Here is a 40764-nt window from a genome sequence, read left to right on the forward strand (position 1 = left end):
CGGTAGCGCGAGTTCGGTTGGCGACGGCCCGCAGGGTCACGCTCGTCTTGGGCCTGGGCGTCGAGCAGGCCGATGCCGCTTTGCATGCCCAGGTCCAGGTTGACGAAGGCACTGCCAATGCGCCGCCCGTGGTTGACGCCCAGTTGCAGTTCGCTGAGGCGGTTGCTGCTGGGCGCGGTGCGCACGTCGAGGATGTAGTTGTTGGTGCGCAGGTGCGCCAGGCCGACGTTGACCGAGGTCTTGCTGACGTCATCGCGGTGGATCACACGCTCGGCGCGCAGTTGGTGGTTCTGGTTGTCGCCGTCCTGCTTGTATTTGAAGCCGTCGGCGATGCCGTAGGTGCGGTAGTCGCTCTCGCTGTAGGTGTAGCTGAAGTTCCACCAGCCCCATGGCACGTTGTAGTAGAGCATGGTGTTTTTCGAGGTTTTCTGGTGGTCGCTGATGGCGTCGTGGCCGCCGCGCAGCATCAGTTGGTCGCCCAGGCCGAGTGGGCTGTCCCACTCCAGGCCAGCGCCCCATTGCTGTTCGCCGGTGCTTTTCTGCCCGTCGTTGTTGCGCGACAGGCTGGCGCGCCAGGGCTTTTGCGCGGTGTTCTTGACCACCACGTCGCTACCGCCGATCTGCTTGCCGGGGGTGAGCTCCATCTGTGCTTGTTTGGACGGCAGGCGGTTGAGCTGGTCCACCAATTGCTCGATTTCACGCAGGTTCAGCGCTTCACCGACCTTGCCGGGAAAGGCCATGGCCAGTTCGCGGTCGGTCACTGTGCTGCCTTCGGCGCTGCGCAAGGCTTCGAGTTTGCCTTCCACCACCAGCACTTGCAGGTGGCCGGTGGAAAGGTCCTGTTGCGGCAGGTAGGCACGGCTGGTAACGCGGCCTTTGCCGAGGTAGTAGTCGGTGATGGTTTTGAGCAAATCGTTAAGCTGCGACACGCCCAGGCATTGGCCGATGTAGGGCTTGAGCAGGCGCTCGCGCTCGGGCGCCGGCAGGCTGTCGGCACCTTTGAGTTCGATGGTTTTGATCGGGAAGCACCGAGTGTCGGCAGGGCTTGCCGGGGCTTGGGGCTTTTCCGCTTTGCCGGGCAGGTCCTGGAGTTCCTGCAGACGCCGCTGCTGCTCTTCGAGCAGGCGATTCTGCCGGTCGCGGATCAAGTCCTGATCGCCAGGCGTGGGGGCGGCGGATGCACTGTTCAGGCTCAGGCAGGTGAGCAGGAACGTGCAGAGAAGAAACCGAGTCCGTGGCAATAACGAAGACATGTTCGATCCATCGAAAATCAAGGGCCGCGAAACTAACATCGAACCTTCCAGCTAGCCTAGAAACGGGCGCAGTTGGGCCGTTCGCTGAAATAGTCTTCAAGCTATTGATTAATAAATATAAATTTTCATCAAAAGGGCCAAGCCTTTTCACCGGAAGTGATTATTCCGACAAGTGGCAGCGATTTTGATGGCAATTCGACGAAGGGTTTTTTGATTGCCATTATTTAGCCATCAAGTTTCGTCGAGTTAGGTTAGTACCGAGGAAAGGAGAAAAGTTCGCGGGGGTTTTGTGAATTGGATCCCATTTATCGGAATTCCAAGGAGAGGGTTGAACCACTGCAATCTAAAGGATGGGAAATAACCAATGTGGGAGCAAGCCCCCTCCCACATTGTGTACTCGCAGCATTGAGGATGTCAGCCAATGCCCTTGTCTTTGTCGGCCCCGGGCACCAGGGCCAGGCCAGGGCGTTCGACATCGCGGGAGACGTGGGACTTCACTTCTTCGACGCCGCCCTCTTCATCGTTGTGGATCACCAGTACGCCAGGGCGGCGCAGTTGTTCCAGGTCGCCATCGCCCAGGTTGAAGCTTTCACTCAGGTGCTTGTCACTCAGGGCATTGGCCTCTGCGCGGCGCTGGGCAAACTGGCGGCCGCGGCGCTGTTGATAGCGCGCCCAGCCGATCAGGATCAACGCGTTGAACAAGGCGATCCACAGGTAGATCTGCAAGGTGTTGAGCGCGGCAAAGATCGGCGCCTCGATGCGTGGGCCGCCATGGGTCTCGAGCATGGCGCCGATGCCACGTGCCAGCAGCCAGACCAGCCCGCCCCAGGCCAGCAGGGTCAGCAACACATCGATGATCCACATCACAGGGCTCTGGCGAGTTCTGACCAGTTTCATGCTCACGCCTCCTCTCCGGCAGGTTTAATTCCGCGATCCGGGCTGACCCAGCGTGCGCGCTTCTGATGCTGGTTGAACAACACCTTGGGAAAGCTCACCAGCGTGGTGAACAGGCTCACCAGCCAGAACACCATCGGGTACCACACGGTCCAGAACAGGGTTTTCCACAAGTCTTTTTCGTAGCGCCGGTCGATCAGGATGCTGACCGCAAACTGCAGCAGGCACACCATCGCCAGCACCAGGCCGGTAAACGCGGGTGGCACCAACGAGTCCACGGTAATCGCCGCCGGCAGCGTGACGAATTTACCCACGGCCCAGAAGATCACCGACAGCAGGAAGGTGAAGGCCCAACCGGTGGACAGGCAGTATTCGAACAGCAGCGGCCACAGGTAGCGATGGCGCCATTGCCAGATGCCGCGAATATTCTTGAACAGCACTTCGGCGCCGCCCTGGGCCCAGCGCAGGCGCTGTTTCCACAGGCCGCCGACGGTCTCGGGCATGAGGATCCAGCACAGGGCACGCGGCTCGTAGAAGATCGACCAATGATCCAGTTGCAGCTTCCAACTGACATCGATGTCTTCGGTGATCATGTCGGTGCTCCAGTAGTCGATGCGGTCCAGCGCCTTCTTGCGAAACGCCACCACCACACCCGAGACCGTGAAGATCCGTCCGAACACCCGCTGGGTGCGCTTGATCAAGCCGATGATCGAGGAGAACTCGCCGACCTGAACCCGCCCGATCAGGGTGGAGCGGGTACGGATGCGCGGGTTGCCGGTGACGGCGCCCAGGCGCGGGTTGTCGAGCATCGGTGCCACCATGTAGGCCGCCGCGTTCTTGTCGAGCAACGCATCGCCATCGATGCACACCAGGTATTCGCTGCGGGCGGCCACCGCCCCCATGCGCAGGGCCACGGCCTTGCCCTGGTTCTGCGCCAGGTGCAGCACGCGCAGGCGTGGGTGTTGCAGTGCCAGGGCATCGAGTACCGCTGCGGTGTTGTCGCTGGAGCCGTCGTTGACCGCGATCACTTCGATGTTTGTGTACACCTGGGCCAACGCGGCCGCCATGGTGTCAGCGACGTTATCGCCTTCGTTGTAGCAAGGGATGATGATCGAAATCAGCGGGTTACCGGCCAGGGTCGGCGCCGGGGTGTCTTCCTCCCACGGCCAATGGCGCTCCCAGTGCAGCCAGAAGTACAGGCCGCCGGCGATCCACAGCGCCGACATGAACAGCGGGTAGAAGAACACGAAGTCCATCAGGAACTGCCCGGTGATCAGGAAGATCAGGCCCAGAGGCAAGCCCAATACCAGCGCCAACACGAATAGAGCCAGGATTCTGTCGAACATGATCAAGGATTCCATTGGTTGGAGAGGGCCGGACGTATCGTCTTCAAGTCCGGGGAGTTTTCCAGGAAGTTGTCCGGGTAGTAGCCGAAACTGGTGACGCCCTGGCGTTTGAGTACACCCATCCACTCTGCCAATTGCTCAGCGCTGATATCCGGCGCGGCTTGGGTGCGCCAGTCTTTGGCTTGCAGTTCGAAGACGGTCTTTTCAAGTGCGCCGGGGCGTGCCTTGACCGTGGCCACCAGCTTTTCCAGCCAGGCATTGGAGTCTTTCAGCGACTGGCCTTCCATCAGCGGCATGGCCATGGGCGCCGTCCAGTCGTAGGTCTTGAGGAAGTCATCGAGGTTCTGCGCAAACCAGGCTTCGCTGCCGGGGTTGAGCATCGGCTCGGCGAAGATATTGCGAGCGGTGAGGATCTGCGGGCCGCGAATGGCGCGCACCTTCACGGTCAGCTCGTTGGTGAAATCAGTCAGGTAGCGGCTCTTGAAGCGAGTCCAACGCTGCATCACTGCAGGGTCGGCACGCAGCGCAGCGATATTGTCCGGCAAGCCCTGGGCAGCATAGGCCTTGAGTGCGGCGGGGCTGGCGTCTTCAAAGTCGCTTAGCAGCGCATCGTCGTGATACAGCACGCCGTCGATGGCACTGTTGCTGGTACGCGCCAGGTCTTCGTAGATCTCACCGATGAGCTGCCGCACTTTCGGATCAAAGGGCGACAGGCGCTTGTATTGATCCGGATCGGTAGCAACCTTGCCGGTCTGCGGGTCCCAGCGGGTCACGCGTGGCAGCTTGGCGTCGAGGGCAAAACTGAGCACCGGCATCCACGCAAACACGCTGGCGTGGGCACGGGTATGCAACTGCCAGGAAACGCGGTTGAACAGGTCGGCGCGCATCGGCAGGTGGCGGTTGGGGAAGTACACCGAATGCACCAGGCCATCACCCTTGGGGTCGGCGTAGGCTTGCAGAAACACCGTGACGGCGCCCATGTCCACCACGCGCTGCACCAGCACATCGAGGTTGTGCGCCTGTTGAACCGGGTCGGGGTCATAGACGTGATCCAGGTCCACATGCACGACGCGCAACGGAGCCTTGGCCTGAACCGAAACCATGCTGCTGGCGAAGTGTTCCCCATCCGGGTCGGAGGCCACCAAAAAGCGCGGGCTGTTCATCAGCTTGTTGGAATCATCCAACCCGTCGTCCAGCGTAAGCGCCATCTCATAGCCGTGTTCACCGACCACCGCCAGGGTGGTGCCATCGGCCGCGCCATACGGCCATACCCATACCCGTGGAGCCTTGCCAGTGACGGTACGAATTTTATTGGAAATGGCTGCTACGTCAGTACGCATCCGCGCCTGGAACTGCGCTTCGGTTTCATAGCGACCGGTCGCCGGGTCATAGCGGCGCGTGGTGGCCGCGGGTTCAAGGTTGCCCTGGGGATTGGCGAGTATGCCTTTGTGATTGGCGTCGGTATGGGCGGCGATTTCCACCAGGCCCGATCGGGACACTTCGCGAATCTGCTGCCAGGTCAGGAAGTCGCCCCGTGGGCGCGGTGTACCGGCGAAGTCCACCGGCTGGTTCAGCGGCGTGTCGATCCAACTGCCCACCGGCGCCAGCACGGCCGGCCAATTGTAGGCCCGCAAGATCGGCATCACGCGGGTGTAGAAGCTGGAATAGCCGTCATCGAAGCTGAGCATCACGGCCTTGGGCGGCAGTGTCGGCCCGCCCCGGCGCGCAGCAAGGACTTGATCCACGCTGACCGCCTGGTAACCGTTCTCGCGCAGCCAGGCCAATTGCTCGATCAAGCGCTCGGTACGCACCGCCACCACGGCCTGGTCAGGGTCGTTGTCCGAGACGTCGTGGTAGGCAATGCCCAGGAAATGGTTCTTCGGCCACGGCGCTTCGCTGGCCAGTGTCGGCCGCTCGGCAGGTGGAACGAATGGCGCGGGTTGCTGGGCGCATGCGGCGGCCAGCATTACACCCAGGACCAGAAAAAAACGGCTGAGGAGGGTCATGGTCGGGCTCTTCTAGAAACGGTAAGTGAGGTCCAGGAGCAGGCGCAAATCGCGTTCGCGCTCGCCGTCGTAAGGTCGGCTGACCAGGCTCAGGTTGGCGCCGGCTTCCAGCACGTCATTCCAGCGAAAGCGTTGGCCGTACCCGATCAAGCCGACGCCGCCGGTGGAGTAATCCTTTTGGCTATAGGTACCCGCACCGAGCTGGAACTGCTGACTCCACTGGGTTTCGTAGCGGTGATAAAGCACATGGTTGACGTTGACGGTGGGCAACACACTGAAGTCGGACTTGGGGTTGAAGTAGATCGTGTCTTCCTTGCTGTTGCGGCTGGCACCGACTTCCAGGCCCAGCTCTACTTGCACTTTGGGCGAGCTGTAGATGCCTTCGCGACCGGTGAGTAAGGCTTCGACGCGGTCGTTGCCATCGCTGAAATGCGACGGGCTGACGGCCAGTTTCCACTCGCGGCTTTCGTTGGCGCGCCAGCGGATAAAACCGCTGCCGCCGTTGGCCGTGACACCTTCATTCAACGCCCGTAACGGTGTGGTGTTAAGCAGGTAGCCAAGGCTGCCGCCGTACTGCCAGTGGTCGTTGATGTCGCGAGCGATCGACACGCTCGCGCCTTGTTTGGCGCCATCGCCATAGGAGTGGTTGGACACTTCGGCTTCGATGGTCATATCGCGGGTGCGCCGCTCCACGCCCACACGCTGCCAACGGTGATGGCCGGTACCTTCGGCGAAATCGGCAGTGCCATAACCGACACCGGCGAACAGGCGCCAGTCCTCGTCGATGGGCGGGGTGTAGATCACGCTTTCTATGCCCCAGTCACGGCTACCCGACACCGCGCCGGCCTCTTGGTTGTTGCCGCCACCGAAGCTTTTGCCGGTGTAGGCTTCCACCCGCACTTCGGCCATGTCGTGCACGTCGCGCAGGCGTTTGAGACGCTGTACCTGGCGGTTGTCCGGGGCGCGGGCAACGACGTCATCGGTGAGCAGGTCCAGTTGCCGCCATTCCTGCAGGTCCAACGCGGTGAAGCCTTGGGACATTTCCACCCCGATGTCACGAGGGCTCTGGTTTTCGGTCTCCTTGAGGGAGTCTTCAGCGCGTCTGGGCCATTCACGGGCACGGTACATTTCTGCCTGTGCCAAACGTACACCGATGCTGCCGGGAGCTTTGCTCCCCAGGTCTTCCAGCGCTTGTTCGCTGGCATTCAGGTCGGCGCCATAGGTACCGGCCTGGGCCGCCAATTGCTGGGCGTCCATCCATTCGTCGTTAGGGTTGCCGATAGGCAAACCCTTGAGTTCAACCCGAGGTTTCTCGGTGCTGGCCAGCTGCGTGGCGACCGCACGCGCCTCATCCACCTGATCGTTTTCCAACAAGGCGTAGAACAGGGCGGTGCTGTCTTTGACATGATCACCGACGTCGGCATCCGCTGCAGTCAGCGCCTGGCGATACAGCGGCGCGGCTTTTTCCGGCAGGCGCTGGTCGAGGTAGGATGCGGCGACCCAGCGCACGGCGTAGGTCGGCAACTGCACGCCTTGGGCGGTGAGCACTTCGTATTCGCGAATCACCTCAGCGGTGCGTGCACGGGCCTTGAGTGCCCCAAGCCGGTCGATACGCCAGCGCACGACGTCGTCGTGAGCAGTGGCGTCCGGAGCCCAGCGGCTGATCAGCTTGTCGTAATCCTGCAGGGCGCGATCGGCGATGACGTAGCGTTCTTTTTCGGTACGCGTAGCGAACTCGGCCATGCGCACGCGCTCGGCGGCAAGGTCGCCTTCCAGGCGGCGCTGGGTGACCGCGTCCACCAGGCCCGGGCGCTTGGCCGACAGGCGCAGGGCGGCTTCGGGCAAGCGAGCCTTTTGCAGGGCGACGATGTATTCACGGGCCACTTCCGGTTTGTCGCCGGCACGGATAAAGGCTTGGTCGAACTCGAACAAGGCGTCGTAATTCAAGCCGGCGCGTGTCAGCGCATAACCCAGGGCCATGCGGCGGTTCGGGTCATTGGGTTGCGCCGCCACCATCGTGCGCAAGCGTTGCACCGCTTCGTTGGCCTTGCCGCCATCGGCCTGGGTCAGGGCCTGGCCCAGTTGCAAGTCGACGTTATTCGGTTCACGCAGCAGAGCCTGGCGATAGACCGCTTCGGCCTGAGCCCATTGTTTTTGATTGCGATAGGTGCGCGCCACCGTGGCAAGTGCCTGGGTGGTGAGGTTGCGGTGCTTGCCTTGTGCTTCGTACACCTTGAGCACTTCGTCGTCTTGCCCGGCCCAACCGGCAATCACCAGGTGGTCACTGACCTGGCCTGGGGTTTGGCGTTCGGCAGACAGTTGGCGCAGTTGCGTCAACGCCGGCGTGAAGTGACCGTTGCGGGCCTGGATGATCAGGGCATCGTAGGCGGGATCGGCAAACGCAAGGCCAGGAACCAGCAATTGGCTGCACAGGGCGGCCCCGATAAGCAGACGCAACCGGCCTGAAGCACTGTAGGGGAGGTTTCGCAGCATATCGTGAGCTTCCTTACACACGGAAAGCCCTAACGATAGATGGTCCTGAGCAAAACGCATCAGGGTGTCGGCGTCTCGGGACCCGACCTAGCTTTCCTGTAAGAACTATCTCTTAGCGAAGTAGGGGGAAGTACAATTCAGAACAATTGTTCAGAATTGTGCGATCGCGATTTTTTGCCCTCAAACAAAACGAATGTGGGAGCCGGGTTTGTGTGGGAGCCGGGCTTGCCCGCGATGCAGGCACCGCGGTCGTTCAGCCAGACCGGGGCGATGCTATCGCAGGCAAGCCAGCTCCCACACAAGCCTGCTCCCACATTTTTTTACCGCATTTTCAGCGCTTACTGGGCGCCGCTCACCGCACCGACTTTCGACATCACAAAGCCAATGAACTGCTCAACGGTCATCTTCTGGCCGTTGAAGGTCACTTCGTTGTTGGCGTAGTGCAGCTTGGAAACCACATCGGTGCCCACCAGGGTTGCCAGTTGCGTGCCGACTGCCATGCCGCTGACCATCTCGGCCGCCATCTGCGATTGCTGCTCGATGGCTTTGGGGTCAGTCACACCACCGACCTGGGCTTGCAGGGCCGCTACGTCGCTGATCATTGGCTTGGACAGGGTCAGGTTGGCATCCAGCAGCGCAATCATCTGCTTGCCCAGTTCAACCGGCGGCAGCTCCATGGACGTTGGCTTGGCCAGGTCCACAACCAGGTTGAACTTGCTTTCGCCGTGGGTGGTTTTAAGCGACAGGTTTTCCACCGCCAGTTGCGGCTTGGCAGCCAGTACCTGGTTGACGTTGGCTTCGGCCAGGGCCTGCTCGGCTTCGGTCAATTGCAGTTCCGGCACGGGTTGGCCAGCGGCGGCCGCGGCTTGCACCGGCTGCATCTTGTCCTGGTAGAGCTTGGTCAGCACCAGCATCGCCGGGATATCGACATTCTTCATGCTCACGGCCATGGCGGCCGAGCCGACCGGTTTGCCCTGATAACCGATCTCGTCGATCTTGTAGTCTACGCGACCGGCCAGGTTGTTGTCCTTGGCTTGGGTGGAGTCTTTCTGCTCGAAGCCCTTGAGGGTCAGCACGGCTTTCTGCGGGCCGAAGGTGACCTTGGTATCGGTCAGTTCCACGGTGTTCTGGCCGGTGTAGAAGCCAAAGGTGGATTTCTCCAGGTTGCTGGCAACAGTCAGGCCAGCCAGTTCCGCTTCGAACGGTGCGCCATTGGCATCGATCGCCGCGACCTTGAGGCTGTTCATGAAGCCATCAGCCTTGACCTTCTGGCCTTCGGCGCTGCTGTCGAATTCCAGGTTGGCGCCAGAGAAGCTCACCGAGGAGGTGTCGTCCTTGAACTCAAGCGGCAGCAATTCGATGTTGCCGCTGACCGAACGGCTGTAGCCGATGTTCGCCACGCCTTTGAGCGGCGACACGTCTTTGCTGGCGGCGAACCATTTTTCAGTGGTGGGGTTCTTTTCCAGTTCGTAGTGACTGGTGGCCATGACCGGCAACCACTTGAGGGTCACCAGGCGCGAGAACGGCAGCGGGCCGTGCTCGATATGGTCGACGAACAGCAACTCAGGGTTCGGGTTGTCTTCACCGAACACGCTGCCCTGGCCCTTGAGGCGATAGTGCGCCGTGCTGCTGAACACGCCACGGTCCAGAGACACCAGTTCCAGAGCCACGCTGCCGTCGACGCCGGCCATGGAGGTCTGCAACTCTTTGTTGGCGTTCTGGATGGCGGTTTGCAGGACCGGCTCCAGTTGTTTACCGGTGTACCAGGCGCCGCCCGCACTGACGGCGCCGATGGCGACAACAAAACCCAAGAAAACAACTGCTGGCTTATTCATGAAGTGACCTGATCAAATCCTGTGAGAAGTGGGCTGTCTTCCTTGAACCCCGAAGGGGTTGGCTCAAGCCCGCCGAAAACGGGGGAAGATTAGCACTGGCGAGCGCAAACGGCCCAGCCTTTCAGAGGGATCAGTTCCGTAGGAGTTCAGGAGTACTCCAGCTCGATTTCGTCCAACTGGTGATCAAAACTCTTCAAGCGGGCGGTCCAGGTGTACACCAACACCTCAAACTCGCGGTGGATCACGGCATTGCCGGGGGTGTCGGCCTTGGGGTCGCAAAAATCCAACTGGTAGCGCTCGCGGGCCATTTGCGTGGCCACGTCGGACAATTCCCGCGCGTTATCCAGCCAGTGCCTACCGTCAGCAACCTGCCGATCCAGCAACACGCACTGCTTTTTCAGGACTTCGAGGCTTTTTTCCAGCGGCGTGCCGGTGAGGTCGCCCATGACCTCCTGGAAGGTGCGCCCGGGCTGCCAGTAGCTGCCCCAGAAATAGCGGTCGAATACGGTTTCGACGCGGCGCAGGGCAACCTTGGTGTCCCAGATCGCGACGCGGGTCTTGCCTTGCTCGAGGAGCTTTTTCTTCACTCGCTGGTTTTGATAAGACGCCCAGGCCACCACGCCGATGGACAAGGTGCCGATCACCAGGCAGGCGCTGTCCAGGAACACCATGGCCTTGTCGAGTTGATGGGCGAGCATGACACCGTAGAAATACGCGGCCGATAACAATACCAGTGCGAAGAGCACGCACCAGAAAGCGGGAGCATAAGGGTTTTTCATTATTGGAATCCCCATGAGCAAACGCGAGCTTTGTCGGGTGAGACGTCACGGCGCCTCACCTGACAAAGCATAGCAATCACCTCACGGTTTGCCGGGTTTTACCCCTTGCGTTCGTCCGCTTTCCCAGCCGCCGCCCAGGGCCAGGAACAGATCGATCTGGCTCATGGCAACCTGGGTGTTGGCCGTCGCCAATTGCGCGCGCATATCGGTGTAGGTGCGCGTGGCTTGCAGGTCGGCCAGGAACGATTCGCGGCCGGCCTGGAAGAAGCGATGGGTCTGGCCTGCGGCTTCTCGCGCCGACTGTTCGGCTTCGGCCAGGGCGTCGCGGCGCTGCAACACCGCAGTGTATTGCGCCAGGCCGGTCTGGGTTTCGCGGATGGCATTGAGCACCACGCCGTCGAAGTGTGCCAAAGCGCCCTGGGTCGCGGCTTCGGCTTCATGGATACGCGCACGGGCGCCGTTGGTCGGCACGGTCCAGCTGATCATCGGGCCAAAGCCCCAGCGGTTGGTGGCCGGTGTGCCGAGGTTTTCCAGCAGGCCCACGGTGCCTACCGTGGCGCCGATGCTGATATCCGGATACAGCGCGCCGGTGGCCACGCCGATACGTGCGGTCGCGGCAGCCAACTGGCGCTCAGCCTGGCGCACATCAGGGCGACGTTTGAGCAGCGTGGCACCGTCGCCCACCGGCAGCAACTGGGCGATGTGTGGCAGCTCGGCGCAGGTGCCAGTGCCGGCCGGCAGTTGGTCTACGGGCTTGGCCAGCAGCATCGACAGGCGGAACAGTGCGGCCTGGCGCGAGGCTTCATAGCGCGGAATGTCGGCGCGCAGGGATTTGTATTGGGTTTGCGAGCGGGTCACCTGGGTTTCGTCGCCGCGCCCGGCATCCCGCAGGCGCTGAGTCAGCTTGGTGCTCTGCGCTTGCAGGTCGAGGGATTCGTTGGCAATCGCCAGCTCTTCGTTGGCCGCGCACACCTGGGTGTAGGAACGCACCACATCGGCCACCAGGGTGATGCGAGCGATATCCGCCGCCGCCTGGGTTGCATCGGCGCTGGCCTTGGCGCTTTCGATGCCGCGCTGCAAGGTGCCGAACAGGTCGAACTGATAGGACGTGGTGATGCCGACGCTGCCGATGTTGCCGACCGGGACTTTGTCCGGCAGCAAAAATGCTTCGCCAGATTCCTGCAAGCGCTGGGCCTCGGCCTTGGCGCCGGCACTCCAGCCGCCGGCGGATTCAGCCTGCTGCACCTGGTAACGCGAACGCTGCAAGTTGGCGGCGGCCACGCGCAGATCGGTGTTGGAGGCCATGGCCTGCTGCACCAGCTGGTCCAGGCGCGGGTCGTTATACAGCTTCCACCAATCGGCCGGAACCGGCGCCGAGACCACGTTGCTGCCCTCGCCCATGATCGGTCCTTGCAGGTCGCCACGGTTGACTGCGGCCTGCTCCGGCAGTTTGTAATCCGGGCCCACTACTTGGCAGGCCGACAGCAACAACCCCAGGGAAGCGGTTGCCAGAAGCCGCTTCATGGTTTGTCCCCGTCTTTAACCTTGTCGTCGATGATCGACACCGTCGCCGTGCGCCCGGCGATCATGCGAAAGTCCGCCGGCACATCGTCAAAGGCAATGCGCACGGGGATCCGCTGGGCCAGGCGCACCCAGCTGAACGCCGGGTTGACGTTGGGCAGCAGGTTGGAGCCGCTGCTGCGGTCGCGGTCTTCGATACCGGCGACGATGCTCTGCACATGCCCGTGCAGTCGAGCGTTGTCGCCGATCACGCGGATATCCACGCCCATACCGACGTGGATGCCGTCGAGCTTGGTTTCTTCGAAGTAGCCGTCGATGTGGAAGGAATTGCTGTCCACCACCGACAGCACCGGGCGCCCGGCAGTGACGAACTCCTGGGTGCGCGGTGCGCGGTCGTTGACGTAGCCGTCCACGGGGCTGCGGATCACCGAGCGGTCGAGGTTGAGTTGGGCAGAGTCCACCGTCACCTGGGCTTCGGCCAGGGCCGATTGGGCGCGAGCCACGCGGGACTGGCTTTCTTCCAACTGCTCGCTGGGCACCAGGTTGCCGAGGCCACGGTTACGCTTGTACTCGCGCTGGGCCTGGGCCAGGGTTTCCTGGCGATCGGCCACGGCGGCCTGGGCTTGGCGCAGGGCCAGCTTGAAGCGGTCCTGGTCGACGGCAAAGAGCACCTGGCCCTTGGTCACCAATTGGTTGTCGCGCACGTCGACGCGTTGGATCAGCCCGGACACGTCCGGGGCGATCTGCACGATGTCGGCGCGGATGTGGCCGTCACGAGTCCAGGGGGCAAACATGTAGTACATGACCATGCGCCACACAACGACGACCGCGAAACTCACGATCAACAACGTCAGGACGACACGGCCGATAGTCAAAAAAGGTTTTTTCATGTCATCAAATATCGACTGAGTGAGTCCACCGCGCCCAGCAACAGCGCGTAAAGCCCCACATTGAACAATGCCCGGTGCCAGACCAGGCGATAGAAGTGCATGCGCGTCAACAGCCCGTGCACCACCAGAAACAACACATAGGTAATGCCCATCAGCACCAGCAGCGTGGGCAGGAACACCCCGCTGATATCCAGATCACCGATCATAAAGGCGCTCCATCGGGTAGCGGCGCTTCCATTTCCGTGCCGCCAATGAATTCCACACCGGGCAACAACGCCAGGCGCAGGCCGGCCAAGGCGTGCAGCAGGTGCAGGCGGGTGTCGTCTTCGTCTTGCAGGCCCTGGCCGTTGAGGGCGCGGCGCGTACGGTCCAGGGTCATCAGCAGACCGCTGGGTGCGGGCAAGCGTTCACCGGCCTTGAGGCACGCTTTGAAGTAACCGCCCACCCCTTCCACCACCTGGTTGAGCAACACCCGTGGCACACCGAGGATGCGCGGCGAGTAGGCCAGCAGGTCGAGCAGGTTCAGCGCTACGCGCAGGTCGCGCAGGGCGCTGCCGGTGTCTTGGCCGGTAAGGGCCAGGCGCGGCAGGTGTTGCATCAGGCGGTCGAGCATTTGTGCGGCCATGTGCCGGTGTTCGTTCAGGGTTGCGGGCTCGGTCAGGCCAACGATGTCACGCCAGCTGAAACGGGTCAGGCGCTTGGCCGCCAGTTCGGCGCCGAAGGGCCGGGCGATCAAGGTCCACACAAATGCGAACAGCAGGCCCACGGGCCCAGCCAGGTTGACGTTGGCGAAGTTGAGAAAGTCCGCGTCATAGGCGCCCTGGATGCTGATGAACGACGAGGTGTTGACCAGCGTCAGCAACATGCCCAGGTAGAATCGTGGCTGTACCGTGAGGGTGCCGATACAGATAAACGGCACGGCAAAAGCCAGCACCAGCATGGGGAAATCGTGCAGATTGGGCAGCACCAGAAACAGATACAGGCTGGCGAACAGCACCGACATGGCGGTCCAGAAAAAGAACCGGTAGATCTGCGGCGCCGGGTCGTCCATCGAAGCGAAGAAGCTGCAGGCGACGGCGGCCAGGATCACGGCGCTGCCGCCATCGGTCCAGCCCAGCAGGATCCACAGCACCGAGGCGACGATGATCGCGGTCACGGTGGAAAACGCCGAGTAGAACATCAGCCCACGGTCGAGAAATGGCGTGAGCCGGCCCAGGCGCCAGTGGCGGTAGACGGCGCGCCAGGTGTCCTGGCTTTCGCACTGGATGGCGGCTTGCAGGCTGCGACAGTCTTGCCACAGGTCGACCCATTCGCCGAGGCGGTACAGGGCGTTGGAGAACAGCAACGTGTGGCGGTCATCCAGCGCTTCGCCCTGGGGTTGGGCGGCGTCGATCTGGTCACGCAGCACACGCCAGCGTTCCAGGGGCGCTTGTTCAGTGGTGCTTTGCAGCCAGGCGTTGGCTTCCTCCAGCAACGGTTTGAGCCGGTCGAGAAACTCCGGTGCGCGATGCTCGATGGCGTACACCGCGTCATCCAGCGCGTCGATTACCGGCAGCAGATGAATCATGCGCCCGCGCAGTTCTTTGGTGTTGCGCACCGTTTGCGGCCGCGCGCCTTCGTGGGGCAACTGGCCGATCATCAACTCAAGGGTGTTGAAGGTGGCAACCATGCCGCCGCGCAGGTTGCTGACCGCTTCAGGGTCAATCTGGCGGGTGAGGAAGCGTTGGCTATAGACCTGAGCATCGCTGAACCACTTGGCCACCGAGCCATCGAACACCGGCATCAGGCGCCGTGGCCAGAACATTGCGCCCACCACCGCTGCGACCGCGATGCCAAGGAAGATTTCTTCGGTACGCGCTTCAGCCACGTCCCACACCGCCAGGGGGTTATCCACCACTGGCAGGGCGATCAGCGGCAAGGTATAGCCGGCCAGCATCAGGGCGTAATTATTGGCCGTGCGCAGGTGCATGGAGAGGAACAGCAAGGTGCCCGTCCATAACGCAATCACTACCACCAACAGGTAAGGCGACTGCACGAACATCGGCACAAACAGCACCGCCGCCGCTGCCCCCATAAAGGTGCCAATGGCGCGGTACAAAGCCTTGGAACTGGTGGGCCCGACAAACGGGCTGGAGACGATATACACGGTAGCCATCGCCCAGTACGGACGCGGCATTTGCATCAGCATGGCGATGTACAGCGCAATCATCGACGCGGCGAACGTGCGGACCCCGTAGAACCAGTCGCGGGCGGGCGGGAAGCCGGTAAAAAATCCGTTCAAGGCGCCACAGCCTCGGCCGCTTCGAAGGCGCGCAGCACGCGCAGTGCGGCTTCCAGGTCGGTGGGCGCGATATCCACAAGGACTTCCTTGCGCAGGCGAACCAGTTGGGCTTCTACCGCCTGCACCAGTTCACGGCCGCGCTCGGTGAGGCTCAGGGCCTTGGCGCGGCGGTCGTGGATGTCTTCGGTGCGGCACACATAGCCGTCGCCGCACAGACGATCGAGCAGGCGCACCAATGACGGGCTTTCCATGCCGGAGGCCTGGGCTACTTTGACCTGGTGCACACCGTCACCCAAGCGACCGATCATCAACAACGGCACGGCGCAGGCTTCGGAGATGCCATAGCTGACCAGCGTGGTCTGGCAGATTTTGCGCCAGTTACGGGCGCCCACCACCATGCTGCTGCTCAGGTTCATCTGAAGTTGTTCGAGGGATTGGGACACTGGATAGTTCGCATACAGTTAGTTTGCTAACTATTAATATGGTGGAGGGAGGAAGAGCCGTCAAGTTTTGAAACAATTTCTCGATGGATGGAGCGATTCAGCGGCCACACCGCCGGGCGAATGTGGGAGGGGGCTTGCTCCCGATGGCGAGGGGTCAGCCACTGATGCATTTACTGACACGCCCTCATCGGGAGCAAGCCCCCTCCCACATTTGGATCAGCGTCGGATGCCCGGGCTATTTTTCAGCCTGACCATCGAGGCGACGCTGGATCTCGCCCAGCATGTCCAGGCCATCGCGCAGTGAAACCAATGCGGCAGTGACCAAGTGATGGAGGTTTGGGTTGTCGCTTGTTGAGACGAGGGTCTCCAAAAGCTCAGTGCCGATACGTATGCGGCTTCGCGCCGTTTCGTGGTGCAGGTGCGATGGGGCAAAGGTGTTGAAAGCCAGGACGGGAACGCCGGTGGGGTTGGTTTGAAGCGGCTTGTATTGGTCCATCGATAAACCTCACAGATAAGGATTTGAACCACCTTCTCCCGTCGCCAAACGAATAAGGGTGGCAGCTGTACGCAGGTTGGCGAACCGGTTATCTGTGAAACCCGGCAGATCCGAAGATCTCCCGCGCACAGCCGCCATAGAACCCAATGCCTTCATCCAAGGAAAAACGCACGGGGTAGGAACGCTGTAACGCGTCACAGAATTTCGGATCGCCAAATCCGATCGCCGATGTGCGGCGACGGGGCGAGCTATAGGGGGGATGGTTGAGGCTGTGCAACCAACATATTGATCTCTACCGTCAGTCATCTCAGCTTTTTCCAAACGCCATTCGGTAATGACGATGTATATACTTTGTGCATACCATTGCGGAGGAATCGCTGATGTCCAAATTAGCCGTTTTTACAATGAAGCTTGAACCAGAGCTTCGCGACCAGTTCATGGCTGAATGCGAAGCCTCCCATCGTCCTGCATCGCAAATCGTACGCGAAATGATGCGTGAATTCGTTCAGGCCCAGCAGCACTCGCGAGAGTACGATGAGTTTTTGCAACGCAAAGTTGATGCTTCTCGTGCATCCATTCGCGCAGGCCGAGAGGTTTCCAATGAAGATTTGGAAGCTGAATTCGCAGCCAGGCGCGCTCAAGTAGATAGTCAGGGATGAGGGTCGCGTGGACGCCCGAGACAGGGCAGGATCGTAGAGATATCTGGGATTTTCTGTTTGAGAAAAATCCACAAGCCGCAGCCGACATGGACCGGCGCTTCAGCATGGCAGCACTTGGATTAGCACATAACCCCGAAATTGGCCCAATAGGCCGGATTGCGGGAACACGCGAAATCATTCCGCACCCGAGCTACCGCCTTGTTTATCAAGTTGAGCCCGAAGTAGTGAGGATTGTGGCTCTGGTGCATACAGCTCGCCACTGGCCACCAGAAAGTTACATCCCACATTGATGCCTCAGATCGGCGAGGGCTGATTGCCACATTCCTCAATCACCCGCCCCACCTCCTCCTCAATAAACCCAAACACCTCCTCCGCCACGCTGTACTGAAACTGTTTGCGCCGATGCTTGGAAAGCTTGCCCTCGTTATCCAGGCACATCATCACCAGCTTCGACAAATCACTGCCACGCACGTCGTAGCGTTGATTCACGGCCTTGATCACGCGGTCGTAGCGGTCGAGGAATTCGGTTTCTTCGCGCAGTTCGACTTCCAGTGCGCGGCGGGCCATTTGCAGGGTGAATTCGACGCAGCGGGTGGCGTCCCAGTAGCGGTAGATCGAGGGGTGGCCGATGAAGTCGAACGCCATGTGGTCGCCGTCCAGCCAAGTAACGTTCCAGAATTCCCGCGTCGGCTGGGAGAAGGTCTTGAGCGCCTCCAGATAGGCTTGTTCCTCGTGCTTCATGGCGACGGAGACTGGTAGCAACAAGCCATTTCCCAGTGCGCCGTAATGACAAAGCGTCTGGTGGATCAGGAAGCGAGACAGGCGGCCATTACCGTCCATGAACGGGTGCAGGAACACGAAGCCGAAGGCGGTGACGGCCGCCGCGACCAAGGGATCGACGTCGCGCACGGGCTGGTTGGCGAAGGCCATCAGCTCTTCCATCAGTTCCTGGCAAAGCTCTGGTGCTGGCGGCACGTAGCTCACACCGGCGGCGCCGCGCAGGCCGTTGTGCAGATGATTTTGTTCGTGGCGAAACGCAACGGCTTTGTCGAAGGGATTGGAGACGGTGCTGTTTTGCAGTTCGACCAAGTAGTCTTCGGTGAGCAAACGGCCTTCATGGGACTGGCGCAGTAGTTGGACGAAACGGCGGGATTTTTCTTCGCTGGGTTGTTCTTTTTCGATGGCAAATGAATCGCGGGTTTCGTGCAGGTACGCCCACTGGATGGCGCGGTCCATCATTTCGGGTGGGAGGCTGGCCATGAAGGATTTGGCGCGGGCCAATACATCAAGCGCCAACAACGCTTCTAGCTCAGGCGTTCGCTCTACGGTGGCGCAATAATGCAAAGAGCCCAAACCGTTGAAATCCACTCGCCAACGACTGTTGCGAATACTCGGACCGGTTACATAGCGCTGGGGATCGAACAAGGGAACAACGCGACCACGAACAGGAAGGGTGTGATCCAGCATTTTCCCGGTAAAGCCTTCCCAAAGAAAACAGGCTTTTCGGATAAACGCACCGTTGGGCGAGTCGGCCAGCGCCTCCAAAAACGGTTCTGGGCCAAGCTGTTCAAACACCTGGGCAAGTATCGCCAGGTTCACGCCTTCATGCTTAAGCGCAAACAGCACATGTTCAAACAGCGCATGTTGGGCAGGCGCCACAGAATGGGGCACCGCCAGGCAGTCACCGATCAGGGTAATCCTGGTCACCGGCTTGATCATCGCAGCGCGCAACGGTGCGATAACCTTTAGATCCAGCGCCTCACACAGATGAGCGTATCCGACTGTTGGCATGGCGAGCTTTTCCAGAAAAAATTCACTTAAGCGATTAAAGCCCAGTTTTTTTACCGCTCACCATTTTTTTTACATGCTCGCCTTTATTGGGATATTTTTTTACACCCGTCGTCCACCCCGCAACATCAGATTCAACTCATCCACCACCTCCGCCCAATCCGCATCTTCCAGAATCTCCTCGCGCAAAAATGCCTTTTGGGCGTCGCTCCAAAAAAAAGCATCGGCGAGTTTCAAATCTGGCTTGAGCGGCGAATGAGAGGCGACAAATTGCTCAATGCTGACCGGGTCATTCGGCAACCCAAGCTGTTTGAACAACGACGGCAAGCTATGCACTGGCGATTCCATGATGAGCTCCTGATAGAGAAGGGTTAATCGAGTCTAGCGGCAACCCTCAGGTTGCGGCGCCGGCACCTTGCACAGCACGAACAGACGCGCCCGTGCGCCACCGCCGTCCTGGCGACTGAGCTCGCGCCAACCTTCGGGGAGCGGGGCGAAGTCGTCCGGTGCTTCATTGCTGCTGATCAGCCATACGCGCCGGGTATTGGCCGGTAATGCCGATAAAGAATCCAGATAGATTCGCCCGCCATCCTGATCCACCAGGGTGCCGAAGCCGTAGGCATTTGGCCGGGTCGACGTGCCGTCGGGCTTGGGCGGGGTGTAGAGCTGCAACTGGGCGTCAGTTTCGTCGTAGTACACGTAGCTCAGATACCACATCATATCGCTGAGGACGATGCGGTCGTCTTCCTGGTAATTGCGATTGACGAACTCCACCGGCACGTTGAATTGGTCGTGCTCATCCACTTCGAAGTTGTTCTTCAGGCCCAGCAGTTCCATGCCCACAAACAGCACCCACAGCGCTGCGCCCAGCCATGACAAGCGTGACGGCAAGCGGTCGATGGCAAGCGCCAGGACGATCGGCAAACCCAGGGCATACACCGTGAGGTAGCGCTCGATAAAGACCGGCGAGATAAACGACACGCCATACACCAACAGCAACGGCAACAAGAAAAACAACGCCGGCAAACGAGCTCCCGGGTGGCGCCAGGCCGTCATCCACACCACCGCAATCAGCAGCAGCGGAAATATCCAGAACAGCGGCGTCCACAAATCATCGCCGGCATCCTGCAACACGAACTGCCAGATCATCGAGGGCACAGACAGCAGGTTGACCGGCTCTTCCCAGCCGATGTCGCCGCCCACCTTGAGCTGGTCGACATGCTGCACCAGGTCCAACAGGTTCGGCAGCCAAGGCAGGTACAACAACACGATCACCACGTTGGCCGCCCACCATGCAGGCCGCGTTATCAAACGTTGGCCTGGCGCCTGCATCCCCAGATAAGCCCAATGCACCAGCACGCACAGCGCGGTGAAGTAATGCGTGTAGAAACCGGCACTCATCAACAGCACATACGCGGCCAAATAGCGCGTGCGTTCGGGCTGACGCATCCAGTACACCAGCGCCAGCGTGGCGCCCAGCAGCCACACGCCCAGCAGCGAATACATGCGCACTTCCTGGCTGTAGCGCACCGCCGTCGGCAACAGCGCCAGCAGGATGCCCGCCAGCACCGCCGCGCGCCGAGTAGACAGTTGCCGCGTCAGCCAGATGCCCAAGCCAACCACGGCTACGCCCGGCAGCGCGCTCATGCTGCGAATGGACCCGATGCTGTCGCCGAACACTTCGATCCAGCCGCGCAGCAGGAAGAAATACAGCGGCGGATGCACATCATGGGCCGCGTGAAACCACAGGTCGGCCACGGCGTATTCACTGAGCAACAGGCTCGACCCTTCATCGCCCCAGATCGCCGCCGAGGTGAGGTGGCAAAACCGCAGGGCCATGGCCAGCGCCAGGATCGGTACCCACCAGAGACGGCTGAGTCGACCAGCACCTTGCCAGGTCAGGCGCTGCAAGGCTGGCAGCGCTCCGGCTTTTTCGTTTTGCTCAACCACAGACCGACGCACTTCAATACCCCTGGCATTAGCTCGCTTGCCTGAGCGCAAACACCGCCACTCTAGGACAAAAGCCCAGGCTTCGCCGCTGGAATCGGACAAATCGGTATTTTGCGTAGGACCTCACCGAAGCACAGCTCAGAACAGGCTATTATTGGGGCCCTCCAAGGACTCAGGATCAAGGACACGTCATGCGCATCGGTTTTTTGTCACCTCTGGCACTGGCTCTCCTGGCCAGTATTTCCCTACAGGCTCAGGCCAGCTCCGACGATTCATGCTACCCCGACTGGCGTGTCTCGCGTGACAGCCTCGAACCTTGCAGCAACCAGCCCTTTCTCAGCCCGGGCAACGACAGCCGGGTCAACCTGCGCCTGTTGCTGGCCGACAAAAAAGCCGCGCCGCTGACGCCCAATGCCTTGGGCGAAGACGATTTGGCCCAGGGTTTCGGCCCGGTGCCGTTTCCGGTGTATCGCCTGGTGCCGGTGCCGGCCGCGAATGATGAGCCCGATAACAAAGCGGACGATTCACGCACGGCCGAACTCGACACCCTGCTCCAACCGCTGGGCATCAAGCGCGAGGAATACAAGACTGCCGGTGAAGCGTTCCTGAATGGCGAAGGCAGCCGCTGCCGCAGCAACAGCGATGACAGCGCCACGGCGTTTATCAGTCAGGTGATCAAAGCCGATATGCCGCCAGCCGAGCGTGACTTGCTGGTGAAAGCGCGATTGCAGTTGCTGACCACCTGTGACTTCACAGGCCAGGTGGTGGACGCGCAGTTGACGCCCTCGGCCAATGCCCAGCTGTTTCGCACCTACCTGCAGGCCGCCGCCGATTTCTACGGCGGTCGCTTCGTTTACGCCGAGCGCGGTTTCGCCGCCGCCGCGACCAGCGATCTGCCTTGGCTGAAAGAGACCGCGCTGTACATGACCGCACGTACCTCGTTGAACCGGGCCCAGGCCGAGGCCTTCGATGAGTACGGTATGCCGCAACGCGAGCATGTGGATAAGTCTGCCTTGAGCGACGCTGAAGAAGGCTTTCTCGGTTACCTGAAACATTATCCACAAGGCGATTACGTTGCGTCCGCCCGTGGCCTGTTGCGCCGCGTGCATTGGCTGGCGAACGACGATGCCAAGCTCGCCGAAGACTTCACCTGGCAATTCACCGAGGCCACTGACGCCCAGCGTAACGTGAGCGTCGACGAGTTGGTCGAAGAAGCCGACCTCAAGTTGCTCATGGTCGGCAACAACTCGGCAAACAGCCCGATGCTGCAAGTGGTCAGCGACCTGATGGCGATGCGCGCCCATACGCCGCCGCTGTTGAGCCGCGAAAACCTCGACAAGCAAAAGAGCACATTCGCCAACGAACCGGCGTTGTTCGACTACCTGCAAGCGGCGTATGCCCTGTACGTTGAGCATCAACCTGATGCTGCCCTCAAGCATCTGCCTGCGGATATGCCGTCGAACCTCGACTACTTTGCCTTCAGCCAGCAGACCTTGCGCGCCTTGGCACTGGAGGCCAAGCAAGATTGGAAGGGCGCCGAGAGCCTGTGGCTGCAAATGCTACCGCTGGCCAAGCAACCGCTGCAACGCGACCAACTGGAGTTGGCCCTGGCGATGAACTATGAGCGCAGCGGCCAACTGGCCAAGGTGTTCGCAACCGATTCGCCGATCAGCGCCAAGCAAGTGCGCTACATCCTGCTGCGCAACGTCGCCGGGCCCGACCTGCTGCGCCAGCAGATCGCCAACGCCAGCGACCCGACCGAACGCCAGAGCGCGCAATTCGTGCTGCTCTACAAAGACCTGCTGCACCGCCAGTTCGCGACCTTTGCCGATGACCTCAAGCAGGCCTCGCTCTCTGATGACAAGCTCGGCACCAGCCTGGGCTACACCTACACCAGCGGCCAGACCTTGAAGCTGTTCCAGTGGAATGGTGACAAGGCCGAATCCGGCTACGCCTGCCCAAGCATCGCGCAAACCGCCGCGACCTTGCAGGATGAGGCCAAAAACCCCCACGCCTTGAACTGCTTCGGTGAGTTCATCCTGCGCAACGGCCTGGACGGCATGCCACTGGAACAACCCCGCGCCGCCGGCAGCCTGGGCAGCACCGAATCGCAGTTCAAGGGTGAAACCTTCTCGCGGCTGGACGGCTACAAACAGGTGATCGCCAACGCCAAAGCACCGAAAACCGACAAGGCGTACGCGTTGTTCCGCGCCATCAACTGCTACGCGCCGGCCGGTTACAACAGCTGCGGGGGTGAAGACGTTGCGCCAGCGGTGCGCAAAGCCTGGTTCCGCCAACTCAAAACCGGTTTTGCCGATACCCAGTGGGGCAAATCGCTGCAATACTACTGGTGAAGTCGCTGTGGCTGGGCTTGTTGTTGCTGGCGAGCCCGGCTTTCGGCGCCGTCGACGCCCGCGACTATGACGCTTTCTGGCTGTGGAGTGGTGTCACGCCGCAGCCTGTGATCAAGCAGGCAAAAACCCTGTACATCCTGCAAGGCCAGATCAACTCCACCCGCCGCGCCCCCCAGCGCGGCGTGCAATTGATCGCCCAAGGCATCAGCGTGCCACGCATTAGCCAAGGCGAAATCTGGGTGGTCTATCGCGCCCACACCTTGCACTGGCCGGAACAGGTCTACACCCAACTGCTCGGCCAGGTGCAACGCTGGCGCGACGCGGGTAACCCTGTGATCGGCATCCAGATCGACTTCGACGCCCGCACCCAGTACCTGCACGAATACGCTGATTTTCTGCGCGACCTGCGCCGGCGTCTGCCTGCCGACCTGCGGTTAAGCATCACCGGCCTGATGGACTGGAGCAGCAACGCCAACCCGGCCGCCATCGCCCAGCTCAAAGGCGTGGTGGACGAAGTGGTGGTGCAGACGTATCAAGGGCGGCACAGCATCCCGGATTACGCGGCGTACCTGCCACGGATGAACCGAATGGGAGTTCCGTTCAAGATCGGTTTGATTCAAGGCGGCGAGTGGGAGGCGCCAGGGTATTTGCAAGGGAATGAGTGGTTTCGGGGGTATGTGGTGTTTTTGCAGAACCCTTGAATCTTCCAAACATGGAAAAAAACCGTCTATCAAACCGGTTTTTTTGCGTGTGGCCTTAGCAACTTGAATGATATAAGTTGCCCTTACTGCCTTAAGGGGTGATATATCATGCATGAAACAGGCAAGCCATACCCCCACAAAGGGTATATCTCAGAGAGAAGCGCTGAACTGATGAGAGGTATCGGGAACGGTATCGAAATAGCCCGTATTCGTCGCCGTTTGAAAATCTCGACCATATGCAGCCGGGCGGGCATTACACGACAGACGTATCAGCGGCTGAGACAGGGAGAAGCAGGCGTATCCCTCGGCGTGCTGATGAATGTGCTTAGCGCGATGGACCTGGAAGAAGGTATGGCGAGCATTGCGTCACCAGAACTTGACCAGGTTGGGATTACCATGAGCCTCGCCCGTGAGCCCGACCGAATTCGCACAGAAGGGGAACCTGATGTCTTGGAAGCCGATTGGTAACGCATTCGTTTTTTCAGCTCACTCAGTCGGTGATCCGGTCCCTGTTGGTGAGGTGGCCATGCACGCAAGCGGATTCGTTTTTCGCTACGCCAACAGCTGGCTTGCGCGCCCCAACGCATTTGCGATTGACCCGCTTAGCCTGCCACTGACCCCTAACCAGTATTCCTCGACACGCATGTTTGGTGTGCTCGACGACGCAACGCCCGACAATTGGGGTCGGCGTGTTCTACTGGCGACCCACAAACAGCATCCACAAAACGAAGTTGAATGGCTCCTTGCTTCGCGGGGTGCGGGAGTGGGCTGCCTGCTGTTCAGTGCGTCAAGAAATCTGCTGCCGACTCTGCACCAACCTCCGCGATTTGAAGACCTTGAGAAAATCATGGTGGGCCTTGATCAGGTCGAAAAAGGTAATGTCGACCTGCCTGCGGAAATCGCACGACTATTCGAATTCGGCAGTTCCATGGGCGGCGCCAGGCCGAAGGTCACCGTGACTCACGAAGGTAAGGAATGGATTGCTAAATTCGGCCGTAGCGACGATGTTTTCGATCAACCACGTGCTGAATTCGCCAGCCTTCAAATGGCGGATGCGGCAGGTCTACCCGCAGCCGGGCACAAGTTGGTAGAGGTCGCCGGCAAACCGGTTTTGATGGTCGAACGTTTTGACCGGCATGAGGGGGCTGGACGCGAGCACTATGTCAGCTGCAATTCGTTGGTCAGCACTGAGAAGCCGCGAATGCGAGTTGACGCGGTTGAGAGTGCCGTTTCCTATTCCAGGATCGCCGACGTGTTGAAGAAGGTCTGCGACGATGCCACGTTTGATATGCGTGAGCTTTACAAGCGTATGGCCTTCAATGTGCTGATCGGCAATAGCGACGACCACCTGAAACAAACCGGGCTTCTGCTGACCAGCGCCTCGGGCTATTCCCTTGCGCCAGTATTTGACGTGTTGCCCCACCCCACGCAACTAGGCTTGCAGGCGTTGATCATCGGGAATGAGGGCAGGGTATCGTCTGTCAGCAATTTGCTGAGTACGCCTGAACGCTTTGGGTTGGGGGCGGATGAAGCAAGGTCCATCGTCACGGATATGTATGCCGTCGTGCGAGAAGCCTCGGGCTTTTTCGAAGCGGCAGGCTGTAGCGGTGCCGATGTGCGCGTGCTTTCCAATGTGTGTACCCGGTTTGCAGCAGACCTCGCTTAGGATCAAGGATCTCGGGCTGCAACAAAGCGCACCCTCATTACTGAGCGACTGGCAACGGATACACCGACTCCCACCCTCCTCCCAGCGCCTTGTACAACCCGACCATGGCCAATGACACGCCGGTGGAGCTTTCCACCCACTGCTCTTGAGTTGCGAGCAATGCGCTTTGCACGGTGAGTACATTGACGAAATCCGCCACACCTTCGACGTACTGGTGTTGCGCGGTGGTCAGCGCGATCTGGTTCTGGCGCACCGCTTCGGCCAGGCTGTCGCGACGCAATTGGCTGGCGTTGTAGCGGGTCAGTTGGTCGTCGATTTCATGCCAGGCGCGCAGCACGGTTTGCTGGTAGGCAAGGGCCGCTTCCTGTTGCTGGGCTTCGCGCAAATCCACCATGCCTTGCAGGCGCCCACCGTTGAACAGTGGCAGGCTTAATTGCGGGCCGAGGGCAAATGCGCGGGAGCCCCAGGAGCCGAAGTCCGACAGTTGCATGGCTTGGGAGCCGAGGCTGCCGGACAGGGTGATGCGCGGGTAAAAGTCGCCCTTGGCCACGCCGATGCTGGCAGTGGCGGCGTGCAAGCGCGCTTCTGCCTGGCGGATGTCGGGACGGCGTTCGGCCAGCTCCGAGGGCAGGCCAATGGCGACCTGACGCTGGGTTTGCGGCACGGCGGCGTCCTTGGACAGCTGCGCGTGCAAGGCCTGGGGCGGTTCGCCCATCAGCAGGCTCAGGGCGTTGATCAGTTGGTCCTGGCGTTGCTGCAAATCCGGCAGACGCGCTTCGATGGCCGCGACCTGGGCGGCGGCTTCGGCCACGTCGAGGTCGGTCGCTACGCCATCAGCCAGACGCAGTTGCGAGAGCTTGAGGCTGTGGCGGGCGACGTCGAGGTTTTGCTCGGTGACGGCGCGGGTATTTTGTACGCCGCGCAGTTGGATATAGTCCTGGGCGGTCTCGGCCAACACCGACAACAGCACGGCACGACGGTCGTTTTCGGCGACTTCCAGCGTGGCGTCGGCTGCTTCGGTTTCACGCTTGACCCGGCCCCAGAAATCCAGCTCCCAAGAGGCCGAGAAGCCCATGTCCCATTGGTTGAAGGCCGAACGGCCGTTCTCGCCGGAAGGGTCGTTCAAGCCTTTGCCACTGTTACGTTTGCGCTGGTAGCCGCCACCCGCATCGACATTGGGGTAACGCTCGGCGGTGGTCACCTGGCGTACGGCGCGGCTCTGTTGCAGGCGGCTGCTGGCCAGTTTCAAGTCGAGGTTATCGCTGAGGGCCCGGCGTGTCAGGGCGGAAAGCTGCGCGTCGTGGAACACGTCCCACCAGCGCTCCTGCAAGGGATCGCTGACGGCACGGCTGGCAGCTTGTCGGCCCTGGGGTTCGCTCCACTGATTGATCTGCGGGCTCTCGGGCCGCTGGAAGTCGGGACCCACCGTGCAGGCACTCAGGCTGATCAGGCTTAAGGTGAGCCAGGCGACGTGTTTCATTGCTGGGCCACCTCACGCTGTTGCGCGACCGGCCGCGTATCGACGCTGGCTTCCACCGACATGCCGACGCGCAGGCGCTCGGTCAATGGCTGGTTCGGCTCAAGCACGATCTTCACCGGAATACGCTGCACCACCTTGGTGAAGTTGCCGGTGGCGTTGTCCGGTTTGACCGAGGCAAAGGTCACCCCCGTGGCCGGCGCCAGGCTTTCCAGATGGCCTTTGAGCAGTTCGCCGTCAAGGCTGTCGACGCTGACCTGCACCGCTTGCCCCGCGTGCATATGCGACAGTTGCGTCTCCTGGAAGTTGGCTACCACATAGGCCTCGGCCAGCGGCACGACCGCGAGGATCTTGCTGCCCGGGGTCACATAGGCACCGACCCGCACCGCTCGCTCGCCGACCATGCCATCGACCGGCGCGACAATGCGCGTGTAGGACAACTGATAACTGGCCATTTCCAACGCCGCCTGGGCGCGCTTGAGCCCACCTTCGGCGGCGTCACGCTGGGCGGTGAGGATTTCCACCTGCTTGCGTTCGGCGGCCAGCACTGCGGTGGATTTGGCCAGGCGTGCGGTGGCCTGGTCGATACGGGTCTTGGCTTGTTGGGCGTTCTGCACGGTACCTGCGCCGACGCCAGCGAGGTGGTTGTAGCGGTTCAGTTCGTGTTCGGCGAAGGCGACTTCGGCGCGATCCGCCGCGACAGTGGCCTGGGCCTGGGCGATCACCGAGCTCTGGCGCTCCAGGGTCGCGCTGGCGTTTTTCAACTGGGCCTGGGCGACCAAGGTGTCGGCATCGGCGGCCTGGGCGGCGGCGCGAAAGTCGCGGTCATCGATCAACGCCAACAGTTGGCCGGCCTTGACGCGCTGGTTGTCTTCTACCAGCACTTCCTTGATGAAGCCCGCCACCCGCGGCGCCACCAGGGTGAAGTCGGCGGCGACGAAGGCGTCGTTGGTGGTCTGGTGCTTGCTGCCCAGTACGCCCGGCGCAACCAGATAAACCAGTACGCCAACGGCAAATACAGCAATAACGGAGACGGCAATTTTGTCTTTGCGTTTCATGGAAAGTCCTTGTGGTCAGGCCGGAGCGCGAGGCGGATAGATCCGCGTGGGCATCCAGAAAATCAGCAGGATCAACGCCACCGCGACACCGGCCATGACGACGTAAAGATCCGAAGAGGTCAGCACCACGGTCTGCTCGTGCAAGCGGTGGGCGAGGCCCGGAGCCTCAGTGTCGGCCAGGGGCGAATTGCCCAGGCGGTCCACCAACATGGTTGAATGGAAATGCCCGCGCTGGGTGGTCAATGTATCCAGCACCGCAGTGGCGATCACAGCGGCCAGGCCCTTGACGGTATTGAACCAGGCCGAAGCGAACGGCCCTTCGATGGGTTGAATACTGCCGGTGGACAACATCAGCAGTGGCAACACGGCCATCGGCTGGCCGAAAATCTGCAACAGGTACCAGCCATAAAAATCGTCGCGGATCCACGCCGAAGTCAGGTGCGAACTGCCGATGCAGCACAGCACCAACATGCCAAGGCCAATCCCCAGCACCCAGCGGCAATCGACCCAGCGCAGGTTGCACAGCGCCGCCACCAACGGCAACGCGATCAATTGCGGCAACGCCATCAGCAGCATCACCGGCGCAGTTTGCAACGGCCGGTACCCCTGGACCTGGGCAAGGAAACTGGAGGGGATGATGATCACCGAGGTCAGCACCATCAGCACGCCTGCCAGCACGATCAGGGCGAAGGCCAGGTTGCGCAGGCCGAGCATCTGCAATTTGAAGAAGGGTATTGGCTGCGACCATTCGTTGAGCATGAACAACACCAGCAAGAGCGTGCCACCACACAACAGGAAGGTGATCAGGCCCGACTCGAACCAATCCAGGCGATTGCCCTGCAACAGCCCGATCACCAACATGCAGATCGCCGGAAAGCCCAGCAGCAGGCCGCGCCAGTTGAACTGTTTGAAACGCTCCAGGCGCAGCGGGTCCTGCGGTATGCCATAGGCCACGGCGACCATCGCCAGCAGGCACGGCGCGACGATTTGCCAGAACGCCCACTGCCAGCCGACGTATTCGGTCCACAACGCCGCCAGCGGAGTACCCAGGCTCGGGCCGAAGGTGGCGGTCAGGGCGTAGCCGGCCAGGCCATACAGCTTGACGTTGGCGGGCAGGAAACGCAGTGCCACGGTCATCAGCATCGGCGGCAGCGCGCCACCGGCCAGGCCTTGCACGGTACGCAGCAGCAGCAGGCTTTCGTAGTTGGGTGCGAACGGGCAGAGAATGCCCAACACGGTGAACAAGCCGATGGCGCACAGCGTGAAACGGCGCAGGGAAAACGTCACCGAACACCACGGCGCAAAGGCCATGGCCGCCACGGAAGTGGCCGTGTAGGCGGCGACCAGCCAGGTGCCTTCATCAAAGCCGATGTACAGCGCACCGCGGATATCGGCAAGCGCCACCTTGGTGACCATCTCGTTGAGACCGGACACCAGCACCGCCAACAACACGCCGACCAGGCCGATGATGATGCGCGGGCCGAACACGGGCGGGGCCGGGGCAACAGGTTTGGCTGCGGCCTGAAAAGCGGGGGCAGCGAGGGATGTCATGAACAGGTAACTCGGAATGAGAAATACCTGAGCAGTTTAATCAGGCTATAGCATGACAAAAAGTTACTTATCGGAAGTTTATAAGTGCGCCAGGCGCAATCCATGGGTGGGAGGGGGCTTGCTCCCGATGGCGGTATGACAGCCACCTGATGTGAAGCTGATACACCTCTATCGGGAGCAAGCCCCCTCCCACATTTGATTGTGCATGGCTTGAGGTTTTTAGTTGGGTTGGGCTTCCAGCCAGGTGGCGTGGCAACTCTCGCGCATGGTTTCACGCAGCCATTTGTGCGCGGGGTCTTTGTCGAAGCGCGGGTGCCAGGATTGGGCCAATACCAGGGTCGGCAAGGAGATCGGCAGCGGGAATGCACGCAATGGCAAGTTCAGGCGTTTGGCGCTCAGGAGCGCTTCCTTGGGCACCGGCATGATCAGGTCGGATTCCGGCAACATGAACATGGCACCGTGGAAGCCCGGCGCGATCATCGCCACGCGGCGCTCCAGGCCCTGCTCGTTCAGCGCGGTGTCGATCGGCCCGCGGGCGATGCCGCGGCGCGAGATGCTGATATGGGAATAGCTGGCAAAGCGTGCGGCGGTGATCTCTTCGTCGAACAGTGGGTGATCTTGTCGCGCCAGGCCGACGAAGGTGGTGGAGAACAGGTTCTGCACCTTCACTTCGGGGCTGACCGGCATGGTGTTGCTCACACGCAGATCCAGGCGCCCTTCGCGCAGAGCTTCGTCGTCGGTGTCGCCTTCAGGCACAAAGCGCAGCTCGCACAGCGGGGCCACACGCTCCATGGTGTCGAACAAGCGACCGCCATATACGCCAATAAAAAAGTCATTGGCGCGTACGCTGAAACGGCGGCGCAAGGTACTCAAATCGACTTGATCCGCCGAGCGAAACAGCAACGCCGCCTGCTCCACCACGTTGCGTACCTGGCCTTGCAGCTCAAGCGCCTTGGGCGTCGGCACCAGGCCGCGACCGGCACGTACCAGGATCGGGTCACCGACAGCTTCACGGATACGCGTGAGGGTACGGCTCATGGCCGCCGGGCTGAGGCTCATCCGCCGTGCGGCGCCGACCACACTGCCCTCATCGAGCAACGCGTCGAGGGCGACCAGCAGGTTCATGTCTGGTAATTGCATGCCAAGCACTCGTGATCTGTGGGGAGTGAGCTGGGCGCAATTCTAGCAGCAATCAGATCCAATACTGCTGGGCCAATGATTACTGGCCCGAATCAAAAGAGTAAGGGGACGGCCAAGTGGTGGGCTTCGGGTTGTTGGGAACACACTCTAAAATCGGAAAGTGCTCCGGCACCTCAACGCGTTTTAACACATACGCTTTCTTCTCCAAGGAGAACTCCTGAAGCTTGGGAGCCAGCAGCACGCGGCGCTGTTCAGGCCCCAGGAAAATTGCGCTGTACTGCCGGTCGTCAACACCTGCGCAACGAAACGTATCATTGAAGTCTGTCGTGTGAGCCGTACGGTACAAAATCTCGGCACGGCGCTCCGGCGACAAGTTGCTACTGATAAACAGCGCACCAATACCGCAGGTAATCAGTGCCGTTATTGCTGGAACCACCACACCCCATTTTTCCTCGGCAGAGCTGGCACTTTCGAAATAACTTCCCATACAGATCAACACTACAATAAATGCGGTGATCAGCACGACGGCGATGCAAGGCCAAAACATCAGCTTGGCCATGTGAAGGGTTGTGCCAGCGATCATTGTCAAAGGAAAAGCAGATGCATCGACATGGAAAATTGCATTAACGTCGGCCACCGCCCGCAGTCGTCCTACGTAACCTAAGGTCGCGAGCAAAAAGCCCCAGAAGATCACAGTGACCTTGAAGTCCTTGAAAAGCCGTTCGAGGATTTTTTCAATAAACGCCAGGACCACATAAAAACCAGTTGCGACCGAACAAGCCAATAGTAAAAACGCCGTATCGGCTGACACGTAGTTTTCCTTGATCAAGCCGGAAAAACCCAAAAGCATAAGTAGCGAAACGACGGAGATAATCGTCAATGTATTCTTGTTTGAAGTGTGCATAGCGTTGTTCCAACCAGAAAGTCTTCTGGTTATCCCCATCGGCCAGAGTATTGGAAGCTTTAGAGGCCGATGGCTAATCAGAAAGGCGCATCGCCCTGGATGGTGGTGCGATACAACTTGCGGCGCAGGTGGCTTGGGCAACCGGCGGCCAAGTGGATCAGCGAGCGGTTGTCCCAGAACACCAGGTCGTGGGGCTGCCACTGGTGGCGGTAGATGTTTTCCGGCAGCACGCTGTGGGCATAGAGCTGGGCCAGCAAGTCACGGCTTTCGTCATCGGGCAGGCCGACGATACGGGTGGTGAAGCCTTCGCTGACGAACAACGCCTGGCGGCCGTTTTCAGGGTGGGTGCGCACGACGGGGTGCACCACTTCGGCGACCTGGGCGAGTTGTTCAGGGGTGAGGGTCGGGCGCCAGTTGCCTTCGAATTTGGTCTCGCTGTAGCGCGCCGTGTAGGAGTGCGCAGCACTGCGGCCTGCAACGGCTTTGCGCAGGTGCTCGGGCAGTTGCTCCCAGGCTTTGTGCATATCGGCGAACAGGGTGTCACCGCCTTCGGCAGGCAGTTCCTGAGCGTGCAGCATCGAGCCGAGGCTGGGCAGCTCCTTGTACGACAGGTCCGAGTGCCAGAACTTGCCCGCGTCCCCCAGGCCGATGGATTGGCCGTTCTCGATGATGTTGGAGACGATCAGGATTTGCGGGTGATTGGCCAGCAGGAATTGTTTGAGCACGTGGATCTGCAGCACACCGAAACGGCGGCTGAAAGCGATTTGTTGTTCGGGGGTGATGCGTTGGTCGCGGAACACCACGACGTGGTGGTCCAGATGTGCGCGATGGATACGGGCGAAGTCCTGGTCATTGACCGGGCGGGATAAGTCCAGGCCAATGATCTCGGCGCCGACGCTGCCGGGAAAGGGGCGGATGTCGAAGGTTTGGGTGGTGATGGGGGCAGCAGCGGTGGCGGACATTGATTTCACTCCCGGCGGACAGGGGAGTGAATTTATAGGTATAAGAATAGAAGTTTAAATACTGTTAGGGCATATCGATATGGCGTTTGGTTTGAGGTGCTCGGGGATGCTGATGGCCTCATCGGGGGCAAGCCCCCTCCCACATTTTGATTTGCGAACACATTCAAATATGGGAGCTGGCTTGCCTGCGATGAGGTCGGTACAGGCGCTGAAGATCAACGCTCGTGCAACGCCTCGGCCCGCGCCTTGATGATCGGCTTGAGCAGGTAGCTGAGGATGCTTTTCTTGCCGGTGATGATGTCCACCGAGGCAACCATGCCGGGGATGATCAGCAACGGCTTCTCATCGGTGCCCAAGTGGCTGCGGTCGGTACGCAGGGTGATCATGTAGTAAGTGGTTTTCTTGTCTTCATCGGTGATGGTGTCGGCACCGATGCGTTCGAGCTTGGCCTTCAGCCCGCCGTAGACGGTGTAGTCATAGGCGGTGAACTTGACCACCGCTTCTTGCCCCGGGTGCAGGAAAGCGATGTCTTGCGGACGGATTTTGGCTTCCACCAGCAGGGTGTCGTTCAGCGGTACGATTTCGACCATGTCGCTGCCCGGCTGGATCACGCCGCCGACCGTGTTGACCAATAGTTGCTTGACGATCCCGCGCACCGGCGAGGTGACCAGGGTACGGCTGACCCGGTCGTCCAACGCGCGGCCCGTGGACTCGGCCTTGTTCAGTTCAGTGCGAGCCTCGTTGAGCTGGGTCAGGGCTTCACTGCGGAACTTGCCACGGGTTTCGTCGATCTTGCGCTGCACTTCCTTGATCGCCGATTCGGCGCGGGGGATTGCCAGGGTGGTGGCATCCAGTTGGCCGCGGGTTTCCATTTCGGCGCGCTTGAGGCGCAGCACTTCCACCGGCGATACCGCGCCTTGCGCCACCAGTGGCTCGGACATGTTGATTTCCTGGCGTTGCAGGGACAACTGGCTGCGGTACTGGCCTTGCTTGGAGGTGAATTCACGCAGTTCCTGCTGGCGCTGTACCAGTTGCTCTTGCAGGCCGCCGACTTCGTCTTTCAGTTGCTGGCGTCGGCTCTCATACAATGAGCGCTCGTTGGCAGCCTGGCTCGGCGCGGCCTTGAGTACGTCGTCGGGGATGTTCAGTGGGCGATCATCCACCTGCGCACTCAGGCGCTCGACGCGCAGTTGCATGGCCAGGCGCAAGGCTTCGGTTTCTCCGGCGTTGGAAACGAACCGGGTGTCGTCGAGGCGAATCAACGGGGCACCGGCCTCTACGATCTGGCCTTCCTTGACGTACAGCTCGGCAACGATACCGCCTTCCAGGTTCTGGATTTTCTGCAATTTGGACGACGGAATCGCCTTGCCGTCGCCACGGGTCACTTCGTCGATCTGGGAGAAACCCGCCCAAACCACCAGGAACACGAAAAAACCGATGATCGCCCAGATGGTCAGGCGAATGACGCGCGGGGCATCTTCGATCAGCGCTTTGTTGACCTCGGGCAGCGGCTGGCCCTGCAGCGAGTCGGTGCCTTTGAAATAGCGGCCGACCGCACTCTTGATGGACTTAAGCAACACTGATCTGCCCCTTCTTCAACGCTTCCATGACCACGGCTTTCGGGCCGTCCGCGAGAATCTGCCCACGGTCGACCACCAGCAGGCGGTCCACCAGCGAGAGCAGTGAGGCTCGGTGCGTGACCAGCACCACGGTCTTGTTTTGCACCACGGCTTGCAGGCGTTGTTTCAAGCGTTCTTCACCGGTGTTGTCCATGGCGCTGGTGGGTTCGTCCAGCAGCAGGATGGGCGGGTTGAGCAACAGCGCGCGGGCCAGGGCGACGTTCTGACGCTGGCCGCCGGAGAGGTTCTGACCACGCTCGCCCACTTGCAGCTCGTAGCCCTGAGGGTGCAGACGGGCGAATTCGTGTACACCGGCCAGCTCGGCGGCTTGCAGCACCATTTCGTCTTCGACGTAGCGCGCACCGCTGACCAGGTTGTCGCGCAGGGTGCCAGCAAGCAACTGAATGTCCTGGGCGACGTAGCCGATGTTATGGCGCAACTCGCTGACGTCGATCTGGCGCACGTCCACGCCGTCCACCAGCAGGGCGCCGGAGTCAGGCTGATACAGGCCGACAATCAGTTTGGCCAGGGAGCTTTTGCCCGAGCCGCTACGACCGATGATGCCGATTTTTTCCCCTGGCTTGATCACCAGGTTGATGTTCTTCAGCGCCAGGTTCTGCTGGTTGGGGTAGGTGAAGTTCAGGCCCCGGCATTCGATGGCGCCTTGCAGGGTGCGGCGGCTCATGGGGCGCTCTTCGAAATTGCGCTCTTGAGGCAGCTCCATCATCTGGTCCACCGAGGTCATGGTGACCTTGGCCTGCTGATAGCGCGTGAGCAGGCCCGACAGCGAAGCCAGCGGGCTCAAGGCGCGGCCACTGAGCATGTAGCAGGCAATCAGGCCGCCCATACTCAGGTTGCCGTCGATGATCTGGTACACGCCGAATACGATCATGATCACGCCGGCCAATTGCTGGATCAGCAGGGTCATGTTCATCGACAGGCCCGACAGCAACTTCACCCGCAGTTCAAGCCGGCTCAGGGTGCCGATGGTCTGCTCCCAGCCATACTGGCGCTCGCTCTCGGCATTGTTGACCTTGACCGCATCGAGCCCGGCGAGGGTTTCGATCAGGCTCGACTGGCGTTCAGCGGCCAGGGCCATGGTGCGTTCCATGGTGGCTACCAAGGGCTTTTGCAGGGCATAGCCGATGCCCAGGGCAAGCGGAAACGCCAGCACCGGGATCCACACCAGGTGCCCGCCGAGGATGGCGATCACCATAAAGATCAGCAGCGTGAACGGCAGGTCGATCAGGCTGGTGAGGGTCAGCGACGCGAGAAAATCGCGCAGGCTTTGAAACTCATGGATGTTCTGGGCGAAGCTGCCGACCCGCGCCGGGCGGTACTTCATGGACATGCCGACGATGCGTTCGAACAGCGTGGCCGAGATGATCAGGTCGGTTTTTTTACCGGCCAGGTCCAGGCACAGGCTGCGCAGGCTTTTGAGGATCAGGTCGAACAGGTATGCACCACAGATGCCCACGGCCAACACCCACAGGGTGGCGGTGGCCTGGTTCGGTACGACGCGGTCGTACACGTTCATCACGAACAGCGGCGCGGCCATGGCGATGATGTTGATCAGGAAGCTGGCGGCGATGGCGTCGGTGTAGAGCCAGCGCGAACGCATGAGGGTGTCACGGAACCACGAACGCGCCCGTGGAATCAGGCTGCCGTGGTTGACGTCGAATTTGTGTTGCGGCTGGGCGAAGAAGACCTTGCCGATGTAGTCGTCGGCCAATGCCTCGCGCTTGATCAGCACTTCACCGCCGTCGCTTTCGCTGAGCAGCACCCGCGCCTCATCATCGCCCTGCCAACCCACCAGCACGGTACTGCGCCCGTCCTTGAGCAACAGCAGGGCCGGCAATGCAATCGTGGGGATCTGCTCCAGCTTGCGTTGCAGCAGCCGGCCTTGCAGCCCGGCCCGCGCAGCAGCACGCGGCAGCAGTTCGGCACTCAAGCGTTGCGAGGGCAGCGGCAGGCCGGTGGTGAGCATGGCCGCGCTGGCAGGCTTCTGGTGCAGTGCGCAGAGTGCCAGCAACCCGTCGAGCAACGGGTCGTCGTGCAAAGCGCGTGGATCATGACTGAGATGAACTCGACCGATTTCAGATTCCACGCGGTGCACTCTCGACTAACAGATGGGGCTATTGGGGTGGCTCAATTCATCCCAGGCAGTTGGACTTTAGGTTTCACGTCGTTCTGCACGACGGAGGCCATCGGTGCGACCACTCCCTGGCTCTTGAGCAATTCGCCCATGGTCGCCTTGATTCGGTACTGAGTAAATAACTGAATGTTCTTGATTTCTTCCAGGCGGCGGGAAGCGGTGAACAATTCATTCTCGCTGTCGAGCAAATCCAACAGGGTACGTTGGCCAAGGCTGAACTGCTGCTGGTAGGACGTGCGTACGCGGGTGCTGTGATCCACATACTGCTGGGCGACCGGCAATTGCGCGTTGGCGTTACTCAAGGCGTTCCAGGCCAAGCCTAGCTCTTCGTTGAGTTGGCGCAAGGCGTTGTTGCGAATATCCAGAGCCTGGTTGGCCTGGTAGGACTTCGATTGCAGGTCAGCCTTGTTGCTGCCACCGGCAAACAGGTTGAAGCGCATGCGCACCATGGCTTCCCAGCCGTTGCTGTGGTTGGGATCACCGGAGACGTTGTTGTCGGCGTTGGTGCCAAGCTCGGCGTCAAAGCGCGGGTAGAAGGTGGACTTGGCGGCTTCGTACTGCTTCTCGGCGGCGGAGATATCCGACTCGGCCGAGCGCAGGACCGGGCTGTTATCGAGCATCTGGCGACGGGCTTCATTCAGGTCGGCCGGCAGCATGGCCATGAACGGGGCCGGGCGCTCGAGTTGGTCCGGCATCTGGCCTACGGCGCTGAGGTAGTTGACCTGCGCGTCGGCCAGGTTGGTTTGCTCGGTGATCAAGTTGTTGCGGGCCTGGGCCAGACGCGCTTCGGCCTGGTCCTGGTCGGCACCGTTGCCGACGCCGCGCTCCGTGCGCAACTTGATCTGATCGTAGATGCGCTCGTGGTTGCGCAGGTTGTCTTCGGCCAGGCGCACAAACTCACGACGGGTCAGCACTTCCAGGTAAACCTGAGCAACGGTCAGCGCTGTGCGCTCGGAAGTACCCAGCAAGGAGTAGGCACGGGAATTAACGTTGGCTTGTTGACGCCCGACTTCGCTGGAGGTAGCGAAACCGTCAAAAATCATTTGCTGCAGACGCAGGCTGGATTCACCGCGGTTGAGCGTGTCCCAGTGGTTGCCGCTGGGGTTGTTGGCGCGGGTGGTGGCGTTGTCAGTCCCTTGACGACCGTAACCGGCGTTCAGGTCGACACGCGGCAGGTAACCACCTTGGGCGGCGCGCAATTGGTAATCGGCGGCGATACGGCTGTTTACACCCGCCTGGATTTCCGGGTGTACATCCAATGCCTGCTGCATGGCTTGGGGCAGTGTCTGGGCTTGTACGAAACTGGCGGCGAGAACGAACGGTATTGCCTTGAACAGGTGCAGACGCATTAAAAAATTCCCCAAGACTTCTTGTCTCAAATCACAGCGATGAGTACCGCTGCGTCGGATAATGGCTACCGTAATGACCGTACGTCGGAAAGTTCAAAAAGCGGAACTGCTTCACACATGTAGGACGGTTCGCCGCATAAATATCAATGTGACATTACAGAGGCGATTGTTTAGGATGGCGACCATAAGGTCAATACTTTGGCACAAACTAGATCGCTAAAAAATCTAGCCAAATATTTGACGTCAATACATATATAGACTACGCCCTCCCAATTGGCAGCGCTAATAGCGCGCTGCGAAATGGAATTTGTCGAAACGGATCGCCGGAGAAAATTTTAATGAGCAGTGTTGTTGCCATCGTCAAAAGCATTGTTGGTCAAGTTTTCGTTATTTCTCCGGAAGGAACACGTCGCGTCCTTGTAGAAGGTGACCGCCTGTTTGCAGGCGACCAGATCGACACAGGCATGTCGGGCGCAGTCAGCCTGGAACTGGCCGACGGCCGCATCCTGGACCTGGGCCGGGACACCCAGTGGAGCGCCGATATGCCGGACTCCACTGCCGATCTGGCCGCGGCCAGCGAACAAGCCGCGCCATCGGTTGCCGAGCTGCAACAAGCCATCGCCGCCGGCGCCGACCCGACCACCGAACTGGAAGCCACCGCCGCAGGCGCAAACGCTACCGGTAATGGTGCCGCCGGGGGTGGCCACAGCTTTGTGGTGCTGGACGCGACCGCCGGCCGTGTCGACCCGACCATCGGCTTCCCCACCGCGCCTATCGGCCAAGGCACTTCGGCACTCAACGCCCTGAGCGGAGCGCCAGGCTCGGCGGACTCGGGCAACCAGGTGCTGCAGCCTTCGACCCTGACCCTGAGCGCGACGCCAACCATCACCGAAGCGGGCGGCGTGCTGACCTACACCGCCACCGTGACGCGGCCCTCCACCAGCGACCTGACCGTCACCTTGACCAATGGCGCGGTGATTACCATCCCGTCGGGCCAGTTGACCGGCACCGTCAATGTGCCTCTGGCCCCTAACGACAGCCCGTACATCGACCCGGGCCAGATCAGCGTCGGCGTTACCGGTACCACCGGCGGCGGCAACCTGGTATTGACCATCGACCCTAACCCGGCCGTAACGCAGATCACCGACACAATCGACACCACCACCGTCACGCTGACGGCGAGCAATACCGTGACCGAAGGCGGCCAGATCACCTACACCGCCACCCTGACCAACCCGGCGCAGACCCCGGTGAACGTTACCTTGAGCAATGGCTCGGTGATCACCATCAAGGCCGGCGAGTCGACAGGCACCGTTGTGGTCGATACTCCGGCTAACGACGTCTATAACAACGGTTCGACCGTCAGCACCACCATTACCGGTGCAACCGGCGGCAACTTCGAAAACCTGGTACCGAGCACTACGCCTGCGGTCACCACCATTACTGATTCGGTCGACACCACCACCGTTACCCTCACAGCCAACAACAACGTGACCGAAGGCGGCCAGATCACCTACACCGCCACCTTGACCAACCCGGCGCAGACCCCGGTGAATGTCACCTTGAGCAATGGCTCGGTGATCACCATCAAGGCTGGCGAGTCAACCGGCACCGTTGTGGTCGATACTCCGGCTAACGACGTCTACAACAACGGCTCTACCGTCAGCACCACCATTACCGGTGCAACCGGCGGCAACTTCGAAAACCTGGTACCGAGCACCACGCCTGCGGTCACCACCATTACCGATTCGGTCGACACCACCACCGTTACCCTCACAGCCAACAGCAACGTGACCGAAGGCGGCCAGATCACCTACACCGCCACCCTGACCAACCCGGCTCAGACCCCGGTGAATGTCACCTTGAGCAATGGCTCGGTGATCACCATCAAGGCTGGCGAGTCAACCGGCACCGTTGTGGTCGATACTGCGGCTAACGACGTCTATAACAACGGTTCGACCGTCAGCACCACCATTACCGGTGCAACCGGCGGCAACTTCGAAAACCTGGTACCGAGCACTACGCCTGCGGTCACCACCATTACTGATTCGATCGATGCCACCACCGTCACCCTGACCGCAAGCTCGACCGTGACCGAAGGTGGCCAGATCACCTACACCGCCACCTTGACCAACCCGGCGCAAACCCCGGTAAACGTTACCTTGAGCAATGGCTCGGTAATCACCATCAAGGCTGGCGAGTCTGTCGGCAGCGTGGTCGTGGACACCGCGCCCAATGATGTCTACGTCAACGGCAGCACGGTCAGCACCACCATTACCAGCGCGACTGGCGGCAACTTTGAAAGCCTGGTGCCGAGCACAACTGCGGCAGTCACCACGATCACCGATTCGATCGACACAACTACCGTTACGCTGACTGCGCCGACCGAGGCGAATGAGGGCGGGCAGATTACGTACACCGCTACGCTTTCCAACAAGGCGGGCACTGACGTTACGTTGAAGTTGGATAACGGCTCGTCGATCACCATCAAGGCTGGGGACACTGTCGGCACTGTGACCGTCCCGGCGCCGACTGATGACGTGTTCATCGACAAGAGCACGCAGACCGTTCAAATCACCGAGACCACGGGTGGCAACTTCGAGAAATTGGAAGTTGCGGGTAACGGCGCCACTACCACAATCAACGACACCATCGACAAGGTGGACGTAGTTCTGACCGCCACCACCACCGTCGGCGAAGGCGGCAACATCGTCTACACCGCCAGCCTTGTGGATAAGAACGGCGCGCCGGTGACTAACATCACTAATCCGTTGACTGTCACTCTGGATAACGGTCAGACCATCACCATTGGTGTGAATCAATCCAGCGGTACTGTTACTACCGTAGCGCCGGATGATGTCTACAAAGGCGATCAGACCGTTACCACCGCCATCAGCGGCGTTACGGGCGGCGAGCACTTTGAAAATCTGATTCCAGGTACCGATAAAGTCACCACGACTGTCACTGACACTCCGGGCACCGATAACACCACCACTGTGACGCTGACTGCACCGTCTGAAGCGAATGAAGGTGGTCAAATTACGTACACCGCTACGCTTTCGAATAAAGCGGGCACTGACGTCACCTTGAAGTTGGATAACGGCTCGTCGATCACTATCAAGGCCGGCGATACCGTCGGCACCGTGACCGTGCCTGCGCCGACCGATGATGTGTTTATCGATAAGAGCACTCAG

32 protein-coding genes (1 of these 32 cut by a window edge) are annotated in these 40764 nt (G+C 60.6%); 7 read left to right on the top strand and 25 right to left on the bottom strand.

Annotation, left to right across the window (positions count from 1 at the left end):
• From JH25_RS13650 to JH25_RS13590, 13 genes are all read right to left on the bottom strand, one after another.
• Positions 1–1253: the 5' portion of a ShlB/FhaC/HecB family hemolysin secretion/activation protein gene (locus tag JH25_RS13650; RefSeq protein WP_005783598.1), read on the bottom strand. It extends 469 nt beyond the left edge of the window; 1253 of the gene's 1722 nt are visible here — the first part of the coding sequence; the start codon lies at positions 1251–1253; the stop codon falls past the left edge of the window.
• A gap of 414 nt (positions 1254–1667) precedes the next feature.
• Positions 1668–2150, bottom strand: a complete 483-nt coding sequence (gene pgaD / locus JH25_RS13645) for a poly-beta-1,6-N-acetyl-D-glucosamine biosynthesis protein PgaD (protein ID WP_032878490.1) — start codon at positions 2148–2150, stop codon at positions 1668–1670.
• Between the two features lie 2 nt (positions 2151–2152).
• Positions 2153–3493, bottom strand: a complete 1341-nt coding sequence (pgaC, locus tag JH25_RS13640) for a poly-beta-1,6-N-acetyl-D-glucosamine synthase (protein WP_032878491.1) — start codon at positions 3491–3493, stop codon at positions 2153–2155.
• A 2-nt stretch (positions 3494–3495) separates the two neighbouring features.
• Positions 3496–5499 (bottom strand): poly-beta-1,6-N-acetyl-D-glucosamine N-deacetylase PgaB, encoded by a 2004-nt coding sequence (pgaB, locus tag JH25_RS13635; protein ID WP_032878493.1) that lies wholly within the window; start codon positions 5497–5499, stop codon positions 3496–3498.
• A 12-nt stretch (positions 5500–5511) separates the two neighbouring features.
• A complete protein-coding gene (gene pgaA / locus JH25_RS13630) occupies positions 5512–7992 on the bottom strand; it encodes a poly-beta-1,6 N-acetyl-D-glucosamine export porin PgaA (RefSeq protein WP_032878494.1) in 2481 nt (826 codons plus the stop codon).
• Between the two features lie 338 nt (positions 7993–8330).
• Positions 8331–9827 (bottom strand): YdgA family protein, encoded by a 1497-nt coding sequence (locus JH25_RS13625; protein WP_032878495.1) that lies wholly within the window; start codon positions 9825–9827, stop codon positions 8331–8333.
• A 146-nt stretch (positions 9828–9973) separates the two neighbouring features.
• Positions 9974–10606 (bottom strand): hypothetical protein, encoded by a 633-nt coding sequence (locus tag JH25_RS13620; protein ID WP_032878496.1) that lies wholly within the window; start codon positions 10604–10606, stop codon positions 9974–9976.
• An 81-nt stretch (positions 10607–10687) separates the two neighbouring features.
• Complete coding sequence (locus JH25_RS13615; protein ID WP_032878497.1) at positions 10688–12130, bottom strand: efflux transporter outer membrane subunit; 1443 nt, start codon at positions 12128–12130, stop codon at positions 10688–10690.
• A complete protein-coding gene (locus JH25_RS13610) occupies positions 12127–13017 on the bottom strand; it encodes an efflux RND transporter periplasmic adaptor subunit (protein WP_032878498.1) in 891 nt (296 codons plus the stop codon). The genes JH25_RS13615 and JH25_RS13610 overlap by 4 nt, the downstream gene beginning before the upstream one ends.
• Positions 13014–13223, bottom strand: coding sequence for a DUF1656 domain-containing protein (locus tag JH25_RS13605; RefSeq protein ID WP_003187469.1), 210 nt, complete (start codon positions 13221–13223; stop codon positions 13014–13016). Before JH25_RS13605 ends, JH25_RS13610 begins: the two co-directional genes overlap by 4 nt.
• Positions 13220–15298 carry an FUSC family protein gene (locus JH25_RS13600; RefSeq protein WP_005783581.1) on the bottom strand — a complete coding sequence of 693 codons (2079 nt, stop codon included), beginning with the start codon at positions 15296–15298 and terminating at the stop codon, positions 13220–13222. Before JH25_RS13600 ends, JH25_RS13605 begins: the two co-directional genes overlap by 4 nt.
• Positions 15295–15714, bottom strand: coding sequence for a MarR family winged helix-turn-helix transcriptional regulator (locus tag JH25_RS13595; RefSeq protein WP_005783580.1), 420 nt, complete (start codon positions 15712–15714; stop codon positions 15295–15297). The genes JH25_RS13600 and JH25_RS13595 overlap by 4 nt, the downstream gene beginning before the upstream one ends.
• Positions 15715–15976: 262 nt before the next feature.
• The gene (locus JH25_RS13590) at positions 15977–16237 is read right to left on the bottom strand and encodes a hypothetical protein (protein ID WP_032878499.1); all 261 of its coding nucleotides are present in this window, start codon (positions 16235–16237) and stop codon (positions 15977–15979) included.
• Between the two features lie 380 nt (positions 16238–16617).
• Here JH25_RS13590 and JH25_RS13585 point away from each other — a divergent pair, with 380 nt between their 5' ends.
• The gene (locus tag JH25_RS13585; RefSeq protein ID WP_032878500.1) at positions 16618–16896 is read left to right on the top strand and encodes an antitoxin; all 279 of its coding nucleotides are present in this window, start codon (positions 16618–16620) and stop codon (positions 16894–16896) included.
• Complete coding sequence (locus JH25_RS28100) at positions 16893–17186, top strand: type II toxin-antitoxin system RelE/ParE family toxin (RefSeq protein ID WP_081883316.1); 294 nt, start codon at positions 16893–16895, stop codon at positions 17184–17186. The genes JH25_RS13585 and JH25_RS28100 overlap by 4 nt, the downstream gene beginning before the upstream one ends.
• A gap of 4 nt (positions 17187–17190) precedes the next feature.
• On the opposite strand, the gene JH25_RS13580 is transcribed toward JH25_RS28100, so the two are convergent.
• The 3 genes from JH25_RS13580 to JH25_RS13570 all read right to left on the bottom strand — a co-directional run bounded on the left by JH25_RS13580 (position 17191) and on the right by JH25_RS13570 (position 20646).
• On the bottom strand, positions 17191–18687 hold the full coding sequence (locus JH25_RS13580; RefSeq protein ID WP_032878501.1) for a Fic family protein: 1497 nt from the start codon (positions 18685–18687) through the stop codon (positions 17191–17193).
• Between the two features lie 99 nt (positions 18688–18786).
• Entirely contained in the window at positions 18787–19032 is a 246-nt protein-coding gene (locus JH25_RS13575; RefSeq protein WP_032878502.1) for a DUF2789 domain-containing protein, read from the bottom strand.
• Between the two features lie 33 nt (positions 19033–19065).
• Positions 19066–20646 carry a glycosyltransferase family 39 protein gene (locus tag JH25_RS13570; protein WP_032878504.1) on the bottom strand — a complete coding sequence of 527 codons (1581 nt, stop codon included), beginning with the start codon at positions 20644–20646 and terminating at the stop codon, positions 19066–19068.
• Between the two features lie 179 nt (positions 20647–20825).
• Between JH25_RS13570 and JH25_RS13565 the strand changes: the two genes are divergently transcribed.
• From JH25_RS13565 to JH25_RS13550, 4 genes are all read left to right on the top strand, one after another.
• Complete coding sequence (locus JH25_RS13565) at positions 20826–22988, top strand: hypothetical protein (protein ID WP_032878506.1); 2163 nt, start codon at positions 20826–20828, stop codon at positions 22986–22988.
• A complete protein-coding gene (locus tag JH25_RS13560) occupies positions 22985–23689 on the top strand; it encodes a DUF3142 domain-containing protein (protein ID WP_032878507.1) in 705 nt (234 codons plus the stop codon). Before JH25_RS13565 ends, JH25_RS13560 begins: the two co-directional genes overlap by 4 nt.
• 108 nt (positions 23690–23797) lie before the next feature.
• Positions 23798–24157 (top strand): helix-turn-helix domain-containing protein, encoded by a 360-nt coding sequence (locus tag JH25_RS13555; RefSeq protein WP_032878508.1) that lies wholly within the window; start codon positions 23798–23800, stop codon positions 24155–24157.
• Entirely contained in the window at positions 24099–25355 is a 1257-nt protein-coding gene (locus tag JH25_RS13550) for a type II toxin-antitoxin system HipA family toxin (protein ID WP_236648047.1), read from the top strand. Before JH25_RS13555 ends, JH25_RS13550 begins: the two co-directional genes overlap by 59 nt.
• 37 nt (positions 25356–25392) lie before the next feature.
• Here the strand turns inward: JH25_RS13550 and JH25_RS13545 are convergent, their stop codons facing one another.
• From JH25_RS13545 to JH25_RS13505, 9 genes are all read right to left on the bottom strand, one after another.
• Positions 25393–26835: an efflux transporter outer membrane subunit gene (locus tag JH25_RS13545; RefSeq protein ID WP_032878510.1), complete on the bottom strand. Its 1443-nt coding sequence runs from the start codon at positions 26833–26835 to the stop codon at positions 25393–25395.
• The gene (locus JH25_RS13540; protein WP_032878511.1) at positions 26832–27890 is read right to left on the bottom strand and encodes an HlyD family secretion protein; all 1059 of its coding nucleotides are present in this window, start codon (positions 27888–27890) and stop codon (positions 26832–26834) included. Before JH25_RS13540 ends, JH25_RS13545 begins: the two co-directional genes overlap by 4 nt.
• A gap of 15 nt (positions 27891–27905) precedes the next feature.
• Positions 27906–29441, bottom strand: a complete 1536-nt coding sequence (locus tag JH25_RS13535) for an MFS transporter (protein ID WP_032878512.1) — start codon at positions 29439–29441, stop codon at positions 27906–27908.
• A gap of 219 nt (positions 29442–29660) precedes the next feature.
• On the bottom strand, positions 29661–30581 hold the full coding sequence (locus tag JH25_RS13530; RefSeq protein ID WP_032878513.1) for a LysR family transcriptional regulator: 921 nt from the start codon (positions 30579–30581) through the stop codon (positions 29661–29663).
• A 79-nt stretch (positions 30582–30660) separates the two neighbouring features.
• Positions 30661–31485 (bottom strand): hypothetical protein, encoded by an 825-nt coding sequence (locus tag JH25_RS13525; protein ID WP_032878514.1) that lies wholly within the window; start codon positions 31483–31485, stop codon positions 30661–30663.
• Between the two features lie 77 nt (positions 31486–31562).
• A complete protein-coding gene (locus JH25_RS13520; RefSeq protein ID WP_032878515.1) occupies positions 31563–32447 on the bottom strand; it encodes a TauD/TfdA dioxygenase family protein in 885 nt (294 codons plus the stop codon).
• A gap of 215 nt (positions 32448–32662) precedes the next feature.
• On the bottom strand, positions 32663–34027 hold the full coding sequence (locus JH25_RS13515; RefSeq protein WP_032878516.1) for an HlyD family type I secretion periplasmic adaptor subunit: 1365 nt from the start codon (positions 34025–34027) through the stop codon (positions 32663–32665).
• Complete coding sequence (locus JH25_RS13510; protein ID WP_005783538.1) at positions 34017–36173, bottom strand: type I secretion system permease/ATPase; 2157 nt, start codon at positions 36171–36173, stop codon at positions 34017–34019. The genes JH25_RS13515 and JH25_RS13510 overlap by 11 nt, the downstream gene beginning before the upstream one ends.
• Before the next feature lie 41 nt (positions 36174–36214).
• Entirely contained in the window at positions 36215–37570 is a 1356-nt protein-coding gene (locus JH25_RS13505; protein WP_032878517.1) for a TolC family outer membrane protein, read from the bottom strand.
• Between the two features lie 338 nt (positions 37571–37908).
• On the opposite strand from JH25_RS13505, the gene JH25_RS28675 reads away from it, so the two are divergent.
• Positions 37909–40764, top strand: a 2856-nt coding sequence (locus tag JH25_RS28675; protein ID WP_032878519.1) for a retention module-containing protein, incomplete at its 3' end; no start/stop codon positions are given.

Origin of the sequence: Pseudomonas sp. BRG-100 (assembly GCF_000737955.1) — a bacterium.
Taxonomy (GTDB): domain Bacteria; phylum Pseudomonadota; class Gammaproteobacteria; order Pseudomonadales; family Pseudomonadaceae; genus Aquipseudomonas; species Aquipseudomonas synxantha_A.

Excerpts from the sequence above, each read along its gene's own strand:
- pgaD (WP_032878490.1), bottom strand. The coding sequence starts at position 2,150 with ATGAAACTGGTCAGAACTCGCCAGAGCCCTGTGATGTGGATCATCGAT.
- pgaC (WP_032878491.1), bottom strand. The coding sequence starts at position 3,493 with ATGTTCGACAGAATCCTGGCTCTATTCGTGTTGGCGCTGGTATTGGGC.
- pgaB (WP_032878493.1), bottom strand. The coding sequence starts at position 5,499 with ATGACCCTCCTCAGCCGTTTTTTTCTGGTCCTGGGTGTAATGCTGGCC.
- pgaA (WP_032878494.1), bottom strand. The coding sequence starts at position 7,992 with ATGCTGCGAAACCTCCCCTACAGTGCTTCAGGCCGGTTGCGTCTGCTT.
- JH25_RS13625 (WP_032878495.1), bottom strand. The coding sequence starts at position 9,827 with ATGAATAAGCCAGCAGTTGTTTTCTTGGGTTTTGTTGTCGCCATCGGC.
- JH25_RS13620 (WP_032878496.1), bottom strand. The coding sequence starts at position 10,606 with ATGAAAAACCCTTATGCTCCCGCTTTCTGGTGCGTGCTCTTCGCACTG.
- JH25_RS13615 (WP_032878497.1), bottom strand. The coding sequence starts at position 12,130 with ATGAAGCGGCTTCTGGCAACCGCTTCCCTGGGGTTGTTGCTGTCGGCC.
- JH25_RS13610 (WP_032878498.1), bottom strand. The coding sequence starts at position 13,017 with ATGAAAAAACCTTTTTTGACTATCGGCCGTGTCGTCCTGACGTTGTTG.
- JH25_RS13605 (WP_003187469.1), bottom strand. The coding sequence starts at position 13,223 with ATGATCGGTGATCTGGATATCAGCGGGGTGTTCCTGCCCACGCTGCTG.
- JH25_RS13595 (WP_005783580.1), bottom strand. The coding sequence starts at position 15,714 with ATGAACCTGAGCAGCAGCATGGTGGTGGGCGCCCGTAACTGGCGCAAA.
- JH25_RS13590 (WP_032878499.1), bottom strand. The coding sequence starts at position 16,237 with ATGGACCAATACAAGCCGCTTCAAACCAACCCCACCGGCGTTCCCGTC.
- JH25_RS13585 (WP_032878500.1), top strand. The coding sequence starts at position 16,618 with ATGTCCAAATTAGCCGTTTTTACAATGAAGCTTGAACCAGAGCTTCGC.
- JH25_RS28100 (WP_081883316.1), top strand. The coding sequence starts at position 16,893 with ATGAGGGTCGCGTGGACGCCCGAGACAGGGCAGGATCGTAGAGATATC.
- JH25_RS13580 (WP_032878501.1), bottom strand. The coding sequence starts at position 18,687 with ATGCCAACAGTCGGATACGCTCATCTGTGTGAGGCGCTGGATCTAAAG.
- JH25_RS13575 (WP_032878502.1), bottom strand. The coding sequence starts at position 19,032 with ATGGAATCGCCAGTGCATAGCTTGCCGTCGTTGTTCAAACAGCTTGGG.
- JH25_RS13565 (WP_032878506.1), top strand. The coding sequence starts at position 20,826 with ATGCGCATCGGTTTTTTGTCACCTCTGGCACTGGCTCTCCTGGCCAGT.
- JH25_RS13555 (WP_032878508.1), top strand. The coding sequence starts at position 23,798 with ATGCATGAAACAGGCAAGCCATACCCCCACAAAGGGTATATCTCAGAG.
- JH25_RS13545 (WP_032878510.1), bottom strand. The coding sequence starts at position 26,835 with ATGAAACACGTCGCCTGGCTCACCTTAAGCCTGATCAGCCTGAGTGCC.
- JH25_RS13540 (WP_032878511.1), bottom strand. The coding sequence starts at position 27,890 with ATGAAACGCAAAGACAAAATTGCCGTCTCCGTTATTGCTGTATTTGCC.
- JH25_RS13535 (WP_032878512.1), bottom strand. The coding sequence starts at position 29,441 with ATGACATCCCTCGCTGCCCCCGCTTTTCAGGCCGCAGCCAAACCTGTT.
- JH25_RS13530 (WP_032878513.1), bottom strand. The coding sequence starts at position 30,581 with ATGCAATTACCAGACATGAACCTGCTGGTCGCCCTCGACGCGTTGCTC.
- JH25_RS13525 (WP_032878514.1), bottom strand. The coding sequence starts at position 31,485 with ATGCACACTTCAAACAAGAATACATTGACGATTATCTCCGTCGTTTCG.
- JH25_RS13520 (WP_032878515.1), bottom strand. The coding sequence starts at position 32,447 with ATGTCCGCCACCGCTGCTGCCCCCATCACCACCCAAACCTTCGACATC.
- JH25_RS13505 (WP_032878517.1), bottom strand. The coding sequence starts at position 37,570 with ATGCGTCTGCACCTGTTCAAGGCAATACCGTTCGTTCTCGCCGCCAGT.